Annotated in this window: 41 protein-coding genes, 1 other RNA gene and 1 pseudogene; 15 read left to right on the top strand and 28 right to left on the bottom strand. The window is 68.6% G+C overall.

All coding sequences use genetic code 11. The features are described 5' to 3' along the window. The 20 genes from ACXAID_RS10510 to ACXAID_RS10415 all read right to left on the bottom strand — a co-directional run. Nucleotides 1-1,521: NADH-quinone oxidoreductase subunit G (locus tag ACXAID_RS10510; RefSeq protein WP_475022145.1), on the bottom strand; the 1,521-nt coding region annotated here is incomplete at its 3' end. Further along, nucleotides 1,518-2,843 (bottom strand): NADH-quinone oxidoreductase subunit NuoF, encoded by a 1,326-nt coding sequence (nuoF, locus tag ACXAID_RS10505; RefSeq protein ID WP_475022144.1) that lies wholly within the window; start codon nucleotides 2,841-2,843, stop codon nucleotides 1,518-1,520. The genes nuoF and ACXAID_RS10510, both read right to left, overlap by 4 nt. Nucleotides 2,844-2,845: 2 nt before the next feature. After that, nucleotides 2,846-3,577, bottom strand: coding sequence for an NADH-quinone oxidoreductase subunit NuoE (gene nuoE / locus ACXAID_RS10500; RefSeq protein WP_475022143.1), 732 nt, complete (start codon nucleotides 3,575-3,577; stop codon nucleotides 2,846-2,848). Next, nucleotides 3,574-4,902 (bottom strand): NADH dehydrogenase (quinone) subunit D, encoded by a 1,329-nt coding sequence (gene nuoD / locus ACXAID_RS10495; protein WP_475022142.1) that lies wholly within the window; start codon nucleotides 4,900-4,902, stop codon nucleotides 3,574-3,576. The genes nuoE and nuoD overlap by 4 nt, the downstream gene beginning before the upstream one ends. Further along, the gene (locus ACXAID_RS10490; RefSeq protein WP_475022141.1) at nucleotides 4,902-5,579 is read right to left on the bottom strand and encodes an NADH-quinone oxidoreductase subunit C; all 678 of its coding nucleotides are present in this window, start codon (nucleotides 5,577-5,579) and stop codon (nucleotides 4,902-4,904) included. The genes nuoD and ACXAID_RS10490 overlap by 1 nt, the downstream gene beginning before the upstream one ends. After that, nucleotides 5,576-6,130, bottom strand: coding sequence for a NuoB/complex I 20 kDa subunit family protein (locus tag ACXAID_RS10485; protein WP_475022140.1), 555 nt, complete (start codon nucleotides 6,128-6,130; stop codon nucleotides 5,576-5,578). The genes ACXAID_RS10490 and ACXAID_RS10485 overlap by 4 nt, the downstream gene beginning before the upstream one ends. Further along, nucleotides 6,121-6,522, bottom strand: a complete 402-nt coding sequence (locus tag ACXAID_RS10480) for an NADH-quinone oxidoreductase subunit A (RefSeq protein WP_475022139.1) — start codon at nucleotides 6,520-6,522, stop codon at nucleotides 6,121-6,123. Before ACXAID_RS10480 ends, ACXAID_RS10485 begins: the two co-directional genes overlap by 10 nt. 167 nt (nucleotides 6,523-6,689) lie before the next feature. Continuing rightward, a complete protein-coding gene (locus ACXAID_RS10475) occupies nucleotides 6,690-7,103 on the bottom strand; it encodes an Rv3143 family two-component system response regulator (RefSeq protein ID WP_475022138.1) in 414 nt (137 codons plus the stop codon). Between the two features lie 81 nt (nucleotides 7,104-7,184). Continuing rightward, complete coding sequence (locus ACXAID_RS10470) at nucleotides 7,185-7,514, bottom strand: DUF6285 domain-containing protein (protein ID WP_475022149.1); 330 nt, start codon at nucleotides 7,512-7,514, stop codon at nucleotides 7,185-7,187. An 8-nt stretch (nucleotides 7,515-7,522) separates the two neighbouring features. Further along, nucleotides 7,523-8,485: a phosphotransferase family protein gene (locus tag ACXAID_RS10465; protein WP_475022137.1), complete on the bottom strand. Its 963-nt coding sequence runs from the start codon at nucleotides 8,483-8,485 to the stop codon at nucleotides 7,523-7,525. Then, nucleotides 8,482-9,747, bottom strand: coding sequence for an acyl-CoA dehydrogenase family protein (locus ACXAID_RS10460; protein WP_475022136.1), 1,266 nt, complete (start codon nucleotides 9,745-9,747; stop codon nucleotides 8,482-8,484). Before ACXAID_RS10460 ends, ACXAID_RS10465 begins: the two co-directional genes overlap by 4 nt. Nucleotides 9,748-9,756: 9 nt before the next feature. After that, the gene (locus ACXAID_RS10455; protein WP_475022135.1) at nucleotides 9,757-10,371 is read right to left on the bottom strand and encodes a TetR/AcrR family transcriptional regulator; all 615 of its coding nucleotides are present in this window, start codon (nucleotides 10,369-10,371) and stop codon (nucleotides 9,757-9,759) included. A 5-nt stretch (nucleotides 10,372-10,376) separates the two neighbouring features. Further along, nucleotides 10,377-11,294, bottom strand: a complete 918-nt coding sequence (locus ACXAID_RS10450) for a hydroxymethylglutaryl-CoA lyase (protein ID WP_475022134.1) — start codon at nucleotides 11,292-11,294, stop codon at nucleotides 10,377-10,379. Then, entirely contained in the window at nucleotides 11,291-12,493 is a 1,203-nt protein-coding gene (locus ACXAID_RS10445) for a CaiB/BaiF CoA transferase family protein (RefSeq protein WP_475022148.1), read from the bottom strand. Before ACXAID_RS10445 ends, ACXAID_RS10450 begins: the two co-directional genes overlap by 4 nt. 23 nt (nucleotides 12,494-12,516) lie before the next feature. Then, nucleotides 12,517-13,710, bottom strand: coding sequence for an alpha/beta hydrolase family protein (locus tag ACXAID_RS10440; RefSeq protein ID WP_475022133.1), 1,194 nt, complete (start codon nucleotides 13,708-13,710; stop codon nucleotides 12,517-12,519). Further along, the gene (locus ACXAID_RS10435; RefSeq protein ID WP_475022132.1) at nucleotides 13,707-14,825 is read right to left on the bottom strand and encodes a homogentisate 1,2-dioxygenase; all 1,119 of its coding nucleotides are present in this window, start codon (nucleotides 14,823-14,825) and stop codon (nucleotides 13,707-13,709) included. The genes ACXAID_RS10440 and ACXAID_RS10435 overlap by 4 nt, the downstream gene beginning before the upstream one ends. Nucleotides 14,826-14,929: 104 nt before the next feature. Continuing rightward, nucleotides 14,930-15,163 carry a hypothetical protein gene (locus tag ACXAID_RS10430; RefSeq protein WP_475022131.1) on the bottom strand — a complete coding sequence of 78 codons (234 nt, stop codon included), beginning with the start codon at nucleotides 15,161-15,163 and terminating at the stop codon, nucleotides 14,930-14,932. 134 nt (nucleotides 15,164-15,297) lie between these two features. Then, nucleotides 15,298-15,687 carry a nitroreductase/quinone reductase family protein gene (locus ACXAID_RS10425; RefSeq protein WP_475022130.1) on the bottom strand — a complete coding sequence of 130 codons (390 nt, stop codon included), beginning with the start codon at nucleotides 15,685-15,687 and terminating at the stop codon, nucleotides 15,298-15,300. Between the two features lie 26 nt (nucleotides 15,688-15,713). Continuing rightward, nucleotides 15,714-16,883, bottom strand: a complete 1,170-nt coding sequence (locus ACXAID_RS10420) for an acyl-CoA dehydrogenase family protein (RefSeq protein WP_475022129.1) — start codon at nucleotides 16,881-16,883, stop codon at nucleotides 15,714-15,716. Between the two features lie 70 nt (nucleotides 16,884-16,953). Continuing rightward, on the bottom strand, nucleotides 16,954-17,517 hold the full coding sequence (locus ACXAID_RS10415) for a TetR/AcrR family transcriptional regulator (protein WP_475022128.1): 564 nt from the start codon (nucleotides 17,515-17,517) through the stop codon (nucleotides 16,954-16,956). Between the two features lie 334 nt (nucleotides 17,518-17,851). On the opposite strand from ACXAID_RS10415, the gene ACXAID_RS10410 reads away from it, so the two are divergent. Beyond that, nucleotides 17,852-18,826 (top strand): esterase family protein, encoded by a 975-nt coding sequence (locus ACXAID_RS10410; protein ID WP_475022127.1) that lies wholly within the window; start codon nucleotides 17,852-17,854, stop codon nucleotides 18,824-18,826. A gap of 80 nt (nucleotides 18,827-18,906) precedes the next feature. Beyond that, nucleotides 18,907-19,905, top strand: a complete 999-nt coding sequence (locus ACXAID_RS10405; RefSeq protein ID WP_475022126.1) for an MDR family oxidoreductase — start codon at nucleotides 18,907-18,909, stop codon at nucleotides 19,903-19,905. A 9-nt stretch (nucleotides 19,906-19,914) separates the two neighbouring features. Here ACXAID_RS10405 and ACXAID_RS10400 read toward each other — a convergent pair whose 3' ends face one another. From ACXAID_RS10400 to hisN, 3 genes are all read right to left on the bottom strand, one after another. Then, nucleotides 19,915-21,138, bottom strand: coding sequence for an acyl-CoA dehydrogenase family protein (locus ACXAID_RS10400; protein ID WP_475022125.1), 1,224 nt, complete (start codon nucleotides 21,136-21,138; stop codon nucleotides 19,915-19,917). Nucleotides 21,139-21,166: 28 nt separating this feature from the next. Beyond that, nucleotides 21,167-22,549, bottom strand: a complete 1,383-nt coding sequence (locus ACXAID_RS10395) for an acyl-CoA dehydrogenase family protein (RefSeq protein ID WP_475022124.1) — start codon at nucleotides 22,547-22,549, stop codon at nucleotides 21,167-21,169. A gap of 159 nt (nucleotides 22,550-22,708) precedes the next feature. After that, entirely contained in the window at nucleotides 22,709-23,488 is a 780-nt protein-coding gene (hisN, locus tag ACXAID_RS10390; RefSeq protein ID WP_475022122.1) for a histidinol-phosphatase, read from the bottom strand. 23 nt (nucleotides 23,489-23,511) lie between these two features. Between hisN and ACXAID_RS10385 the strand changes: the two genes are divergently transcribed. Further along, nucleotides 23,512-23,862 carry a hypothetical protein gene (locus ACXAID_RS10385; RefSeq protein WP_475022121.1) on the top strand — a complete coding sequence of 117 codons (351 nt, stop codon included), beginning with the start codon at nucleotides 23,512-23,514 and terminating at the stop codon, nucleotides 23,860-23,862. 300 nt (nucleotides 23,863-24,162) lie between these two features. On the opposite strand, the gene ACXAID_RS10380 is transcribed toward ACXAID_RS10385, so the two are convergent. Beyond that, nucleotides 24,163-25,554: an FAD-dependent oxidoreductase gene (locus tag ACXAID_RS10380; RefSeq protein ID WP_475022120.1), complete on the bottom strand. Its 1,392-nt coding sequence runs from the start codon at nucleotides 25,552-25,554 to the stop codon at nucleotides 24,163-24,165. A 218-nt stretch (nucleotides 25,555-25,772) separates the two neighbouring features. Between ACXAID_RS10380 and prfB the strand changes: the two genes are divergently transcribed. From prfB to ssrA, 10 genes are all read left to right on the top strand, one after another. Continuing rightward, nucleotides 25,773-26,888 carry a peptide chain release factor 2 gene (gene prfB / locus ACXAID_RS10375; protein WP_475022119.1) on the top strand — a complete coding sequence of 372 codons (1,116 nt, stop codon included), beginning with the start codon at nucleotides 25,773-25,775 and terminating at the stop codon, nucleotides 26,886-26,888. Next, nucleotides 26,878-27,846, top strand: coding sequence for a mechanosensitive ion channel family protein (locus ACXAID_RS10370; RefSeq protein ID WP_475022118.1), 969 nt, complete (start codon nucleotides 26,878-26,880; stop codon nucleotides 27,844-27,846). Before prfB ends, ACXAID_RS10370 begins: the two co-directional genes overlap by 11 nt. Further along, nucleotides 27,843-28,358: a hypothetical protein gene (locus ACXAID_RS10365; RefSeq protein WP_475022117.1), complete on the top strand. Its 516-nt coding sequence runs from the start codon at nucleotides 27,843-27,845 to the stop codon at nucleotides 28,356-28,358. The genes ACXAID_RS10370 and ACXAID_RS10365 overlap by 4 nt, the downstream gene beginning before the upstream one ends. A 44-nt stretch (nucleotides 28,359-28,402) precedes the next feature. Further along, a complete protein-coding gene (ftsE, locus tag ACXAID_RS10360) occupies nucleotides 28,403-29,092 on the top strand; it encodes a cell division ATP-binding protein FtsE (RefSeq protein WP_475022147.1) in 690 nt (229 codons plus the stop codon). Next, nucleotides 29,093-29,989 (top strand): permease-like cell division protein FtsX, encoded by an 897-nt coding sequence (gene ftsX, locus ACXAID_RS10355; protein ID WP_475022116.1) that lies wholly within the window; start codon nucleotides 29,093-29,095, stop codon nucleotides 29,987-29,989. 2 nt (nucleotides 29,990-29,991) lie between these two features. Further along, nucleotides 29,992-30,492, top strand: a complete 501-nt coding sequence (gene smpB, locus ACXAID_RS10350) for an SsrA-binding protein SmpB (RefSeq protein ID WP_475022115.1) — start codon at nucleotides 29,992-29,994, stop codon at nucleotides 30,490-30,492. Further along, nucleotides 30,489-31,334, top strand: coding sequence for an EamA family transporter (locus ACXAID_RS10345; protein ID WP_475022146.1), 846 nt, complete (start codon nucleotides 30,489-30,491; stop codon nucleotides 31,332-31,334). Before smpB ends, ACXAID_RS10345 begins: the two co-directional genes overlap by 4 nt. Nucleotides 31,335-31,375: 41 nt before the next feature. Beyond that, the gene (locus ACXAID_RS10340) at nucleotides 31,376-33,688 is read left to right on the top strand and encodes a putative bifunctional diguanylate cyclase/phosphodiesterase (protein WP_475022114.1); all 2,313 of its coding nucleotides are present in this window, start codon (nucleotides 31,376-31,378) and stop codon (nucleotides 33,686-33,688) included. An 11-nt stretch (nucleotides 33,689-33,699) separates the two neighbouring features. Next, nucleotides 33,700-34,551, top strand: a complete 852-nt coding sequence (locus ACXAID_RS10335; RefSeq protein ID WP_475022113.1) for a maleylpyruvate isomerase family mycothiol-dependent enzyme — start codon at nucleotides 33,700-33,702, stop codon at nucleotides 34,549-34,551. Nucleotides 34,552-34,648: 97 nt separating this feature from the next. Continuing rightward, nucleotides 34,649-35,018, top strand: a transfer-messenger RNA (tmRNA) gene (gene ssrA, locus ACXAID_RS10330). Nucleotides 35,019-35,097: 79 nt separating this feature from the next. On the opposite strand, the gene ACXAID_RS10325 is transcribed toward ssrA, so the two are convergent. Then, nucleotides 35,098-36,540: a hypothetical protein gene (locus tag ACXAID_RS10325; protein ID WP_475022112.1), complete on the bottom strand. Its 1,443-nt coding sequence runs from the start codon at nucleotides 36,538-36,540 to the stop codon at nucleotides 35,098-35,100. Between the two features lie 235 nt (nucleotides 36,541-36,775). Next, on the bottom strand, nucleotides 36,776-38,128 hold the full coding sequence (locus ACXAID_RS10320) for an APC family permease (protein ID WP_475022111.1): 1,353 nt from the start codon (nucleotides 38,126-38,128) through the stop codon (nucleotides 36,776-36,778). A 95-nt stretch (nucleotides 38,129-38,223) separates the two neighbouring features. Here ACXAID_RS10320 and ACXAID_RS10315 point away from each other — a divergent pair, with 95 nt between their 5' ends. Further along, a complete protein-coding gene (locus ACXAID_RS10315; protein ID WP_475022110.1) occupies nucleotides 38,224-38,703 on the top strand; it encodes a DUF309 domain-containing protein in 480 nt (159 codons plus the stop codon). Between the two features lie 9 nt (nucleotides 38,704-38,712). Then, nucleotides 38,713-40,143 (top strand): DUF2252 domain-containing protein, encoded by a 1,431-nt coding sequence (locus ACXAID_RS10310; RefSeq protein ID WP_475022109.1) that lies wholly within the window; start codon nucleotides 38,713-38,715, stop codon nucleotides 40,141-40,143. A gap of 22 nt (nucleotides 40,144-40,165) precedes the next feature. Here ACXAID_RS10310 and ACXAID_RS10305 read toward each other — a convergent pair whose 3' ends face one another. Continuing rightward, nucleotides 40,166-40,915 (bottom strand): alpha/beta fold hydrolase, encoded by a 750-nt coding sequence (locus ACXAID_RS10305; RefSeq protein WP_475022108.1) that lies wholly within the window; start codon nucleotides 40,913-40,915, stop codon nucleotides 40,166-40,168. Then, nucleotides 40,912-41,463: pseudogene (locus tag ACXAID_RS10300) on the bottom strand (LLM class flavin-dependent oxidoreductase); the annotation flags it as partial. The gene ACXAID_RS10305 and the pseudogene ACXAID_RS10300, both read right to left, overlap by 4 nt. Nucleotides 41,464-41,587 lie beyond the last annotated feature (124 nt).

Here is a 41,587-nt window from a genome sequence, read left to right as displayed (position 1 = left end):
GGCTTCGAGCGCGCCACGCTCTCCGGCCCGCCGCGGCACCCAGGCCAGTCGCGCACCGGTGTCCCCGGCCAGGCGGCTTGCCGCCGACAGCGCCCCCGGCGAGGTGGCCAGGCGTTCCCCGACCAGGATCAGCGAGCCCGGCATGGTGAGCAGTTCGTGACCGGCCAGCCCGGTCAGGGCAGCCGCTTCGTCACCCGGCGCAGCGCGCACCAGCGTTCCCGAGAGCTTCCCGAGGCCGCGAGACTCCAACGGCGCCACCGACAGCACCCGCAGCCCGTTGCGGCGCAGCGCCTTGCGCAGTCGCAGGAAGATGATCGGAGACTCTTCCTCGGGTTCGAATCCGGCCAGCAGCACCGCCGGCGCCTGCTCCAGGTCGGTGTAGGTGACGGTCATCGGCTGCCCGGCGATGTGGTGGGCCAGGAACCGGGCCTCCTCGCCGCTGTGCGCCCGGGACCTGAAGTCGACATCGTTGCTGTTCAACACGATCCGCGCGAACTTGGCATACGCGTAGGCATCTTCGGCGGTGGCCCGGCCGCCGACCAGCACGCCGGTGCTGCCCCGGGCCGCGGCCAATCCGGCCGCGGCGACGCCCAGTGCCTCCGACCACGACGCCGGACGCAGCGCACCGTCCTCACGCACCAGCGGGGTGGTGATCCGGTCACCGACCGTCGGATAGGTGAACGCCCAGCGGCCCTTGTCGCAGTTCCATTCTTCGTTGACCTCGGGATCGTCGCCGGCCAGCCGGCGCAGCACCGCGCCGCGCCGGTGATCGGTGCGCTGGGCACAGCCTGAGGAACAGTGCTCGCAGACGCTGGGGCTGGACACCAGGTCGAACGGTCGCGCCCGGAACCGGTATGCGGTGCCGGTCAGCGCTCCCACCGGACAGATCTGCACCGTGTTCCCGGAGAAATAGGATTCGAACGGCTCACCGGGAGCGATGCCGACCTGTTGCTGCGCACCGCGTTCGAGCAGATCGATGAAGCGGTCCCCGGCGATCTGATCGGAGAAGCGGGTGCACCGGGCGCACAGCACGCAGCGTTCCCGGTCCAACAGCACCTGCGACGATATGGCGATCGGCTTCGGGAAGGTCCGCTTGACCCCCTCGAAGCGCGTCTCGGCACGGCCGTTGGACATCGCCTGGTTCTGCAGGGGGCACTCGCCGCCCTTGTCGCAGACCGGGCAGTCCAGCGGATGGTTGATCAGCAGCAGTTCCATCACGCCGTGCTGGGCCCGGTCAGCGGCCTCGGAGGTGAGCTGGGTGCGCACCACCATGTCCGGTGTGACCGTCGTGGTGCACGACGCCAGCGGCTTGCGTTGGCCCTCGACCTCCACCAGGCACTGCCGGCAGGCACCCACCGGTTCGAGCAACGGGTGGTCGCAGAACCGCGGGATCTGCACCCCCATCAGTTCAGCCGCCCGAATCACCAACGTCCCCTTGGGGACGCTGATCTCGGTGCCGTCGATGGTCAAGGTCACCATCTCGACCGGGGGTGCGTCGTGGCTGTGCTCGGCAAGCGTCATGCGCCGACTCCTTCCGGTGCGGCCAGCATCGACGCGTAGGGGTCGAACGGGCAGCCTGGGGCGGCGGGGTCCAGGTGCGCCTCGTACTCCGACCGGAAGTACTTCAATGAGGAGGTGATGGGACTGGCCGCTCCGTCTCCGAGCGCGCAGAACGACTTCCCGAAGATGGCATCGGCGATGTCGAGCAGCTTGTCCAGGTCGGCTTCGGTGCCGGTGCCGTCCTCGAGCCGCTGATAGATCTGCGCCAGCCAGAAGGTGCCCTCCCGGCACGGTGTGCACTTGCCGCAGGACTCGTGGGCGTAGAACTGCGTCCAGCGGCGCACGGCGCGCACCACGCAGGTGGTGTCGTCGAAGATCTGCAGCGCTTTGGTGCCGAGCATCGAACCGGCACCGGCCACACCTTCGTAGTCCAGCGGGACGTCGAGGTGCTCGGCGGTCAGCAGCGGTGTCGACGACCCGCCCGGTGTCCAGAACTTCAGCGAATGCCCGGCCCGCACACCGCCGGCGTAGTCGAGCAGCTCACGCAGCGTGATCCCCAACGGGGCCTCGTACTGTCCCGGCGTGGTGACGTGCCCGGACAGCGAGTAGAGCGTGAAACCCGGTGACTTGTCCGAGCCCATGGACCGGAACCAGTCCACCCCGTTGGCCAGGATGGGCGGCACGCTGGCGATCGACTCGACGTTGTTGACCACCGTCGGGCAGGCATACAGGCCGGCCACCGCCGGAAACGGCGGCCGTAGCCGCGGCTGGCCCCGTCGCCCCTCCAGCGAGTCCAGCAACGCGGTCTCCTCGCCGCAGATGTAGGCGCCCGCTCCGGCGTGCACGATCAGCTCCAGGTCGAAACCCGAACCGTGGATGTCGTTCCCCAGGTGTCCGGCGTCGTAGGCCTCGGCGACCGCGGCCTGCAGCCGCCGCAAAACCGGGACCACCTCGCCGCGCACGTAGATGAAGGCGTGGTGGGCCCGGATCGCATAGGCCGCGATGATGGCGCCCTCGACCAGAAAGTGCGGCGAGGTCAGCATCAGTGGAATGTCTTTGCAGGTACCGGGTTCGGACTCATCGGCGTTGATGACCAGGTAGTGCGGTTTGGCCGCGGCGCCTTCATCTCCCTGGGGGATGAACGACCACTTGGTCCCGGTCGGGAAGCCCGCGCCGCCGCGGCCGCGCAACCCGGCGTCCTTGACGGTGGTGATCACATCGTCGGGACTCATCGACAGGGCCTGCTCGAGTGCCCGGTAGCCGCCGTGGCGCAGGTAGGTCGGCATCGACCACGGCTCGGGTTCGTCCCAGAACCGGCTCAGCACGGGAGTCAGCGGCGTCATCGTCAGCTCCCCGTCTCGGGTTCGGGTGCGGCCATGCCGTGTTCGTGTGCACAGCGCAGCCCGGCCAGGGTGGCGGCACCGGCGGGAACCGCACGGTCGACGGTTTCGGTGTCGGGCAGGCCGGCCAGTGTCCGCGCGGTCTGCCGAAACGTGCACAACGACGAGCTGCGCGACGGAGTGGGAAGCTCGCCGCTGCGTAGCGCATCGACCAGATCGCGTGCCGAAGAAGGGCTCTGGTTGTCGAAGAACTCCCAGTTCACCATCACCACCGGGGCGTAGTCGCAGGCCGCGTTGCATTCGACGTGCTCGACGGTGATGGTCCCGTCGGGTGTCGTCTCACCGGCACCCACACCGAGGTGGTCGGTCAGCGCCTCGAGGATCGCGTCCCCACCCATCACCGCGCACAGCGTGTTGGTGCAGACACCGACGAGGTAGTCGCCGGTCGGGGTGCGCCGATACATGGAGTAGAACGTGGCCACCGCGGTGACCTCAGCGTCGGTGAGGCCCAATTGCTGGGCGCAGAAGGAGATTCCGGCCGGGGTCAGGTAGCCGTCCTCGGCCTGGACCAGGTGCAGCAGCGGCAGCAGGGCCGAGCGCGGCTGCGGGTAGCGCGCGATGATGGTCGCGGCGTCGCCGGCCAGCCGCGCCGTCACGTCGGCCGGATAGCCGGCCGGCCCGTGAATCGGCGGGCCGGGCTCGTCGGGGCGCTGCCCGAGTTCGAGAAAGACACTCATCGGTCAACGCCTCCCATCACCGGGTCGATCGACGCCACCGCCGAGATGGCGTCGGCGACCAGGCCGCCTTCGCACATTGCCGCCACCGCCTGCAGATTCGTGAAGGACGGGTCGCGGTAGTGGACCCGGTAGGGCCGGGTGCCGCCGTCGGAGACCATGTGCACGCCCAGTTCGCCACGCGGTGACTCCACCGCGGTGTAGACCTGCCCGGCCGGGACCCGGATGCCCTCGGTGACCAGCTTGAAGTGGTGGATCAGCCCTTCCATGGAGTGGCCCATGATCTTGGCGATGTGCTCCGGCGAGTTCCCCAACCCGTCGGGTCCCAGCTTCAGATCGGCGGGCCAGCCGAGCTTCTTGTCGGTGATCATCACCGGCGCTCCGGTGGTCTTCTCCAGTCGCTGCATGCACTGCTCGACGATCTTGAGTGACTCGTGCATCTCTTTGACCCGGATCAGGTAGCGGCCGTACGCGTCGCAGCGGTCATCGGTGACGACGTCGAAATCGTATGTCTCATAACCGCAGTAGGGCTGTGCCCGGCGCAGATCATGGGGCAGCCCGGTGGAGCGCAGCACCGGCCCGGTCACCCCCAGCGCCATGCAGCCCCGCAGGTCCAGATAGCCGACCCCCTGGGTGCGGGCCTTCCAGATGTAGTTCTCGTTGAGCAGGTCCTCGAGGTCGCCCAACCGCTTGGGCAGCACGTCCATCAGTTCTCGCAGCTGCGGCAGTGCCTCGTCGGGCAGGTCGACGGCCACCCCGCCGGGCCGGATGTAGGCGTGGTTCATCCGCAGTCCGGTGATGGTTTCGAAGATCGACAGCACGAGTTCGCGCTCCCGGAACCCGAGGAACATCGCGGTCATCGCACCGAGTTCCATCCCGCCGGTGGCCAGTGCGACCAGGTGGCTGGAGATGCGGTTGAGCTCCATCATCATCACCCGGATGACCGACGCGCGTTCCGGGATGTCCCCGGTGACCCCGAGGAGCTGTTCGACACCCAAGCAGTAGGCGGTTTCGTTGAAAAACGGCGACAGGTAGTCCATTCGGGTGACGAAGGTGACGCCCTGGGTCCAGGTCCGGTACTCCAGGTTCTTCTCGATGCCGGTGTGCAGGTAGCCGATCCCGCACCGTGCCTCGACGATGGTCTCGCCTTCGATCTCCAGGATCAGCCGCAGCACCCCGTGTGTCGAGGGATGCTGCGGACCCATGTTGACGACGATGCGTTCACCGGCGTGCTCGGCGGCGTTCTGCCTTGCCGCGGTGACGACTTCGTCCCAGTCCTGGCCGCCGACGACGACCACCCGTTCGGGTGGGTTCTTCGATGTGGTCATCAGTTGTAAGCCCTCCGCTCGTCGGGCGGCGGGATCTCTGCCCCGTGGTATTCCACCGGAATGCCGCCCAGCGGGTAGTCCTTGCGCTGCGGGTGCCCGACCCAGTCGTCGGGCATCTCGATGCGGGTCAACGACGGATGTCCGTCGAAGACGATGCCGAAGAAGTCGTAGGTCTCGCGTTCGTGCCAGTCGGTGGTCGGGTAGACGCCGAACAGCGACGGAATGTGCGGATCGGCGTCGGGGGCGGCCACCTCGAGGCTGATGCGCCGGTTGTGGGTGATCGACATCAGCGGATACACCGCGTGCAGCTCCCGCCCCTCGTCGTCGGGGTAGTGCACCCCGCTGACCCCCAGGCAAAGCTCGAAGCGCAGTTCTTGAGTGTCACGCAGCGCCCGGGCCACCGCGACGAGGTGCTCGCGGCGCACTTCCAGGGTGAGCTGGTCGCGGTACACCACGACCCGCTCGACGGCGCTGTCGTCGGCCAGAGCGGCGCTCAGGGTGTCGACCACTTCGTCGAAGTAGCCGCCGTAGGGGCGGGGGGAGCCGGCGGGCAGGGCGACCGGGCGGACCAGGCGCCCGTAACCGGAGGTGTCTCCGCTGCCCTTGGCGCCGAACATGCCTCGGCGCACCCCGATGATCTCCGGTCCCGTGTGGGCGTCGCCGTTGTCGTCGCTCACCGGAGCAGACCTTTCAGCTCGATGGTCGGGGGTATCGAGAGCGCCGCCTGCTCGGCTTCGCGGATCGCCTCCTCCCGATTGACACCCAGCGGCATCTGCTGAATCTGATCGTGCAGTTTGAGGATCGCGTGCAGCAGCATCTCGGGCCGGGGCGGACAGCCCGGCAGGTAGATGTCGACCGGAACGACGTGGTCGACGCCCTGCACCACCGCGTAGTTGTTGAACATGCCGCCGGAAGAGGCGCACACGCCCATCGCCAGCACCCACTTGGGTTCGGCCATCTGGTCGTAGATCTGGCGCAGCACCGGTGCCATCTTCTGGCTGACCCGTCCCGCCACGATCATCAGATCGGCCTGCCTCGGCGTCGCCGAGAACCTCTCCATGCCGAACCTGGAGATGTCGAATCGTGGCCCGGCGGTGGCCATCATCTCGATCGCGCAGCAGGCCAGCCCGAATGTCGCCGGCCACAGCGAACCCTTGCGCACATATCCGGCGACCTTCTCGACGGTCGACAGCAGGATGCCGCCGGGCAACCGCTCCTCTAATCCCATGCCAGGCCTCCCCGTCGCCATTCGTAGGCGTACGCCACCGAGACGTTGAACAGAAACAGCCCCACCGCGATGACGCCGAACGCGCCCAGGCTGTCGAAGGCGACCGCCCACGGGTAGAGGAACACGATCTCGATGTCGAAGATGATGAACAACATCGCGGTCAGGTAGTACTTGATCGGGAATCTCTGCTGGGTCGCTGCGCCTGCTGCGCTCCACCGCTGCCCGGCCACGGCCGAACCGGACTGGTCCATCGGTTCGATGCCGCACTCGTAGGCTTCGAGCTTCGCGTGGTTGTACCGCCGCGGGCCGATGAGCAGCGCGATGCCGACCGACCCCACCGCGAAGACAGCGGCTATCGCACCAAGCACCAGGATGGGCGTGTACAGACTCATACTGCGCAGGCGCTCCTCGGGGGCTGTCGATGTGAGCTAGCCCACAGCCTAGCCCTGTTTTTGATGCAAACCACACATTTTGGTTACTATCGCTACGGAGGGCATCCGGCGATGCCGCCGTGCCTCGAATGAGTAAGCGCAGCAGTTATTTTCGCGCTCGACGCGTGTTAAACCACGGTGCGCAGGAGCGAGGCGACGGCGTCGCCCAACCGGATCGGATCGACAGGGTGGGGAACCGCCGCCTCGGCTCGTGACCAGCTGGCCAGCCAGGCGTCATCCGGGCGTCCGGTCAGCACCAGCACCGGCGGGCAGTCGGCGATTTCGTCCTTGAGTTGTTTGGCGATTCCCATGCCTCCGGCCGGGGTGGCTTCGCCGTCGAGGATGGCCAGGTCGAACCCGCCGGCGTCCATCTGCTGGATCACCATCGGCCCGGTCGCGACGTCCAGGTAGGTCAGCTCGGGGAGGTCCGGGTGGATCCGTTTGCCCAGCGCGAGGCGCACCTGCTCACGGACCCTGGGGTTGTCGCTGTAGACCAGGATTCGCAGCGGTGGCGCAGAAGGCCCCGCAGACGGCACTGCCATGCGCGCGATAGTAGCGGCGCAGTGAATACGGCGTCTGCGGAACTGATCGCCCGGATGCGGCCACCGTCTACCGTGGCGCCGTCATCCCTGCGCGTAGCCGGGGTGGTCCACCGAGAGGCGGTGCCCCACCAGCAGCCGCAGAAACTCCAGCACCTCGTCGCCGCGATCGTCCAGCTGTCCGTCGCGGATGGCCTGCGCCAGCGACGCCTCATCGGCGAAGCCGAGCCCGGCGAGCGCCGTGCGCACCGCACCGGCGGTGTCGTCGAGCAGCTCCCGCTCCACCGTGCGCAGCACGTTGGCCGCAACCCGGGCGTGAAACCCCACCTGTCCGTCGCAGGCGGGGCGGACCTCGTTGTCGAGGAAGTCGGCGACCGCGGCCACGAGCTCAGCGGCGGTGGGCCGTCCCGACATCGGTGTGTTCACCGTGGTCCTCCTCCGGTCAGCAGGTCGAGCAGGTCCCATTCCGTCTCGCTGACCCGGCGCCCGATCGCGGCAAGCTCCACCGAGCGATGCTGCCCCGACAGGTGCCGTTCGGCCTGGTACCGGCAGATCACACCCCATCGCAGTGTCGCCACCGTCAGCCACCAGCGGAAGGCATCGCGATCCAGGTCGGTTCCGGACGCCTCCTCGTAGCCGGTCAGTAAGGTCTCCACACTGCCGAGCCCGCCTGCACCGAGGGCCGCCGGTGCGCCGAAGCGCCACGCTCGTACGCAGAACCAGGCCAGATCCTCGTAGATCTCACCGATGTGGGTGAGCTCCCAGTCCAGTACCGCAGCCAGCCCCGAATCGTCGACGATCAGATTGCCCATCCGGAAATCGCCGTGGACCAGTCGCATCGGCGAGGGGTCCGGGCGGCTGCGTGCCAGCTCCCGGAACGTCCACTCGAAAGTCGCGGTGGTGTCGCCCATCTCGTCGAGCCGCTGACGCCAGTCGGTGAGTTCGTCGGCGTCGGTCAGACCGATCCCGGCCGGGTCCGCGCGGTGGATCGCCGCCAGCGCCTGCGCGCACTGCCGCAGCAGCCGCTCCCGCCCGGCGTCGTCGAGGGTCCGGTAGATCCGCCGCACGATGGTCTCGCCGCCGATGGCATCGCAGATCAGATACGGGTTGCCCAGCGCGGCCGGCGAGTTGTCCGCGGCCAGGATGCGCGGGACGGGTGCCCCCGCGGCGGCCGCCCGCCGCTGCACCGCGGCCTCCAGCTCCATCGGAGCGTTCACGTCGTCGGCCGGCCCGGTGCGCAGGATCAGGGCGCGGCCGTCGCCGGTGGAGAACGACCAGGTGGTGCGGCTGGCGCCGCCGGTCAGCTGCTGCAGGTTCTCGACCCGGACGTCGCCGAGTACCGGCCGCAGAACCTCTTCGAGATTCTCCGCGAACCCGGTGCTCATCGCTTCCCGAAACCGAACAACCGCTGGGCCACCCGGCGGATCTGGATCTCCTCCGCGCCCTCGGTGATGCGGTAGCGGCGGTGGTGACGGTAGATGTGCTCGAACGGTTCGTGCCTGCTGTAGCCCACTCCGCCGAAGACCTGCATCGCCCGGTCGGCGGCTTCGCAGACCAGCCGGTTGGCCCGGAAGTTGGCCATCGAGACCTTGTCCGAGACCTCCATGTGGTGGTCGCGCACGTGAGGAGCAGAAGCAGCTGCCGCGTCGAGCTGGCTGGCTGCGTAGTACACCAGTAGCCGCACCATCTGGGCGTCGGTCTGCAGCTCGACCAGCGGCCACTGCACCGCCTGGTTGACCGCCAGGGGTTTGCCGAACACGGTGCGCTCGCCGGCGTAGGCGACCGCGCGGTCGATGCAGTACTGGGCGGCTCCCAGGCTGCTGGCAGCCTGCCGGATCCGGTTCTCGTGCAGGAAGGTCTGGCCCACCTCCAGGCCGCGGTCGACCTCGCCGAGTACCGCTTCGGCGGGAACCCTGACATCGGTGAGCGTTACCTCGGCGTGGTCGGTGGGCATGTTGAACGTCCACCAGTAGAAGGGCACCGAGAAACCCGGGGCGTCGGTGGGCACCAGGAACGCGGTGATGCCGCGGGCCTGCCCCGGCTCCCCGCCGGTGCGGGCGAACACCAGGTCGTGGGTGGCCCGGTGCACGCCGGTGTTGAAGCGCTTGGTGCCGTTGATGACCCAGTCGTCACCGTCGCGGCGGGCGTGGGTCTCCAACCAGGTGGCGTCCGAGCCGTGATTGGGTTCGGTCAGCCCGAAGGCCATCGATCGCGCGCCGGTGATCAGCGCGTCGGTCCATTCCCGCTTCTGGGCTTCGGTGCCGAACCGGTCCATCATGATCACCTGCGGGAAATTCCCGACGATCGAGGACTCGTCCTGCAGATCGTTGTGCAGCCCCAGACCCTTGTGGGCCAGATGCTCACGGATCACCGCCATGTCGAGGTTGCTGCCGTCGCGGCCGCCGAACTGAGCGGGCAGGCCGTAGCGCAGCCAGCCGGCCGCGTCGGCGCGGCGGCGCATCTCGGCGAGCAGATCCTCCCACTCCCGCCGTGGAATCCCGCCGTTGTCCCAGTCGGTACGGGCGTGTTCGCGGCGGTGGTCGAAGTACTGGATGTTCTCGCGTTCCAGCGGCTTGATCTCGGCCTCGATGAACTCGTCCATCTCGGCGAGGATCTGCTGCAGATGGCGGGGAAGACTGAAATCCACGTTGACTCCTCAATACCCGTACAGTGTCTTCTTCCAGATCCGTGACAGTGTGGCGATGGCGTCCTCGTCATCCATCTGGAGTCCGAGGCCCGACGTGCCGGCCACCACGGTGGTGAAGTTCTCGAACAGCAGCGCAATCGCGGCCGCGGTGAACTCCGGGTTCAACTCCGCACCATAGCCCTGTTCCTGGGCGCGCCGTACCGACGCGGCGACGATGTCCATGCCGAATCGGCGGAATTCGTTCTGTACGGCGGCGAATCGGTGCTGCGTCGATGCAAGCTGGGCCATCGCGATCATGATGCCGATGTTCTGCTTGAACATCGTCCAGTACCCGCTGACCACCCCGGTGAAGAAGGCCTCGTCATCCGGGGAATCGGGTAGCCGCAGGCTCAGCCCCGACGGGGTGACGACATCGTGCAGGAACGATTGTGCCAGCGCCGCGAGCAGGTCCTCCTTGTCGTCGAAGTAGCGGTAGAACACCGCGGGCGATTTTCCCGCCGCCGACGTGATGTCACCGAGCGTGGTGCCGTGAAAACCGCGTTCAGCGAACAGTTTGCGGGCTGCCTGTTCGAGCGCCTCGCGGGTCTGGCGGCCCTTGGCGCTCAGGTTCTCCGACGCGGGCACGGCGCTCAGCCCGGCATCCGGTCACCGGCCCGTAGCAGCGAGCTGGGCAGGCCGTGGCCGACCGCATCCTGCGCGACTCGGGCGGCGGTGATCGCGGCCTGTAGGTCCACGTCGACATGAATACCGCTGTCCCGCAGCAGGTACACCAGGTCCTCGGTCGCGATGTTGCCGCTCGCTCCGGGTGCGAACGGGCAGCCGCCCAGCCCGCCCACCGATGCGTCGAGCCGGGTGACGCCGGCGCTGACGGCGGCGTAGGCGCTGGCCAGGCCGGCGCCGCGGGTGTTGTGGAAGTGCGCGCCGAGCGGGATGTCACCCAGGTGCGGTTGCACCAGGCCGATCAGCTCACCCACCCGGCGTGGAGTCGCGGTCCCGATGGTGTCGGCGATCGCCAGCCGGTCGGCGCCGTCGGCCACGGCGGCGGTGACGACGTCGAGCACGCGCTGGGCCGGGGTGGGTCCGTCGAACGGGCAGTCCCACGCGGTGGCGACGATGACCTCGACGGTGACACCGCTGTCGTGGGCGATCGCGACGATCTCAGGGATCTGTGCCATCGCCTCCGCAGATGAGCGGCCCACATTGGCGCGGCTGTGTCCGTCGGCCGCCGACACGACGTACTCGATCGAACGCAGTCCCGCCGCGATCGCGCGTTTGGCGCCGTTGGGGCTGGCCACCAGCGCGGAGAACTCGATGTCGCCGAACCGGTGCAGTTCGGCGGCGAGCTCGGCGGCGTCGGCGAGGGCGGGCACCTTCGACGGCGAGACGAACGCCGTCGCCTCCATCTCGCGGACCCCGGTTGCCGCGACCGCGGCCAGCAGTTCGAGCTTCGCCGACAACGGAATCGGGGCCTCGATCTGCAGGCCGTCGCGCAGTGAGACGTCGCGGATGTCGACGTGGTTCGGTAGTTGATCGGGTGTCGGGTTCACAGCACCCCCTGTGAGTTCAGTTGTTCCAGTTCGGCGTCGGAGTGGCCGAGCAGCTCACCGTAGATCTCACCGTTGTGCTGGCCGGGTCGTGCGGAGCCGGCGTGGCGGATCGTTCCCGGTGTCCCGGTGAGCACCGGTACCACGCCGGGGCCCTTCACGTTTCGCTGGATTCGTTCGTCCCAGTGGTCGGCGATCATCCCGCGTGAGAGCAGTTGCGGGTCTTCGACGACTTCGGCGACGGTGTTGATGGGACCGGCGATGACGCCGGCGGCCGACAGGGTGGAGATGATGTCGCCGGGCTGGCGCTCGATGGCCCAGTCGCCGATGATCTTGTCGAGTTCGTCCTGATTGTGTCCGCGCGCAACGTGATCGGCGAAGCGCTCGTCGGTGGCGAGCTCGGGTTGCCCCATCGCCTGGCACAGCCGGCGGAACACGGTGTCCTGATTGGCTGCGATCACCACCCAGCTGCCGTCGGCGGTGGGGTAGATGTTGGACGGCGCGATGCCCTCCAACCGGGTGCCGGAGGGGCCTCGCACCACGCCGCCCACGTCGTAGTCGGGAATCGTCGACTCCTGCACCGCCAGACAGGCTTCGGTCAGCGCCGCGTCGACCACCTGGCCATCCCCGGTGACGGTGCGCCGGTACAGTGCGGCCAGCGCACCCTGCGCGGCGAACATTCCGGCGAGGCTGTCGCCGAGGGACAGCGCCAGGCGCGGTGGGGGGCCGCCCGGGAAACCGTTCATGTGGCGCAGGCCGCTGGCGGCCTCGGCGACCGAGGCGTAGCCCGCCCGGTGCGCTTCGGGTCCGGTCTGCCCGTACCCGGAGACCCGCACCAGAATGATGCCGGGATTGCGTTCGCGCAGCACGTCGTAGCCGAGGTCCCACTTCTCCAGGGTTCCGGGCCGGAAATTCTCGACGATGACGTCGGATTCGGCGACGAGCTCGAGGAACAGCGCCCGGCCGGCAGGCACCCGGAGGTTGAGGGTGACGGCCTTCTTGTTGCGGGCGTGCACGGTCCAGAAGAAGTGGTGGCCGTCCAGTTCGGCCTGGCCCCAGGTGCGCAGTGGATCGGGTGCACCCGGCGGTTCGATCTTGATGACCTCGGCGCCCATGTCGCCGAGTAGCCGGCCGGCGAACGGACCGGAGATCAGCGTTCCCACTTCGAGGACGCGGATACCGTCCAGCGGGCCGGCCGGCATTGTGGCCGAGGTGTTTTCGGCGGTCATTGGGGCCTCGCGAAGTCATGGCGGACCAGCCAGTCGGTGACGATGCCGACGGCTTCGCGCAGTTTGTCCCGCTGATCGGAGCCGGCGTAGTAGTGGTTGGCGCCGGGGATCTCGTGCATCTCCTTGTCCGGGTGCCCGATCGCCTCGAAGATTCGCCGGGTGTGGCTGGGCGTGCAGGCGTCGTCGGCGAGATTGCCGATCACCAGGGACGGCACCGCGATGTCGGGCCCGCATTTCACGGCGTCGCCGTGGGCGTCGTCATAGCTCCACTGGGACAGCCAGCTGCGTAGCGTGCAGAACCGTGCCAGGCCGACCGGGCTCATGTTCACCACCCGAGGATCTCCCAGGTAGCACGTTCCGGGGGTGCGTTCGTTGGGATCGACCGTCGGGTCGAGCCAGCGCGGATCGGCCATGGTGCCGTGCACCACGAACGCGAACTCGTCATCGGGTCGACCTGCGGCGCGCAGCTCGGCCAGTTTCTCCCGGACCCAGGCGGTGATTCGCCGGTTGCGGGCGATCTGCGCCTCGCGGTAGCGGTCGAGGAACTCGGGGGTGTAGGGCGGCTGGTTGGGGTTGTCCGGGTTGTAGAGGTCGAGTTCGGGGTCGCGCTCGGTGGGGTCGGCCTCGTCGAGTATCGACGCGTCCAGCCATTCGGTCATCGTGCCGTGCCTGCTGATGTGGGCGGCCAGCAGCATCAGGCCGTCGGCCGGGGTCAGCCCCAGCCGGGTCAGGTCGGGGCCGTCACCGGATGGGCTGGCCGTCACGGTGGGGTGTTGAGCCTGCTGCTGGTAGAACGCCGAGAGCGACCCGCCTCCGCTCCAGCCCGCGAGAACCACCTTCGAATAGCCGAGCCGGTCCTTGGCGTCCTTGACGCACTCGCCGAGATCCTCGACGACCTTTTCCATCAGCAGTGCCGAGTCGGTGCCGCGGAAGCGGCTGTTGCAGTAGATGACGTGGTGTCCGGCCCGGGCGAGGGCGTTGATCATGGGCAGGTATGCGCCGCCCCCGATCGGGTGCATGAACACCAGCACGGTGTCTGAGGGCGTCTTCGGCCTGAGTAGATAGCTCTCCAGCACCACCAGTTCGGCGACGCCGCCGTAGACATCCCGGACCGCCGAGTTGTTCTGGTAGGCGACCAGATAGGGGATGCGGTCGTATTCGTGCCGGACCGGAGCCGAGGCGGCGGTCATGCGTGCTGTCCCAGGTCGTTGGCCAGGATCTCGGCGGACGGAACGAGCCGCCGGCGGGTGTCGATGGCGATCACCTGCCAGTCGACGGCGTCGTACTCGTCGAACTTGCGCCGGGCCCGTTCGCGGGCCTTCTCCGGTGCGCCGTGGTGAACTCCCTGGGGCGCATGGGTGATGAGGCCCGGTGGCATCGGGATGCCGTAGAGCGAGCCGCCGTGGAAGAACGCGATCTCGTCGAAGTCCACGTTGCGGTGATACCACGGGGTGCGTTCGGTGCCGGGCACGCCTTCGGCGGGTTTGGGCAGGAAGTTCATCACGTAGACGCCGGTGGCCTGCATGAACAGGTGCACCGTCGGCGGTAGGTGCACGCTGTCGGAGGTCACGACGTTGTAGTCGTCGATGTTGAACGTGAAGGCGAAGTTGTCGCCGCGCCAGCCTTCGACGTCGAGCGGATGGTGCTGGTAGTAGAGCAGTGTCGTGTCGACCCCGTCGACGGGGGAGTGCTTCAACCGCACCTCGTATTCACCGTCGACCCGCGGACCCTCGTCGTCGGAGATGGGTTGCGGTTCCGGGATCACGGCCTGCGAGGGGTCGAAGGGGAAGTGGCGCCCCAGCGGCCCGGGTGGCGGCACCCGGAATTCGTCGGTGGCCTGGATCATCAGCCACGTGGACTGCCCGTCGGGCACCTGGCGCCAGGTGCACGCCTTCGGCAGGTACACCCAGTCACCGCGGCGATAGCGCAGCGGCCCGAACTCGGTCTCGATCGCGCCGCTGCCCTCGTGGACGAACATCAGCAGGTCGCCGTCGATGTGCCGGACGAAGAAGGGCATGGGTTCGGCGCGTCGGGACAGCAGCACCTGGCAGTCGTCGTTGGAGAACATCAACAGCGGGGCCCCGTGGGCGTCGGTGGCGTCGGTGGGCTTGAGCTCGGTGGAGAGCACGTCGATGGGACGCAGTGGTCCGGCGCAGCGATAGGCGGTCGGGTCGTGGCGCCGGTACATGTTGGCGGTGCGCCCGGTGAACCCCCCGCGGCCCAGCTCGTCGTCCTTGAGTCCGTCGAGATCGGCGTGGATGCGTCTGGGGGTCGTTCCCTTGCGCAGGTGGACGAACGATTCCATGGACCCTCCTCGATGAAAGTAAAACTGAATTTACTTTTATCTTCGGCTGTGGGTCAACGGGTTGGCGCCACCGATCGGGATTCGTTCGGCTGGAACCGTACCGATCAGATCCGGACCTCCACCCGGCGGTTCTGGGGGCGGTCATCTCCGGAGTCATCGCTGGTTGCGGTGAACTGGCCGGCCCCGGCGTCGGACGAGACGAGCGGGGTGGCCGTCACCGCGAGCCCGTCCGGGCTCGGCGCTGCGGTCGCGGCCGGAACGGCGGGGGCGGACAACACGGCGATCGCGGCGGCCGCGACGAGGCCGGTGGAGATGAAGAAGCCTTTGATCGAGTTCATGTCGAACCTCCGGGTGTCAGGAGCGCTGGTCGCTCGGCTTGATGACACCAATGGTGGTCGACGAGGCTGCCCGGGACTTGGAGGGAATCTGGAGATTCGGTGGAGATTCCCCGGCGGCCGGGTGAACCGGACGGTCAGTCGGTCAGATCGACGCGCACGGTCAGGTGATTGGTGCCGAAGGTGCGCACGCCCATGCTGTTGAACTGGGGCAGCTCGCGCAGACGCGCCTCGGTGTCGTCGTCGGGCAGCAGGTGAGCGGTGCCGCGGTGCCACCGGCCGTTGAGCCGAACCCGAACGCGGGGATCGGCCATGATGTTGCGGACGTACTGCGACTTGTCGCCGAATTCCGAGACGAACCAGAACTGGTCGCCGATTCGGCGACCGCCCAAAGGTGTTCGGCGGGGTTCGCCGGACTTTCGTCCGGTCGTCTCCAGCAGTGTCTGAAAGGGCATACGCCCCATCACCCGGTTGGCGACGTTGCGTTGGAAGAACTTGGTGACGCGATCGCGGGCGGTCTCGGTCATGGTGCTCCTCGGTGTTCGGATCGACCTCACACCATCGCGGTGCGCGGGATCGACATACCCATTGTCAGGGCTCCGGCGAGCTCGCGGCTGGTGTCGTAGTCGAAAATGACGTGCCCGGCGATGACGTCGACGTCGCGCTTGATGCGCTGCAGCGGGTTGTCCAGGAAGTGCGCGCTCGCTCCGGAGGATCCGAGCAGGTCGGCGATCACCGTTCGAGACTCGTGCACGATGTGGGCTGCGGCGAGCCGGGCCTGGCCACGCACCGGGCGCGGGACGGGCTCACCGGCCGATACCAGGGCCTCGATCTCGGCGACGGTGTCGGCCAGCAGCCCGCGCAGCGCCCGCAGCCGAACGTGGGCCTGGCCCAGGTGCGCCGAGGCCGCCGGCTTGTCCTTCTGCATGACGCCCTCGTAGCCGAGAAATCGCTGGGTGACGCGCTGGGCATAGAGCTCGGCCGCGCGCTCGGCGCTTCCCAGTGCAGGCATTGCGGCCAGCAGCGCCAGCGCCGGCACCATCGGCCAGCGATAGGTGGCCGAGCCGTGCACGGCGGCGCCGGGCGCGTTTCCGGTGTAGATGTCGGACACGGCCACGATGCGGTGCTCGGGGACGAAGGCATCGTCGATCACCACGTCGTTCGAGCCGGTCGCGCGCATTCCGTCGGTATGCCAGACGTCCTCGATGCGTGCATCCGAGGCGGGCAGCAGCGCCAGCGCCGGATGGATGGACTCCGGGCCGCGTTCGAGCAGCGCTCCGACGATGAGCCAATTGCCGTCCATCACCCCGGTCGCCCAGGACCACCGGCCGGTGAGGCGGATGCCGCCGGCGCAGTCGACCCCGCGCCCGGTGGGGGCCAGCGGAGCCGGAGCCAGGAACGGGCGCGAGGCGAATGCTTCCTGTTGGGCCTGCTCGTCGAACAGCGCCAGCATCCAGTTGTGCAGCGCGTAGAACCCGAGGGTCCATGCGCTCGACGCGCAACCGTGGGACATGGCGCGGACCGGTTCGAGGACGGCGGGAAACGGCGCCTGGGTGCCGCCGTAGCGGGCCGGCACCAGCAGATCGATGAGGGCACGTGCCTCGGGGTCGGCCAGGGTGGCCGCAGGCAGCCGCCGGATCCGCTCGGCTTCCCCGGCACGTTCGGCCAGTCGTTCGACGAACTCGGGCGTGATGGCGGGGCTCTTCAGCGTGGCCGGGGACATGGGCGGACCGTACCATACTGTTTGGTATGGAAAGGTCGATCACGGCGACCCTGAGGGAGCGTCGTCGGGTTCAGCGGGAGAGCATGAGATCGAGAAACCGGTCCCGCTGCGCGGCCGACCGCTCATCGGGCGGCGAGGCCCGGATGTGCAGGAACCCGATCCCCGCGGCGAAGGTGGCGTTGGCCCGCAGGTCGGCGTCGTCGGCGTCGAACCCGGCGTCGAGGTAGGCCTGCCGTACCGCGCCGAGAACCCGCAGGTCGGCGGCGTGCACGCTGTCGGCGGCCGCACGGTCGGTGCGCGCCCACTCCCGCATCGCCCGCTCGAGCTGCCACTGCCGGGTGGCGAGCAGCGAGGCCATCATCTGCTCCAGCCGCTTGCGGGGCGGCAGGTGTGCCAGATCGCCGAAATTGCTGCGGTCCTGATCGCGCAGCTCGCCCCAGGCCTGCACCACCGCGGCGCGGTAGCTCGCCATGTCTTTGAAATGCCAATAAAAGCTGCCTTTGGTGACCCCCAGCCGGCCGCACAGCCGGTCGATCTTGAGGGCCCCCAGACCGTCGTCGGCCAGAATGGCGAAACCGGCCTGGATCCAGTCGTCCACCGACAGCTTGCCGGGGTTCCGGGGGCTGCTGGCCATCAGCGGAGCCTACTGAACGAAAGACCTGCGGGGCACCGTCATCGACTCGTCAGCGGATTCCCGTTCGCCCGGTTCGGCCGCTTGTTTTGCCGAGCCGTCAAATTCGCTCGCCCGCTACAATTCGGTCGACAAGCACCGATGGGCTTTCTCCCATGCTTTTCACATGTTTTACTGCAACCGCGACAACTGAAGATCTCGGCACTCTCCGCAGCCAATTCGGCAGATTCGGAGTGGTCAGACGGCGCAGCGAAAACACTCTGCCCCGGCGACGACCGAGCCGGGGTCACAGCACATGCCGCTCCAGGCGGTACCGGAAGATGGATGGATTGACGGTATGAGACTTCTTGACAGGATGCGCGGGCGCTGGGCGCGCCGGCTGGGGGCGGCCGCCATGGCTGCGGCCCTGCTGCCCGGCTTGGTCGGCGTCGTGGGTGGATCGGCGACCGCCGGAGCGTTCTCCCGGCCCGGTCTGCCGGTCGAGTACCTGATGGTGCCGTCTCCGTCGATGGGGCGTGACATCAAGGTGCAGTTCCAGAGCGGCGGCCCGAACTCACCGGCGCTGTACCTGCTCGACGGTCTGCGCGCCCAGGATGACTTCAACGGCTGGGACATCAACACCCAGGCCTTCGAGTGGTACCTCGACTCGGGCATCTCGGTGGTCATGCCCGTCGGCGGACAGTCCAGTTTCTACGCCAACTGGTACAAGCCGGCCTGCGGCAACAACGGCTGCCTGACCTACAACTGGGAGACCTTCCTGACCCAGGAGCTCCCCGGCTGGCTGCAGGCCAACCGCGACGTCAAGCCCACCGGCAGCGCTGCGGTCGGTCTGTCGATGGCGGGCGGCTCAGCCCTCGTCCTCGGCGCGCACCACCCGGCGCAGTTCGTCTACGCCGGGTCGATGTCGGGCTTCCTGAACCCCTCCGAGGGCTGGTGGCCGTTCCTGATCAACATCTCGATGGGTGACGCCGGCGGCTACAACTCCGACGACATGTGGGGCCCGGCCGAAACCGATCCGGCGTGGCAGTACAACGACCCGATGGTGCAGATCCCCCGGCTGGTGGCCAACAACACCCGTATCTGGGTGTACTGCGGCAACGGCCAGCCCAACGAGCTCGGCGGCGGCGACCTGCCCGCCACCTTCCTCGAGGGTCTGACGATCCGCACGAACGAGACCTTCCGCGACAACTACATCGCGGCCGGCGGTAACAACGGTGTGTTCAACTTCCCGAACAGCGGGACCCACAACTGGGCCTACTGGGGAGCCGAACTGCAGGCCATGAAGCCGGATCTGCAGGCGCACCTGCTCTGATCGCAACGACGAAAAGAAGCCCCCGGCTCGCGTGACCGGGGGCTTCTTTCGCGTTCGGGCGTGGCACTACTGTGGCCGTCATGGCGGAAATCAACGCGATGGTTGCTCATGAGGACGCCGAGGGCGGCATCGAGCTGCGCCACGAAGTGGTCGACGAGTCCTTCCTGCCCGAGGGCGGCGTCGAGATCGCCGTGGAGTACTCCTCGGTCAACTACAAGGATGCGCTGGCCGTCACCCCCAAAGGTGGTGTGGCCCGGTCGTATCCGTTGATCCCGGGCATCGACCTGGCCGGAACCGTCAGCGCCAGCGCGTCGGCGGACTTCGCAGTCGGCGACCGGGTCGTCGCACACGGCTACGACATCGGCACGGCCCGGCACGGCGGCTACGCCGAGAAGGCCCGCCTGCCCGCCGACTACCTCGTCAAGCTGGGCGCGCTGAGCACCGCGGAGGCCGCCGCGATCGGCACCGCGGGATTCACTGCCGCGATGAGTGTCAACGCGCTGCGGTCAGCCGGTGTGGCGCCGGCCGACGGGCCGGTGCTGGTGACCGGCGCCACCGGTGGGGTGGGCAGTGTCAGCGTCGACCTGCTGGCCGGGCTGGGCTACGAGGTGGTGGCCTCCACCGGGAAGGTCGACGCGCACGACTGGCTGCGCGAACTCGGCGCTTCTCAGGTGACCGGCCGGCTGCCCGCGGAAGGGGAGAAGGTGCGCCCGCTGGGCAAGTCGGTCTGGGCAGGCGTGGTCGACAGCGTGGGCGGCGACACCCTGGCCTACGCCCTGAGTGTGCTCAACTACGCTGGGGTGGCAGCGATCTCGGGGCTGGCGCGGTCGGCTGACCTGCCCACCACCGTCATGCCGTTCATCCTGCGCGGTGTCACACTCGCCGGCATCGACTCGGTACAGCTGCCGATCGCCGCGCGCCGGCAACTGTGGGCGCAGCTCGAGGGCGAGCTCAAACCCCGTCACCTCGAACAGATCACCAAGGACATCCCGATACGCGAGGTGCCCGCCGTGCTCGAGACGATCATCGGCGGTGGTGTCACCGGCCGTACCCGCGTTGCGGTGGCCGGTGGTTTCTGATCCCGGTCGCTACTTCAGTTGCGCCGAGGTCAGGTTCAGCAGCCGGCGGGCGACCACGAGCTGCTGGATCTGTTGGGTGCCTTCGAAGATGTCGAGGATCTTCGAGTCGCGGCCCCACTTCTCCAGCAGCGTCTGTTCGGAATAGCCGGTGGTCCCGGCGAATTCGACAGCCTTGAGGGTGACGTCGCTGGCCACCCGGGCCGCCTTGGCCTTGCCCATCGACGCTTCCTTGGAGTTCGGGATGCGGTTGTCGGCCTGCCACGCCGAGCGCACCGTCAACAGGTAACCGGCCTCCCAGTCGGCCTCCATCCGCAGGAACTCGGCGGCCGGTGCGCTCTGCGCGTGCGCCGGTTTGTCGTAGGAGATCTCGATTCCGGCGTCGGTCAGGATCTTGCGCAGTTCCTCCAACGCGGCGCGGGCGATGCCCACGGCCATCGCCGCCACGATCGGGCGGGTGTTGTCGAAGGTCTCCATGACACCGGCGAAACCCTTCTCGACGTTGATGTCCGGGTTGCCGAGCAGGTTGTCCTTCGGGATTCGCACGTTGTCGAAACGGATCGCCGCGGTGTCGGAGGCCTTGATGCCGAGCTTGTTCTCCAGCCGTTCGACGGTCACACCCGGGTACTCGCGCGGCACGATGAACGATTTGATCGCCGCGCGTCCCTTCGTCTTGTCCAGCGTCGCCCAGACCACGATGTGGCTGGCCCGTGAACCCGCGGTGACATAGATCTTCTCGCCGTTGATGACGTACTCGTCGCCGTCGAGGACCGCGGTCGTGCTGACCGCGGCCGAGTCCGAGCCGAAGCCGGGCTCGGTGATCGCCATCGCGGCCCAGACGTCCTTGCCGAGCTTCTCGAGCTGCTCGGGTGTGGCCACCGACGAGATCGCCGCATTGCCCAGGCCCTGGCGCGGCACCGACAACAGCAGCGCCACGTCGCCCCAGCTGATCTCCAGCGCGTTGAGCAACGCGGACATGTTGGCGCCGTTGACCGTTGCCTTCTTGCCGTCGGCGCTGGTGGTTCCGTCCCGGAACGCCTCGGCGCCGGCGAACGAGATGGTCTTGGCCTCCGAGATGCCCTCGAACAGATCGGCCAGGGTGTCCAGTTCGACCGGGTAGGCGTGTTCTTTGAGGTCGTACTTGCGCGATATCGGTCGCAGCATCTCCGCGGCGCCCTGGTGGCCCTTCTCGATGACCGCCTGGAGCTTGTTGGGCATTTCCAGATTGATTGCCATGATCAGATCTCCTTACAGAACGCCGAGGTCAGAGAACGATGACGCCCTCGGCCACGCCGATGGCCCGCAGGTCGCGGTACCAGCGCTCGACCGGGTGTTCTTTGGTGTAGCCGTGACCGCCGAGCAGTTGCACCCCGTCGAGGCCGATCTGCATGCCCTTGTCGGTGCCGAGCTTCTTGGCCAGCGCGGCTTCGCGGGTGAACGACAGCCCCTGCTCGGCGCGCGCGGCGCCGCGCCAGGTGATCAGTCGCAGGCCGTCGAGTTCGATGGCGATGTTGGCGCACATGAAGGCGACCGACTGCCGGTAGGCGATCGGCTCGCCGAACGCCTCGCGCTCCTTGACGTAGGGGACGACGTAGTCCAGAACGGCGTGGGAGGTGCCGACTGCCAGTGCCGCCCAACCCAGTCGGGACAGTGCGATTGCGTCGGAGTAGTTCTGGGCATGATCGGCCTCGGTGACGTCCTCGCCGAGGCGTGCGCTCAGCGGCACGCTCACCTTGTCGAGTTCGACCTGCCCGAGGGCGGCGGCCCGGATTCCCATGCTGGGGTCGGCCTTGACGGTGACCCCCTTGGTGTCGGCCTCGACGAGGAACAGCGCCGGCTTGCCGTTGAGTTGCGCGGCGACGACGAACAGTTCGGCGTCGGCGGCCGCGGGCACCAGTGACTTGACGCCGTCGAGCCGGTACCCGCTGGGGGTGCGCACCGCGGTGGTCTTCAGCGCCGTGGGGTCGAACAGCGGATGGGGCTCGGCGATCGCGACGCACGCCTGCGGGACGTTCTCGCCGGCGAACTCGTTGAGGTAGGTGGCCTGCTGGTCGGCACTGCCCCAGTGGGTCAGCGCCGAGGCGACGCCGCCGGGAGCCAGGATCGGCAGCGCAAGGCCCATGTCACCGTAGGAGAGCGCCTCGGCGACCAGCGCATTGGTCACCGTCGTGCGGTGTTCGGCGATGCCGTCGAAGTCCTCCGGGACGTTGATCGCCGTGATGCCGAGTTCGGCGGCCTTCGGGATCAGGTCGGCGGGGTAGGCCGCGGCATCGTCGGCGTCATGGGCGGCCGGCCGCAGGATCTCCGCAGCGAACTCCTCGACGGTCTCGACGATCATCTTCTGGTCGTCGTCGGGGGTCAGGTCGAAGTAGTCGGCCTTGCCGGGCTTGAGCCGGGTGGCGGGCTTGCCGAGGCCCTGGACGCGCTTGAACTGCCGGGTGGAGGCCCCGGCGGCGGAGAACACCGTCTTGACCCCGTAGCGCAGGCCGCGGTTGAGCGGATCCCGCAGGTTGTACTTGTCCAGGAACTCCTGACCCACGATGGGGGTGATCAGCGCCAATCCGATGTCGGTCGCCGACCGCTTGTGCTTGTGCAGGCCGACAGCGCTCTCACGGCCGCCGCGCTTGGACGGGAGGGTGTTCGTCATTGTCAGCTGCCCTCGTGTGGTGGTCGGTGATGCGCGGGCTGCGCAACTGACTCCAGAGTAAGGTACCGGAACTGACTGTCGAGTAAGGTTGGTGCATCTGTAATGCACCTCACACCTGGCGAGGGCGCTCAGCAACGCCTGACCGGTGTCGGCTGGTGGTCAGCGCCCCAGCGCGGAGAGCACCGCGTCGTGCAACAGCCCGTTGCTGGCGACCGCGCTACCGCCGTGCGGCCCGGGTTCGGCGGCCAGGTCGGTGAACCGGCCCCCCGCCTCGCGCACCAGGATGTCCAGTGGCGCGAGATCCCACAGCTTGACCTCGGGCTCGACGGCGATGTCGACGGCACCCTCGGCGACCAGGCAGTACGACCAGAAGTCGCCGTACCCGCGGACCCGCCAGACCGAGTCGGTCAGCGCGACGAAACGGGATCGGTCCTGCTCCCAGCCCGTCGTCAGATCGGAGAACGACAGGCTCGCCGCCTCCAGCGAGTCCACCCCGGACACCGACAACCGGCGGGTCGCCCCGCCGAACGACGTGAACGCGCCGAGTCCTTCGCCCGCCCACCAGCGGCGCCCCAACGCCGGCGCGCTCACCACGCCGACCACCGGGACACCGTCGGACAGCAGCGCGATCAGCGTCGACCACACCGGCACCCCGCGCACGAAGTTCTTCGTGCCGTCGATCGGGTCGAGGACCCACTGCCTGCCGTGGAATTCCTCGGTGCCGCCGAACTCCTCGCCTAACACCGAGTCCTGCGGACGCCGCTCGGTCAGCCGCGACCGCAGCAGCTTCTCGGTGTCCAGGTCGGCGTCGGTTGCCGGGGTCATGTCCGGCTTGGTCTGCACCTGCAGATCCATCGCGCCGAACCGCTGCATCGTCAGCGCGTCGGCCTCATCGGCGAGTTCGAGGGCCAAATTCACGTCGTCGGTCAGGGTCGTCATAGCTGTCGTCCTACCATGTCGGTGTGGTGGAAATCGGGGTCATGCTGCTCGTCATCGGTGCCATCGTCCTCCTCGCGGCGCCGTGGATCATGCGACGGAGGGGGGCCGGCAGTGACTGGGTCCAGGGAACCCTGCTGGTCACCGGCGTCAGTCCGCGACCCGACGGCGTCACCGGCGAGCAGTACGTCACCGTCACCGGAGTGATCAACGGCCCCACCGTCGACGAGCACGTCGTGTACGCGCGCCTGGCCGTGGATGTGGACGCCTGGCCGACCATGGGCCAGTTGAGCGACGTCATGTACTCGCCGAAGAACCCGGACAAATGGGGCTACGTGCAACGCCCGGACCCGCTGCCGCCACAACAACAGGGCTGATCCGGCGGCGGCTCTGGTGCGACAGGCCTCATCTTCGCCGTATCACCCGGCGTGGCCATGCGCTGGGGCGTGCTCGGTACGGGTGCTACGGCCCACCTCGACACCAGGGCTGTGGTTGACACCCGGTACCGGTCAAGCGCCGCCGTGGTGTCGATCTCGCCGAGAGCGCCCGCGACAGGAACCCCGCGACAGGAACCCCGCGGCAGGAACCCCGCGACAGGAACTCAGTGAGGCCACACCTGCGGGGTCTCGTCCCTCGCCAGCTTCGTCGTCAGCGGGCTCTGATGGGCTGATGGGTCGTCAGCCGCGCCCGATGCGCAGCAGCTCCCGCAGGTTCGTCAGCTTCACCCGCGGCCGCCCCTTCGGCTTGCCGGCCGAACGCTCGTGGGCGTCGATCAACTGCCATTGGTCGTCGGTGACGAGATTGGGCTGACGGCTCGACAGCCACTCGGCCAGCCGGTCGGTGTGGTCCGCCTCGAACTCCGTGAGGTCGGCTTCGCGCAGGTCGGCGAGCAGGGTGTCGACCGTGTCCTGGGAATCCTTCTTGTTGCTGCCGATCACGCCGGTGGGGCCGCGTTTGATCCAGCCGACGACGTAGGCGTTGCGGCTGTCGCGCACCCGGCCGTCGACATGCGGGACCGTCCCGGTGCGCTCGTCGAACGGCAACCCCGGCATCGGCAGACCGCGGTAGCCGACCGCGCGCACCACGAGCCGGGTCGGCAACTCCTCGCGTTCGCCGGTGTCCTTGGCCGTCACCCGGCCGTCGGCGCCGCTGACCAGTTCGTTGTGCCCCAACACGATCGAGGCCACCCCCGCGTCGGGGCCGTCGCCGGGCCTGATCTCGATCGGTGAGGTCCGGAAACGGAACACGATGCGTCGCTTCCTGCCGCGCGACCCCTGCTCGGCGTAGCCGCGTAGCACCTTGATGTTGTTGCGCACCGTCTTTCCGGCGGCTTCGAGGTCCTCGTCGGTGATGTCAGCGAGATCAGCGGGGTCGACTACAACGTCGACATCGCCGAGTGCCTCCATGCCGCCGAGTTCGCGCAGCTCCATCGTCGTGAACGGGGCTTGCAGCGGTCCGCGGCGCCCGATCACGAGCACTTCCTCTACCCCGCGCGGCAGCAGCGACTTCAGCGCGTTGTCCGAGATGTCAGTGGCGGCCAACGACTCGGGGTCGCTGACCAGGATGCGCGCCACATCCAGCGCGACGTTGCCGTTACCGACCACGACCGCGCGACCGCGCGACAGGTCGGGCTGCATCTGCGCGAAGTGCGGGTGGGCGTTGTACCAACCGACGAAATCGACGGCCGACACACTGCCCGCAAGATCCTCGCCCGGAATGCCCAGCGCGCGATCCGACTGTGCGCCGACCGCGTAGATCACGGCGTCGTAGCGCTCCGCGAGTTCCTCGGTCTTGACGTGCTTGCCGACGGTGATGTTGCCGAAGAAGCGGAAGCGCGGATCGGCGGTCGTCTTCTCGAACTGCGCGCTGATCGACTTGATCTTCGGGTGGTCGGGGGCGACACCGGACCGCACCAATCCCCACGGGGTCGGCAGCATCTCCAGCATGTCGATCCGCACATCGCGATCGGCGTCGGGGGCCGACGCGGACTTCAGCAGCGAGGCCGCGGCGAAGTATCCCGACGGGCCGGAACCGACGATCGCCACGTGATACGGGCGCACTGGGGGCATGAAGGGGCTGCCTTCCGTCGCTGCCCGACGGAGCGCAAGGGGCTGTCGCGACGCCGCCGGGCGGGGTTTCGGGTTCGATGCTAGATCGCGCCCGGCCCTGCCGACGGTGGTCGTGCAGAATCCACCGCGATTTCCACCGAGCCGCCGGACTCGCCGGCGGCGCCGCATCGGCATGCGTGTCGGCACCCGAATCGGCAGGGTGAGTACCCTGAATTCTCGTGGAACCTGACCGTCAAGCCGATATCGCCGCCCTCGACTCCACGCTCACCACCGTGGAGCGGGTTCTCGACGTCGAGGGGCTTCGCGGTCGGGTCGAGAAGCTCGAGCACGAAGCCTCCGACCCCAATCTCTGGGACGACCAGACCCGCGCGCAGAAGGTCACCAGCGAGCTGTCGCACGCCCAGGGCGAGCTGCGCCGGGTCGAAGAGCTGCGCCAGCGCGTCGAAGACCTACCGGTGCTCTACGAGCTGGCCGCCGAGGAGGGTGGCGCGGGCGGGACTGAAGCACACGCCGAGGCCGATGCCGAGCTCGATCAGTTGCGCGAGGACATCGAGGCCATGGAGGTCCGCACCCTGCTTTCCGGTGAGTACGACGAGCGCGAGGCGCTGGTCAACATCCGGTCCGGGGCCGGCGGGGTGGACGCCGCCGACTGGGCCGAGATGCTGATGCGGATGTACATCCGCTGGGCCGAGCAGCACAAGTACCCGGTCGAGGTGTTCGACACGTCCTATGCCGAGGAAGCGGGCATCAAGAGCGCCACCTTCGCCGTGCACGCCCCGTTCGCCTACGGCACCCTGTCCGTCGAGCAGGGCACCCACCGGCTGGTGCGGATCAGCCCGTTCGACAACCAGGGCCGTCGCCAGACCTCGTTCGCCGAAGTCGAGGTGCTGCCGGTCACCGAGACCACCGACCACATCGACATCCCGGAAACCGATGTCCGGGTGGACGTCTACCGCTCCAGCGGACCCGGCGGCCAGTCGGTCAACACCACCGACTCGGCGGTGCGGCTGACCCACATCCCGACCGGCATCGTGGTCACCTGCCAGAACGAGAAGTCTCAGCTGCAGAACAAGATCTCGGCGATGCGGGTGCTGCAGGCCAAGCTGCTGGAACGCAAACGCCAGGAAGAGCGTGCCGAGATGGACGCCCTCAAGAGCGACGGCGGCAGCTCCTGGGGCAACCAGATGCGCTCCTACGTTCTGCACCCCTATCAGATGGTCAAGGACCTGCGCACCGAGTACGAGGTCGGCAACCCCGGCGCGGTGCTCGATGGTGACATCGACGGCTTCCTGGAAGCGGGCATCCGATGGCGCAACCGGCGCGATGACGACTGACCTGCTCGCCGTCGGGCTGGCCGAAGGCTGGCGCAGCTTCTGGGCCGACGACGCCGGCGTCTGGATCCTGGTCCGCGGGGTGCCGATCGCCCTGCTGCTGATCGGTGGCCTGTTGGCGGCCCGTTTCATCAGTTGGACCGCCAAGCGGGTCACCCGCCGCATCGACGCCCAGTACCAGGAAAGCGACCAGCTGGTCCGCACCGAGAGCGCCAAACACCGTCAGGCGGTGGCCTCGGTGATCTCGTGGGTGTCGGTGGCGTTGCTGTTCGTCATGGTCGGGGTGCAGATCACCGACATCCTGGCGATCCCGATCAGTTCCCTGGTGGCCCCGGCGGCGGTGATCGGCGCCGCGCTGGGCTTCGGCGCCCAGAAGCTGGTGCAGGACCTGCTGGCCGGATTCTTCATCATCACCGAACGCCAGTACGGCTTCGGGGACCTGGTGCAGGTCAACATGCTCGGCGCCCCGGACTCCGCCGAGGGCACGGTCGAGGAGGTCACGCTGCGGGTGACCAAGCTTCGCACCAGCGAAGGCGAGGTCTGGACCGTTCCCAACGGCAACATCGTGCGGTCGCTGAACATGTCCAAGGACTGGGCCCGCGCGGTCGTCGACATCCCGGTGCCCACCACCGCCGATCTCAACGACGTCCACGATGTCCTGCACGCGGTCGGCGACCGGGCGATGGAGGACGAGGAGCTGCGGGCCCTGCTGCTGGACACCCCGCAGCTGATGGGGGTGGAGAGCATCGAGGTCGACGTCGTCAACCTGCGCATGGTTGCGCGCACGCTGCCCGGCAAGCAGTTCGAGGTCGGCCGACGGCTGCGAATCCTGATCATCGCGGCGCTGGCCACCGCAGGTATCGCCACCAAGGGCCACACCCCGACGGTCAGCAACTTCAGTGCCGGCGACCCGAACGACAACCTGAGCGCAGCACCGCCGCGAGCGGAGCAGAAGTCGTGAAACTTCCCACGTCCTTGCATAACTTCCTGCACACCGAGCGCGGCGGCCGCCGGTCGAACGCCCGCCATGTGGGCCGCCTGCGGGTGTCGACGCTCGGGCTGCTCGTCGCGTTCATCGCGCTGTTCTGGGTGTACGAGACCTACTCGGCGCCCCTTCAGGTTCCCGAGCCGTCCGTCGATCAGGTCGTCCCGCCGGGCTACGTGCCCGATCCGGACTACACCTGGGTGCCCCGGACCAACGTGCGTCCCCGTGACGCCGAACCCACCACCACGACGCCGACCACCACCACCGAGACGACGTCTCCCGAGGAACCCCCCACCCCGGGGCCGGACGGGACGATCACCCCCGAGCCGACGACCACGGTCATCGATCCCGACGGTTCGGGACCGTTGAACCCGCAGACCTTCACCCAGACGCCGCCGCTGACGCCGTCGCCGTCGACCGCGTCGTCGCCGTCGCCGACCACCGCCGCGACGACGCCCGCGACACCGACGACGCAGGGACCGCCCTAGCTGCGCGGAGGTCGGGCGGTACCCGGCTACACTGGCGTGCCGTGATGATCACCCTCGACCGTGTGTCCAAGCAGTACAAGTCGTCCGGCCGTCCGGCGCTGGACAACGTCTCGGTCAAGATCGACAAGGGTGAGTTCGTCTTCCTGATCGGTCCGTCCGGTTCGGGCAAGTCGACGTTCATGCGGTTGCTGCTGGCCGAGGAGCAACCGTCCTCCGGTGACATCCGGGTCTCGAAGTTCCATGTGAACAAGCTGTCCGGCCGTCACATCCCCGGACTGCGGCAGGTGATCGGGGTGGTCTTCCAGGACTTCCGGTTGCTGCAGCAGAAGTCGGTGTTCGAAAACGTCGCCTTCGCCCTCGAGGTGATCGGCAAGCGCGCCGACACCATCAACCGGGTGGTTCCCGACGTTCTCGAGATGGTCGGGCTGTCCGGCAAGGCCAACCGGATGCCCGCCGAGCTGTCCGGCGGTGAGCAGCAGCGCGTGGCGATCGCCCGGGCGTTCGTCAACCGGCCGCTGGTGCTGCTGGCCGACGAGCCGACCGGCAATCTGGACCCGGAGACCAGCAAGGACATCATGGATCTGCTGGAGCGGATCAACCGCACCGGAACCACGGTGGTGATGGCCACCCATGACCACCACATCGTCGACTCGATGCGGCAACGTGTCGTCGAACTCGAACTGGGCCGGCTGATTCGCGACGAACAGCGCGGCGTCTACGGAATGGATCGTTAAGTGCGCTTCGGCTTTCTCGTCAACGAGGTCGTCACCGGGCTTCGCCGCAACGTGACCATGACGGTCGCGATGATCCTCACCACCGCGATCTCCATCGGCCTGTTCGGTGGGGGACTGCTGGTGATACGCCTGGCAGACCAGTCGCGTGCCATCTACCTCGACAGGGTGGAGAGCCAGGTCTTCCTGACCAACGACGTGTCGGCCAACGATCCGACCTGCGACGCCGATCCGTGCAAGGCGCTGCGAGAGCAGATCGAGGCCCGCGACGACGTGCGTTCGGTCCGCTTCCTGAATCAGGAGGACGCCTACGACGACGCCATCGCGAAGTTCCCGCAATACGAAGATGTGGCCGGCCGCGACGCCTTCCCGGCGTCGTTCGTGGTCAAGCTGGAGAACCCCGAACAGCACGAAGCGTTCGACGAGGCCATGGTCGGTCAACCCGGTGTGCTCAACGTGCTCAACCAGAAGGAGCTGATCGATCGGCTCTTCGCGGTGCTCGACGGCATCAGCAGCGCGGCCTTCGCGGTGGCGCTCGTGCAGGCGATCGGTGCGGTGTTGTTGATCGCCAACATGGTTCAAGTCGCGGCCTACACCCGAAGAACCGAGATCGGCATCATGCGTCTGGTCGGCGCGACCCGCTGGTACACGCAGTTGCCGTTCCTGGTGGAGGCGATGGTGGCGGCGTTGATCGGTGTGATCATCGCGATCGTCGGGCTGATCGCGGTGCGGGCGCTGTTCCTGGAGAACGCGCTCGACCAGTTCTATCAGGCCAACCTGATCGCCAAGATCGACTACGCCGACGTGCTGTACTACAGCGCGCCGTGGATGTTGTTCCTGGGCCTGGCGATGTCGGGCGTCACGGCATACGTCACGCTGCGGCTCTACGTGCGAAGGTAGCCGTGGCCAAGAACAGCGGGAAGAAGTCCGTCAAGGACAGCAACAACCAGGTGGTGGCCACCAACCGCAGGGCGCGGCACAACTACGCGATCCTGGAGACCTACGAGGCCGGCGTGGCGCTGATGGGTACCGAGGTCAAGAGCCTGCGGGAGGGGCAGGCATCGCTGGCCGACGCGTTCGCCACGGTCGACGACGGCGAGATCTGGCTGCGCAACCTGCACATCCCCGAATACCACCACGGCACCTGGACCAACCACGCGCCGCGGCGCAACCGCAAACTGCTGCTGCACCGGCGCGAGATCGACACCCTGGTCGGCAAGACCCGCGACGGCAACCTCACGCTGGTGCCGCTGTCGCTGTACTTCACCGGGGGCAAGGTCAAAGTGGAACTGGCGCTGGCTCGCGGCAAGCAGGCGCACGACAAGCGCCAGGACATCGCGCGCCGCGACGCCGACCGGGAGATCACCCGTGAGATGGGCCGCCGGGCCAAGGGCATGAGCTGATCGGCGTCCTCACCGCGCTGGTCGCGGCGATGGGCTACGGCATCAGCGACTTCGTCGGCGGTATCGCCTCGCGGCGGGTCGCCGCGCTGCGGGTGGTGGTGGTGTCGTATCCGGTGGCGCTGGTGCTGCTGGTGGCCGCGGCCGCTCCACTGGGCGGACAGCTGAGCACGCCGGCGGTGCTGTGGGGGCTGGCATCCGGGATCGGTCAGGCGTTCGGGGTGTGGTGGTTCTACGCGGCGCTGGGTTCCGGACCCATCTCGGTGGTCTCGCCGCTGACGGCGGTCCTGGTCGCCGGCGTCCCGGTCGGCGTGGGCCTGGCGTTGGGGGAGCGGCCCAGCGCGCTGGCCGGTATCGGGGTGGTGCTGGCCCTGATCGCGGTGGTGCTGGTCAGCCGCGAGGTCAGCGACGAGGACACCCGGCCGCACCGGTTCACCCTCAAGGTGGCGTGGCTGACCGTCGGCGCGGGGGTCGCGTTCGGCATGAACTTCGTGATCCTCGACCAGATCCCCGTCGAGGCCAAGCTGTGGCCGCTGGTGCTCGGCCGGCTGGCGGCCATCGGGATCGTCGTCGTCGCGGCGCTGCTGACAGCGAACCTGGTGCTGGTCAGGGGCGTGCCGCTGCGGCTCGCGCTGCTGGCCGGAGCACTGGACACCGTGGCCACGGTGTCCTCCCTGCTGGCGCTGCAGGCGTCGCTGCTGTCCCTGGCTGGGGTGCTGATCGCGCTGTACCCCGCCGCGACGGTGCTGCTGGCGATCCTGGTACTGCGAGAGCGGGTCACCCGGTGGCAGGGAATCGGGATGATCCTCGCGTTGACCGCTGTCGCACTGATCACTGCTGGTTAGCTACCGGAAGGCAACGCGCTCACGACCGGAAGGGGGTGGCGATGCGGGTGTCGGTCACGGGCTACCGGGTGCGGGCCGCTCTGTTCGCCGCGGTGACGGCGGCGGGGGTGGTCAACGCTGTCGCGTTCGGCCCCGACGCAACGGCGCTTCGGGTTGTCGCGGTGCTGCAGTTCGCCACCGCGGCGGGCGCGGTGATCTACGGCCTGACCGTGGCGCGGCGGGTCAGTGGCCTGGCCCGGCGCTGGCGGATGCTCGCCGTGGCCGCGCTCGCCGGCTTGTGTCTGGGCGAACTGTTCTGGTGGGTGGGAGGCCAGCCGGCGGCGCCGCCGGCCGGGGTCGTCGCCTACTTCGCGTTCCTCGTGCTGGCGCTCGCCGCGATCCTGGCCGTCTCCCACGGTTTCGGCGGGATCTCCCACCTCTGGGAGGCCCCGGAGAAGTCCACGGTGCTCGTCACCGGCCTGGACGGTCTGGTGGCCACCACGGCGTTCGCCGTTCTCGTCGTCACCGGCCACTTCGGCACCACCTCGAGCGCGTCCCTGCCGCGCTCAGGCGACCCCGGAATCGAGACGGCCTTCGCGGTCATGGAGCTGGCCGTGGTGGTGAGCGCCGCGCTGATCGCGATGGTCTACCCGCCGAACTGGCCGCTGCGGGCCAACTGCCTGCTGCTGGTCTGCGGTTTCATTCTGATCATGGCGTCCGACCGGATCATCGCCTACTTCGACGTGGTCGGGGTCGCCGCCGCCGAGAGCTGGGCCGGGATCGGACTGATGCTGGGACCGCTGCTGGTCGGCTACGCGATGCGCGAGATACCCGAGGCGCCCGTCGGCACCCGGCTGCGCCCGATGGACTGGGCGCAGCTGATCCTGCCCTACACCGGGTTCCTCGGGGCCACCGTGCAGCTGGCCTACCACCTGCTGGCCGGGCATCTGCTGCGGGTGGTGGAGGTCGCGGTGATCCTGTTGATGGTGGTGATCGTGGCGGCCCGGCAGGTGGTCGCGCTGGGGGCGCAGCGGATTCTGACCCGCCGGCTGGTCGAGGCGCAGCAGTCGCTGGGCCATCAGGTGCTGCACGACTCGCTGACCGGGCTGCCGAACAGGCTGTATTTCTCGCATCGGCTCGAGGAGGCGAGGAGGACCGGGCGGTTCGTGCTGATCTTCGTCGACATCGACGACTTCAAGGAGGTCAACGACCGGTTCGGGCACGCCGCCGGAGACGCCCTGCTGTGTACGGTCGGTGAGCGGTTGGCGCGCTGCGTGGCCGACGGTGACACACTGGCGCGAATCGGCGGTGACGAATTCGCCATCCTGGTCCGCGGCGTGGCCGAGGCGCCGGATGTGGTCGCCGAGCGGTTGCGGGTTGCCTTGCGTGAGCCGTTTGCCGTGCACGGCTCGTCGCTGCGGGTGCGGGCCAGCATGGGGATGGTCCGGCCGGGGGACGACGCCGGATCGCTCACCTCCGATGATCTGTTGCGCCAGGCCGACATCTCGATGTACGCCGGCAAGCGGCTCGGCAAGAACACCGCGATCCTCTACCAGCCCGCCGCCGGCGTGCACGCGGACTTCCCGAGCCTGCTGCGCCAGGCCGACGGCGGTGTCCCCGACGGCTTCAGCCTGGTCTATCAGACGGTGGTGCGGCTGCCCGACCGAGTGCCCGTCGCCATCGAGGCGCTGGCCCGCTGGATTGCGCCCAACGGTGTCCAGGTTCCGCCGGAGACGTTCGTTGCGGTGGCCGAGGCCGCCGGTCTGGGGGCCACCCTGGATGCGCTGGTGCTCGATATCGCCTGCAGGGAGGTTCGGGACGCGGGTCTGGATGCCGCCATCCACGTCAACATCGGTGCGGCGCGGCTGGGTAACGACGAGTTCGAACAGCAGCTGTGGCGCACGCTGGAACGCCACGGCGTGGCTCCCGAGCAGCTGGTGGTCGAGATCACCGAGACGGTGCCGATCGTGGACCTCCCCGATGCGGCCTCCCAGATCAGGCGGTTGCAGGCCGACGGCGTGCGGGTTGCCCTGGACGACTTCGGTGCGGGATACAACTCGCTGACCAATCTGCACAGCCTGCCGGTGGACACCGTCAAGCTGGACCGGGGCCTCGCCGTGCTCGCCGACCCCGAGCGTGATCTGGCGCTGTACCGGTCGGCCGTCGGGTTGTGCCGGGACCTCGGCATCGCGGTCGTCGCCGAGGGAATCGAGTCGCCCGAGCAGGCCTCGGTCGTTTTCGCCGCAGGCTGTGAGTTGGCCCAGGGCAATCTGTTCGGGTGGCCGGGGCCGATCGCCGAGGTCGTCCGGCGATGGCGGCGCAGCGCCGACGCCATCGGAGCCAATTCGCCGACGGCCGCGGGGGAGCAGGACTAAGTTCGGGGTCCGTGAGCAGCCCATCGCGCCCCGTCACCCTCCTGCCCAAATCGGAGATCCTCGCAGGCCTCTTCGCCGTCTGGGACGACCTGGAGGCGCTGCTCGGCGACCTGCCCGACAGCCAGTGGCAGGCGGCCACCGCACTGCCCGGCTGGACCGTGCAGGACGTGGTCTCGCACATGATCGGCACCGAGTCGTTCCTGCAGGGTCTGCCGGCCCCGGACGTCGACGTCGATCTGGCCACCCTCGACCACGTCCGCAACGAGATCGGGGCCATGAACGAGCAGTGGGTCCGCGCGATGCGGGCGCACAGCCCCACCCAGATGCGCGACGAGTTCGCGGCGATGATGGCGCAGCGCCGGGCGGTGCTGACCGACATGAGCGAGGCGGACTGGAACGAGGTGACGTTCACCCCTGCCGGGCCGGACAGCTACGGGCGGTTCATGCGGGTGCGGATCTTCGACTGCTGGATGCATGAGCAGGACATCCGGGAGGCGGTGCACGCCCCGACCGCCGCAGCCGATCTGGCCACGCCCAGCGCGCAGCTGGCGCTCGACGAGATGTCGGCGAGCATGGGGTTCGTCGTCGGCAAGCGGGCCGGGGCCCCGGACGGGTCGCGGGTGACGATCGAGCTGACCGGACCGTTGGCACGCACCATCAACGTCGCCGTCGAAGGTCGTGGCCAGGTCGTCGAGGATTTCGGCGGTGCAGCCCCGACCGCGACGATCAGCGTCGACGGCCTGCTGTTCACCCGGCTGGCCGGGGGACGCACGCCCGCCGCGCAGCATGCCGCTGAGATCGGCTACGGCGGTGACGAGACGGTGGGCCGGCGAATCGTCGAGAAGCTCGCGTACGTGATCTGACCGGCCGCCGGCGCCGCGCTGGGAACACTTATTCGGTTGGCGATGTTGAAATGGCCGGTAGTATTGAGTGTCCTGCCGAAGGTCGGCGGGTGTGCGAGGGGCTGAACGGTTTCGACTTCGCGCATCGAATCAAGGGAAGCGTGCCGGTGCAGGCAAGAGACCACCGTTAAGCGTCGTTGCAACCAATTAAGCGCCGATTCCAATCAGCGCGACTACGCTCTCGCTGCCTAAGCGACAGCTGGTCCGTCAGACCGGGTAATCCCTCGACCCGGATCCTGGCGTCATCTAGAGGGATCAACCGATGAGTCCGGTCGCGGGACTCACCGGGACACCAAACAGCGACTGGGATCGTCATCCTGACTTGTCCGCGTGATCAGGAGATCCGAGTAGAGGCATAGCGGACTGCGCACGGAGAAGCCTTGAGGGAATGCCGTAGGACCCGGGTTCGATTCCCGGCAGCTCCACCAACGGAAGGCCCAGGTCAGGACGATAGTCCAGACCTGGGCCTTTTCGGCTGTCCTGGCCTGACGAACCTCGGTGTGGTGGTTAGGCGACGAACTCGTCCAGAGCGCGTCCTGCCGGCGACAACTCCGGGCGGACGATTCTGGTTGCACGCGGACGATGGGGCGCGACCAGTGTTCCCGAACGGACGACACCCAGCGGCCCAGGGCCGGCGAAGCGTGCGATTCCCGCTGCGCGCAGCGCAAGTCCCGCCTTGGCCTGCCGGTATCCGATTCGTATCCCGGCTCCATGGATGACCAGCAGCCCGCAGACCGCGGGCACCACCACAGCGGCCAGCGCCATCAGCGAAAGGGGCACCAGAAGCGCCCCCAGGATGCCCTTGCTGAAGGGCAGCGCACCGGACGCGGCCGTCGCCTCCTGCGCCGCCGGTGTCGCCTCGGAAATCAGTGCGCTGCCGCGAGCCGTGGGCGCGGTCGCGAATGAGTCGAGCGCGACCGGGCTGACGTCTTGATCCGGCATCGGCAGGCCCAGGATCTGGGACTCGTGCGCGAGCACCGATGGCGATACCGCGGGCGCGGGCACGGGGATCGTTTCGCGAGTCAGCGCCGGGTCCATCGCCGGGTTCATCGGGGTTGAGTTCGTCACCTGGACGCCGAGCAACGAGGACAGGTTGTTCGGCAACTCCACAAGCGAGACGGCCACTCCGCCGACCGAGGTGAGCATCTCCTCGATCAGCGTGATCACGTCGGTGATCGGTGTCGCGGAGCCGGGAAGCGTCAGAACCGTACTGGGAACCGACAGCAGCAGCTGCGCCAGCGACAGCGTCGCAGTGAATACGGGTTCGGCCGCACTGACCATCGCGACCGGAATGGGAACGGGGTCCACTGCGCCAGCCGTCGGCACCGGAATGGGGGCGGGTCCGGCCGCGCTGTCCGGTTCCGGCCGAACCGTAGCCGATCCCCGCACACTCTCGGTAGCAGCGGCGGGCTCGGTCTCGGCCACCGGTTCGGTCTCGGCCACCGGTTCGGTCTCGGTCGTGGCGACGGGCTCGGTCTCGGTCGGCGTGGCCGGTTCGGTCTCGGTCGTGGCGACGGTTTCGGTCTCGTCGGCAGCGATGGGTTCGGTCTCGATCTCAGCGAGGAGATCCGTCTCATCGGACGCGCTGGTGTCCGCGTCATCACCACCGATACCGGTGATCTCGGTGACTGCTTGTCGCAGCGTTCGGGTGGCGGACTCGATCGTTGCCGAGGACTCGGTCAGCGCGGATCGGCTCTGGTTCGGTTGACCGAGGGAACGACGACCGTCGGCGACGACGTCGTCACCCGCGTTTCGCGATGTGCCCGCACCGCTGCCGACCGGCCGGTTTCCGGTGTCGGAGCCTGCTCCCGTCGTGCTGGCACTGCGGTCCCGATCGGCCGACCCGGAAGAACCGGTATCGGCCATGGCGATCCCGCCGCCGGCGCTGCCGATGATCAGCGTGGTGGAGATCAGACAAACACCAGCTGCGAAACGCAGACCTTCAGACATCAAGGCCCCTTCCCGCATCGACGAAACGCCTGTTCTGTTGTCGCATTCTCCCATGGATACGATCAGCGGCAAGGCCATCTGCGCTCATCCGCTGCCCGGAACGCTGCGCACCTCACCGTCAGCGGCACCGCTGCGCCGACCAGCGCGATGCCTCGGCGTCCAGGGAACGAGGGTGAGGGATACCTCCTTGCGGCGGCCTTGTAGGGGCTGACCAGCGCAAGCGCGGTGCCGGTCGTTACCCCGTGCCTGCCGTGGCGACGCCGCGCGGACGGCCGCGCCGGACCCAGATCCGCCACAGATACGCTGCCGCCGCGGCGGAGGCGAGCAGGGCGATCATGCCGTCCAGGCGGGTCGCGTTGATGACGAGGATCACCGCGACCAGCACCGCCCCGAGCATGTTGAGCACCATGGTCAGCCGCCGGCCGTCGCGGTAGGACAGCCGCGCGCAGGCGATCGTGGCGGCCAGGAAACTCGCGAAGACCGCCACCGCATAGAACCCGACCAGACGCTGCTCTCGTCCGCTGGCCGCGACCAGGATCGCCGCGGCGAACAGCACCAGTCCGACGCCCCATTCCGGTATCAGAAATCGGTTGATCCGCCCGAAGCGACCTGGTACCAGCCCCTGGCCGTCCTTGCCGATGGTCGCCAGTGCTTTGAGGACCCCCGATCCGGCCAAGTAGGAGGAGGCCGCGGCCGACAGGAGCAGCAGGGCGCTGCTGGCCTGGAATGCGACGAACAGCGGTCCGCCTCCTGTCGCCTGCCGGGCGACCTCGGCGATCAGGGTGGAGTCCGCCGGCGGCAGGCCGGTGCCCAGGTGCACCGTCAGCACCGTGAAGGCGATCGTCAACGTTCCGACGATCCCGACCATCGACCACAGCGTCAGACGCCCCAGCCTCCGCCGGCCCCGGTCGTCGAGTTGGGGCAGTTGGGCGATCGCGTTCGACGGGGCTTCGACGCCTGTCGCCAGCGCCATCCCGAGCGGAATGGCGAGCAGCGCCGGCCCCAGCCCCGCACCGGCCAGCAGCGGTGTCTCGCCCACCGGCACGTGATTCGTGGTGGGCGCGGGAAGGGGAGAACCGACGGCGCCCAAGGCGATCACGCAGGCCGACAACAGAATGAACGCGACGGTCGCGGTGGCGAACACGACCCGCCCGACCTGGCCGAGCAGGACAGTGCCGGCGACCAGGACGACGAGACCGAGTCCGATCGGCGTACGCAACGACTCCAGTTCGGGTAGGTATGCGATCAGCGCAGATGCCCCGGCGGCGCAGCTGACCGCCACGGTGAGCGTGAAGTCGATCAGCAGCGCGCCCAACGGGATGAAGGCCCACCCTTCACCGAAGGCGTGGGCGACGCCTTCGGGGCCGCCGCCTCCGCCCGGGAACCTGCCGATCAGATAGTGGTAGGTCGCGGAGATCACCCCGATGATCGCGATGACCGCCGCCATCGCCGGAAGCAGGCTGCCCAGATTGCCGTGCAGGCCCCGAAGTGCCGCCTCGATCGCGTAGGCGACCGACGACACCGGATCCGCCATCACGGTGAACGCGAACGCTGCTGTCAGGGCCGCACGGCCGGTGCGTCTTCCCACACTGAGGAGTATCGATTCCCGGTCAAGCGCCGCCGCGGCCGTCGGCCGATCGCAACCGGGTGCGGCGCGGTCGGCGCCGATGCCAGGATGGGCAGGTGGCTGCACGTGATCGGGACGAATCCGGCCGGCCCCGAAACGACCGGCCCCGCGATGCCCTCGGCCGGCCACTTCCGCACGGCAGTGTCGGTGTCCCGCGCATCCCCGAAGACCTCGAACTACCGCCCGCCGAAGCCCTGAGCTATGCGCAGGAGCTCCTCGACCAGGGTTTGGCCTTCCATGCCCACGAGGTCCTCGAGTCCGCGTGGAAGGCCGGCCCGGACATCGAAAGGCCGCTGTGGCAGGCGCTGGCCCAACTCGCCGTCGGCATCACCCATGTCCAGCGTGGCAACACCACCGGGGCGATCACCGTGCTTGGCCGGGCGTCGGCCGCTCTGGCGTGCGAAGCCGCAGCGCCGTACGGCATCGACGCCACCGGACTGGCCGACTACGCCGCCGCGCTGACCGGTGACCTCGCCGCGGATACCGCCATCACCCCGGAACGGCTACGACCCCGGATCGTCACCGGAACCGGGTAGTCCCATCCGATGAGCGGCAATCCAGTGGAACCCGACCCGGCCCGGCACACCGTGCTCGCCGAGGCCGACGGCGGCGACTACCGGTCGCTGCTGCGCAGGCCGGTGACCCGCGCCGAGCGGTATGCCCTGGGCAAGAGCCTGCGCAAGCGGATGCCGCGGCGGACGCTCGCCGACTGGACGGCGCCGCCGGACCGGCCGGATCCGATCCGGCTCATCGAAGAAAACCATCGCGGCAGGCTGGCCTCGCTGATCCCGGTCCGGGTGGGCCGCATGGTGGCCTCCCCGTACGGCTTTCTGCGGGGCACTGCGGTGGTGATGGCCGACGACGTGGCCAAACTCCCGTCGACCGGCATCACACCGGTGGTCTGCGGGGATTCCCATCTCGGCAACTTCGGCTTCTACGCCTCGCCGGAGCGCGATCTGGTGATCGATCTGAACGATTTCGACGAGGCGCACCCGGGCGCCTGGGAGTGGGATCTGCGCCGGCTGGTGGCCAGCATCTGGGTGGCCGGGCGCCACAACGGCGCCGCCGAGGATGACTGCGCCGCAGCGGTGCATTCGTGTGTGTCGGCCTACCGGCTGGAGCTGCGCCGGCTGGCCGACGAACCGCTGTTCTCGCGGTCGTTCACCCGCCTCGACGTCGACCGGTTGGCCGGCGAGGCCGCCGGGCCCCTGGCCGACGAGGTCCAGCGATCGGCCAAGCGGGCGCGCAACCGCACCAGCGACCGCGCGCTGCCCCGCTTCACCCAGGAGGTCGACGGCGAGCGCAGGATCGTCGAGGAGCCCCCGCTGATCACCAGGCTGCCGGCGCTGGAAGCCGACGCGTTGGCCGAGGCACTCGACGACTACCTGACAACGCTGTCCACGCACTGGCGGCGCGTGCTGGGCGGCTACACGTTGCTCGATGTGGCGCAGAAGGTGGTCGGGGTGGGCAGCGTGGGGTTGCGCGCGTATGTGGCGCTGCTGGAGGGGTCCTCACCCGACGACGTGGTGTTCCTCCAGCTCAAGCAGGCCCGCCGCTCGGTGCTGGCGCGTTACGTGCACGGCGAGTCGGCCTGGCATGCCCACCAGGGGCAGCGGGTCGTCGAATACCAGCAGGCGCTGCAGACGGTCAGTGACCCGCTGTTGGGGTGGACGACCATGGACGGGGTGCAGTTCTACGTCCGGCAGTTCCGCAACATGAAGGGCACCATCCCTTTGGACGCGATCGATTCCAAGGCGCTCATCGACTACACCGGCGTGGTGGGTCAGCTGCTGGCCAAAGGGCATGCCCGGACCAGTGGCGCCTCGATGATCGCCGGCTATCTGGGGCGTTCCGACCGGGTGGCCGACGCGTTGAGCGTCTTCGCCCGCCGCTACGCCGACCAGACCGAGGCCGACCACGCGGCACTGGTGGCCGCCGTCGACAGTGGACGGATGCCGGTCGAGCGCGGAGTCTAGGCGGCGGGGGCGGCCCGCGGGCTCATCCGTCGGTGTCGGCGCGGTCGGCGTGCGCGCGGACCAGGCTGGGGTAGCGGTTGCGGTCCGGCCGGAAGATGTCGTGCGGTGAGTCGGCGAACTCGACCAACTCGGCCGCGGGCATCAGGGCGCGGTACCGCGCCCAGAGCTCGTCGCCGACGATCGCGCTGCCGCCGCTCCGGATCGCCAGCAGCGGTCGCCCCAACCGTGCCAGTGACTCCCACATCGAACGGTCCTGTGCCGCATGGAATGTCAGCATCGCGGCGCGGGGGTCGAGCCGGTCGCGAACGGGGGACCCGCGCCAGCGTCCGTCGAGCAGGGCGCGGGCCTGGGCGTCGGTCAACGTCTTCTCCTCCGGCGGGTAGTCGCCGGTCGCTATCGAGCGCACCCGTTCGGGGTGCCGCAGCGCCCACCCCAACGCATAGCTGGTACCCCGGGAGAACGACACGATGTGCACCGGTCCGCCGGTCGCCGCGTCCACCACGGCGCCGACGTCGCCGCACAGGGCGTCGAAGTCGTACCCGGCGGCGGGCGCGCTGCTGAGACCGTGCCCGCGCAGTTCGGCCACCACGGTCCGGCGGCCGAAGGACTCCAGCACCGCGGTGTAGTCGCCGGCGACGTCGGTCATCCCGGGGACGAAGACGATCGGGGCGCCGCGGTCGTCGCCGCCGGAGTCCAGATAGTGCAGGCGCGCGTCACCACTGCGGGTGTAGCGCGATGTCGGTGTCGGTCGCGATGGGCCGGGTCCGGTCACCGCGGGGCTTTCTTCGATTCCTGCTCGGTGGCGTGGTCTTCGATCGCCTTGCCGATCGCGTGCGCCGCGCGGTCGACGAACTCCGTGCCGCTGGCGGTGACCCAGTCGCAGGACGCTTCCGGGCCGGCGAGCTGGCCGGTGAACCGGGGAATCACGTACTGGGCGAACAGTTCGTAGCTGTGCAGTTTGGCCGCCGGTGGCGCCCAGTCGTGGTCGAACAGCAGGAAGGCGCCGAAACCGCCGTCGCTGGCGTCGATGAGCTCCTCGATCTTGGCCACCGCGTCGTCGGGTGTGCCGATCACCGCGAAGCCGGAAGCCCGGTTGTTGGCGATGATCTCGGCGGGGGTGTCGCCCTGTACCGGTCCGGCGGGCAGGATGTGGCTGAAATAGCGGGAGAACTCGGCGATGCCGTACTCGACGTCGCGTTCGGCCTGTTCGCGGGTGTCGGCCAGGTGCATCGGGCCGACGAGCCGCCACTTCGACCGGTCGGCGACGTGGCCGTGCTCGGCGGCGACCTCCTGCCACGTCGCCCAGTGCTGAGCCACCCCCTCCCCCCCCCCCCCCCCCCCCCCCCCCCTCTCCCCCCCCCCCCCCCCCCCCCCCCCCCCCCCCCCCCCCCCCCCCCCCCCCCCCCCCCCCCCCCCCCCCCCCCCCCCCCCCCCCCCCCCCCCC

Source organism: Mycobacterium sp. ABE4_509 (assembly GCF_056160785.1).
The sequence above is the reverse complement of the archived record's forward strand: the minus strand, read 5'-3'. Positions and strand labels throughout refer to the sequence as shown.

Coding starts and splice junctions, on each gene's coding strand:
- nuoF (WP_475022144.1), bottom strand. CDS start 2,843: ATGACGCCGCTGACTCCCGTGCTGAGCCGGTTCTGGGACGAACCCGAG.
- nuoE (WP_475022143.1), bottom strand. CDS start 3,577: ATGAGTGTCTTTCTCGAACTCGGGCAGCGCCCCGACGAGCCCGGCCCG.
- nuoD (WP_475022142.1), bottom strand. CDS start 4,902: ATGACCACATCGAAGAACCCACCCGAACGGGTGGTCGTCGTCGGCGGC.
- ACXAID_RS10485 (WP_475022140.1), bottom strand. CDS start 6,130: ATGGGATTAGAGGAGCGGTTGCCCGGCGGCATCCTGCTGTCGACCGTC.
- ACXAID_RS10480 (WP_475022139.1), bottom strand. CDS start 6,522: ATGAGTCTGTACACGCCCATCCTGGTGCTTGGTGCGATAGCCGCTGTC.
- ACXAID_RS10475 (WP_475022138.1), bottom strand. CDS start 7,103: ATGGCAGTGCCGTCTGCGGGGCCTTCTGCGCCACCGCTGCGAATCCTG.
- ACXAID_RS10470 (WP_475022149.1), bottom strand. CDS start 7,514: ATGTCGGGACGGCCCACCGCCGCTGAGCTCGTGGCCGCGGTCGCCGAC.
- ACXAID_RS10465 (WP_475022137.1), bottom strand. CDS start 8,485: ATGAGCACCGGGTTCGCGGAGAATCTCGAAGAGGTTCTGCGGCCGGTA.
- ACXAID_RS10445 (WP_475022148.1), bottom strand. CDS start 12,493: ATGCCGGCCGGCCCGCTGGACGGTATCCGCGTCCTCGAAGTGGGAACG.
- ACXAID_RS10440 (WP_475022133.1), bottom strand. CDS start 13,710: ATGACCGCCGCCTCGGCTCCGGTCCGGCACGAATACGACCGCATCCCC.
- ACXAID_RS10435 (WP_475022132.1), bottom strand. CDS start 14,825: ATGGAATCGTTCGTCCACCTGCGCAAGGGAACGACCCCCAGACGCATC.
- ACXAID_RS10430 (WP_475022131.1), bottom strand. CDS start 15,163: ATGAACTCGATCAAAGGCTTCTTCATCTCCACCGGCCTCGTCGCGGCC.
- ACXAID_RS10425 (WP_475022130.1), bottom strand. CDS start 15,687: ATGACCGAGACCGCCCGCGATCGCGTCACCAAGTTCTTCCAACGCAAC.
- ACXAID_RS10420 (WP_475022129.1), bottom strand. CDS start 16,883: ATGTCCCCGGCCACGCTGAAGAGCCCCGCCATCACGCCCGAGTTCGTC.
- ACXAID_RS10415 (WP_475022128.1), bottom strand. CDS start 17,517: ATGGCCAGCAGCCCCCGGAACCCCGGCAAGCTGTCGGTGGACGACTGG.
- ACXAID_RS10410 (WP_475022127.1), top strand. CDS start 17,852: ATGAGACTTCTTGACAGGATGCGCGGGCGCTGGGCGCGCCGGCTGGGG.
- ACXAID_RS10405 (WP_475022126.1), top strand. CDS start 18,907: ATGGCGGAAATCAACGCGATGGTTGCTCATGAGGACGCCGAGGGCGGC.
- ACXAID_RS10400 (WP_475022125.1), bottom strand. CDS start 21,138: ATGGCAATCAATCTGGAAATGCCCAACAAGCTCCAGGCGGTCATCGAG.
- ACXAID_RS10395 (WP_475022124.1), bottom strand. CDS start 22,549: ATGACGAACACCCTCCCGTCCAAGCGCGGCGGCCGTGAGAGCGCTGTC.
- hisN (WP_475022122.1), bottom strand. CDS start 23,488: ATGACGACCCTGACCGACGACGTGAATTTGGCCCTCGAACTCGCCGAT.
- ACXAID_RS10380 (WP_475022120.1), bottom strand. CDS start 25,554: ATGCCCCCAGTGCGCCCGTATCACGTGGCGATCGTCGGTTCCGGCCCG.
- ACXAID_RS10370 (WP_475022118.1), top strand. CDS start 26,878: ATGACGACTGACCTGCTCGCCGTCGGGCTGGCCGAAGGCTGGCGCAGC.
- ftsE (WP_475022147.1), top strand. CDS start 28,403: ATGATCACCCTCGACCGTGTGTCCAAGCAGTACAAGTCGTCCGGCCGT.
- ACXAID_RS10340 (WP_475022114.1), top strand. CDS start 31,376: ATGCGGGTGTCGGTCACGGGCTACCGGGTGCGGGCCGCTCTGTTCGCC.
- ACXAID_RS10325 (WP_475022112.1), bottom strand. CDS start 36,540: ATGTCTGAAGGTCTGCGTTTCGCAGCTGGTGTTTGTCTGATCTCCACC.
- ACXAID_RS10310 (WP_475022109.1), top strand. CDS start 38,713: ATGAGCGGCAATCCAGTGGAACCCGACCCGGCCCGGCACACCGTGCTC.